The 57,671-nt window shown below is 70.8% G+C and carries 38 protein-coding genes, 1 tRNA gene and 2 pseudogenes (1 of these 41 only partly in view); 22 read left to right on the forward strand and 19 right to left on the reverse strand.

Annotated elements, in window-relative coordinates:
• Nucleotides 1-116: 116 nt before the first annotated feature.
• From ACWF7A_RS22185 to ACWF7A_RS22200, 4 genes are read right to left on the reverse strand one after another with little or no spacing between them, the layout of a single operon-like run.
• On the reverse strand, nt 117-1,022 hold the full coding sequence (locus ACWF7A_RS22185) for a carbohydrate ABC transporter permease (protein WP_452252368.1): 906 nt from the start codon (nt 1,020-1,022) through the stop codon (nt 117-119).
• Nucleotides 1,019-2,314 (reverse strand): ABC transporter permease subunit, encoded by a 1,296-nt coding sequence (locus tag ACWF7A_RS22190; protein ID WP_452252369.1) that lies wholly within the window; start codon nt 2,312-2,314, stop codon nt 1,019-1,021. The genes ACWF7A_RS22185 and ACWF7A_RS22190 overlap by 4 nt, the downstream gene beginning before the upstream one ends.
• The gene (locus ACWF7A_RS22195) at nt 2,311-3,597 is read right to left on the reverse strand and encodes an ABC transporter substrate-binding protein (protein WP_452252370.1); all 1,287 of its coding nucleotides are present in this window, start codon (nt 3,595-3,597) and stop codon (nt 2,311-2,313) included. The genes ACWF7A_RS22190 and ACWF7A_RS22195 overlap by 4 nt, the downstream gene beginning before the upstream one ends.
• Nucleotides 3,598-3,607: 10 nt before the next feature.
• On the reverse strand, nt 3,608-4,801 hold the full coding sequence (locus ACWF7A_RS22200) for an ABC transporter ATP-binding protein (RefSeq protein WP_452252371.1): 1,194 nt from the start codon (nt 4,799-4,801) through the stop codon (nt 3,608-3,610).
• A 133-nt stretch (nt 4,802-4,934) separates the two neighbouring features.
• Between ACWF7A_RS22200 and ACWF7A_RS22205 the strand changes: the two genes are divergently transcribed.
• Complete coding sequence (locus tag ACWF7A_RS22205; RefSeq protein ID WP_452252372.1) at nt 4,935-5,618, forward strand: response regulator transcription factor; 684 nt, start codon at nt 4,935-4,937, stop codon at nt 5,616-5,618.
• Nucleotides 5,619-5,623: 5 nt separating this feature from the next.
• Complete coding sequence (locus ACWF7A_RS22210) at nt 5,624-6,829, forward strand: ATP-binding protein (RefSeq protein ID WP_452252373.1); 1,206 nt, start codon at nt 5,624-5,626, stop codon at nt 6,827-6,829.
• A gap of 1 nt (nt 6,830) precedes the next feature.
• On the opposite strand, the gene ACWF7A_RS22215 is transcribed toward ACWF7A_RS22210, so the two are convergent.
• Together ACWF7A_RS22215 and ACWF7A_RS22220 are read right to left on the reverse strand one after the other, a co-directional pair.
• On the reverse strand, nt 6,831-7,127 hold the full coding sequence (locus tag ACWF7A_RS22215; protein WP_452252374.1) for a YiaA/YiaB family inner membrane protein: 297 nt from the start codon (nt 7,125-7,127) through the stop codon (nt 6,831-6,833).
• Nucleotides 7,128-7,185: 58 nt separating this feature from the next.
• A pseudogene (locus ACWF7A_RS22220) lies at nt 7,186-8,832 on the reverse strand (glycoside hydrolase family 15 protein); the annotation flags it as partial.
• Between the two features lie 206 nt (nt 8,833-9,038).
• Between ACWF7A_RS22220 and ACWF7A_RS22225 the strand changes: the two are divergent.
• Nucleotides 9,039-10,535, forward strand: coding sequence for a sigma-70 family RNA polymerase sigma factor (locus tag ACWF7A_RS22225; RefSeq protein ID WP_452252375.1), 1,497 nt, complete (start codon nt 9,039-9,041; stop codon nt 10,533-10,535).
• Between the two features lie 47 nt (nt 10,536-10,582).
• The gene (locus ACWF7A_RS22230) at nt 10,583-11,056 is read left to right on the forward strand and encodes a hypothetical protein (RefSeq protein ID WP_452252376.1); all 474 of its coding nucleotides are present in this window, start codon (nt 10,583-10,585) and stop codon (nt 11,054-11,056) included.
• On the opposite strand, the gene ACWF7A_RS22235 is transcribed toward ACWF7A_RS22230, so the two are convergent.
• On the reverse strand, nt 11,042-13,885 hold the full coding sequence (locus ACWF7A_RS22235) for a BTAD domain-containing putative transcriptional regulator (protein ID WP_452252377.1): 2,844 nt from the start codon (nt 13,883-13,885) through the stop codon (nt 11,042-11,044). The two genes, ACWF7A_RS22230 and ACWF7A_RS22235, sit on opposite strands and share 15 nt — an antisense overlap.
• A gap of 29 nt (nt 13,886-13,914) precedes the next feature.
• Here ACWF7A_RS22235 and ACWF7A_RS22240 point away from each other — a divergent pair, with 29 nt between their 5' ends.
• Nucleotides 13,915-14,931: a LacI family DNA-binding transcriptional regulator gene (locus tag ACWF7A_RS22240; protein ID WP_452252378.1), complete on the forward strand. Its 1,017-nt coding sequence runs from the start codon at nt 13,915-13,917 to the stop codon at nt 14,929-14,931.
• Between the two features lie 147 nt (nt 14,932-15,078).
• Nucleotides 15,079-15,981 carry a hypothetical protein gene (locus ACWF7A_RS22245; protein WP_452252379.1) on the forward strand — a complete coding sequence of 301 codons (903 nt, stop codon included), beginning with the start codon at nt 15,079-15,081 and terminating at the stop codon, nt 15,979-15,981.
• Here the strand turns inward: ACWF7A_RS22245 and ACWF7A_RS22250 are convergent.
• A complete protein-coding gene (locus ACWF7A_RS22250) occupies nt 15,978-16,718 on the reverse strand; it encodes a DUF1684 domain-containing protein (RefSeq protein ID WP_452252380.1) in 741 nt (246 codons plus the stop codon). The two genes, ACWF7A_RS22245 and ACWF7A_RS22250, sit on opposite strands and share 4 nt — an antisense overlap.
• Complete coding sequence (locus tag ACWF7A_RS22255; RefSeq protein WP_452252381.1) at nt 16,715-17,683, reverse strand: DUF5937 family protein; 969 nt, start codon at nt 17,681-17,683, stop codon at nt 16,715-16,717. Before ACWF7A_RS22255 ends, ACWF7A_RS22250 begins: the two co-directional genes overlap by 4 nt.
• 57 nt (nt 17,684-17,740) lie before the next feature.
• On the opposite strand from ACWF7A_RS22255, the gene ACWF7A_RS22260 reads away from it, so the two are divergent.
• Nucleotides 17,741-18,481, forward strand: coding sequence for an inositol monophosphatase family protein (locus ACWF7A_RS22260; protein WP_452252382.1), 741 nt, complete (start codon nt 17,741-17,743; stop codon nt 18,479-18,481).
• 108 nt (nt 18,482-18,589) lie between these two features.
• Here ACWF7A_RS22260 and ACWF7A_RS22265 read toward each other — a convergent pair.
• Nucleotides 18,590-18,662: transfer RNA gene (locus tag ACWF7A_RS22265), tRNA-Gln, on the reverse strand.
• Nucleotides 18,663-18,962: 300 nt separating this feature from the next.
• On the opposite strand from ACWF7A_RS22265, the gene ACWF7A_RS22270 reads away from it, so the two are divergent.
• The 8 genes from ACWF7A_RS22270 to ACWF7A_RS22305 all read left to right on the forward strand — a co-directional run bounded on the left by ACWF7A_RS22270 (nt 18,963) and on the right by ACWF7A_RS22305 (nt 37,806).
• Nucleotides 18,963-20,504 carry a glycoside hydrolase family 13 protein gene (locus ACWF7A_RS22270; RefSeq protein WP_452252383.1) on the forward strand — a complete coding sequence of 514 codons (1,542 nt, stop codon included), beginning with the start codon at nt 18,963-18,965 and terminating at the stop codon, nt 20,502-20,504.
• 91 nt (nt 20,505-20,595) lie between these two features.
• The gene (locus ACWF7A_RS22275) at nt 20,596-24,060 is read left to right on the forward strand and encodes a DUF4132 domain-containing protein (RefSeq protein ID WP_452252384.1); all 3,465 of its coding nucleotides are present in this window, start codon (nt 20,596-20,598) and stop codon (nt 24,058-24,060) included.
• A gap of 89 nt (nt 24,061-24,149) precedes the next feature.
• Nucleotides 24,150-27,896 (forward strand): DUF4132 domain-containing protein, encoded by a 3,747-nt coding sequence (locus ACWF7A_RS22280; protein WP_452252385.1) that lies wholly within the window; start codon nt 24,150-24,152, stop codon nt 27,894-27,896.
• 116 nt (nt 27,897-28,012) lie between these two features.
• The gene (locus tag ACWF7A_RS22285) at nt 28,013-31,636 is read left to right on the forward strand and encodes a WGR and DUF4132 domain-containing protein (RefSeq protein ID WP_452252386.1); all 3,624 of its coding nucleotides are present in this window, start codon (nt 28,013-28,015) and stop codon (nt 31,634-31,636) included.
• Nucleotides 31,633-32,703, forward strand: a complete 1,071-nt coding sequence (locus ACWF7A_RS22290) for an ATP-binding protein (RefSeq protein ID WP_452252387.1) — start codon at nt 31,633-31,635, stop codon at nt 32,701-32,703. Before ACWF7A_RS22285 ends, ACWF7A_RS22290 begins: the two co-directional genes overlap by 4 nt.
• Nucleotides 32,661-34,904 (forward strand): DUF5682 family protein, encoded by a 2,244-nt coding sequence (locus ACWF7A_RS22295; protein ID WP_452252388.1) that lies wholly within the window; start codon nt 32,661-32,663, stop codon nt 34,902-34,904. Before ACWF7A_RS22290 ends, ACWF7A_RS22295 begins: the two co-directional genes overlap by 43 nt.
• Nucleotides 34,901-36,004 carry a VWA domain-containing protein gene (locus ACWF7A_RS22300; RefSeq protein WP_452252389.1) on the forward strand — a complete coding sequence of 368 codons (1,104 nt, stop codon included), beginning with the start codon at nt 34,901-34,903 and terminating at the stop codon, nt 36,002-36,004. Before ACWF7A_RS22295 ends, ACWF7A_RS22300 begins: the two co-directional genes overlap by 4 nt.
• Complete coding sequence (locus ACWF7A_RS22305; protein ID WP_452252390.1) at nt 36,001-37,806, forward strand: SWIM zinc finger family protein; 1,806 nt, start codon at nt 36,001-36,003, stop codon at nt 37,804-37,806. Before ACWF7A_RS22300 ends, ACWF7A_RS22305 begins: the two co-directional genes overlap by 4 nt.
• Before the next feature lie 102 nt (nt 37,807-37,908).
• Here ACWF7A_RS22305 and ACWF7A_RS22310 read toward each other — a convergent pair whose 3' ends face one another.
• The 3 genes from ACWF7A_RS22310 to ACWF7A_RS22320 form a co-directional block, all read right to left on the reverse strand.
• Nucleotides 37,909-39,222: a BTAD domain-containing putative transcriptional regulator gene (locus ACWF7A_RS22310; RefSeq protein WP_452252391.1), complete on the reverse strand. Its 1,314-nt coding sequence runs from the start codon at nt 39,220-39,222 to the stop codon at nt 37,909-37,911.
• A gap of 11 nt (nt 39,223-39,233) precedes the next feature.
• On the reverse strand, nt 39,234-40,154 hold the full coding sequence (locus ACWF7A_RS22315; protein WP_452252392.1) for an ArsR/SmtB family transcription factor: 921 nt from the start codon (nt 40,152-40,154) through the stop codon (nt 39,234-39,236).
• A gap of 95 nt (nt 40,155-40,249) precedes the next feature.
• Nucleotides 40,250-40,804: a TetR/AcrR family transcriptional regulator gene (locus ACWF7A_RS22320; RefSeq protein ID WP_452252393.1), complete on the reverse strand. Its 555-nt coding sequence runs from the start codon at nt 40,802-40,804 to the stop codon at nt 40,250-40,252.
• 83 nt (nt 40,805-40,887) lie between these two features.
• Between ACWF7A_RS22320 and ACWF7A_RS22325 the strand changes: the two genes are divergently transcribed.
• Nucleotides 40,888-42,261 carry an MFS transporter gene (locus ACWF7A_RS22325; protein ID WP_452252394.1) on the forward strand — a complete coding sequence of 458 codons (1,374 nt, stop codon included), beginning with the start codon at nt 40,888-40,890 and terminating at the stop codon, nt 42,259-42,261.
• Here ACWF7A_RS22325 and ACWF7A_RS22330 read toward each other — a convergent pair.
• On the reverse strand, nt 42,206-42,370 hold the full coding sequence (locus tag ACWF7A_RS22330) for a hypothetical protein (RefSeq protein ID WP_452252395.1): 165 nt from the start codon (nt 42,368-42,370) through the stop codon (nt 42,206-42,208). The two genes, ACWF7A_RS22325 and ACWF7A_RS22330, sit on opposite strands and share 56 nt — an antisense overlap.
• A gap of 19 nt (nt 42,371-42,389) precedes the next feature.
• Between ACWF7A_RS22330 and ACWF7A_RS22335 the strand changes: the two genes are divergently transcribed.
• From ACWF7A_RS22335 to ACWF7A_RS22345, 3 genes are all read left to right on the forward strand, one after another.
• Nucleotides 42,390-43,004, forward strand: coding sequence for a hypothetical protein (locus ACWF7A_RS22335; protein ID WP_452252396.1), 615 nt, complete (start codon nt 42,390-42,392; stop codon nt 43,002-43,004).
• 99 nt (nt 43,005-43,103) lie between these two features.
• On the forward strand, nt 43,104-45,653 hold the full coding sequence (locus ACWF7A_RS22340) for a glycoside hydrolase family 97 catalytic domain-containing protein (RefSeq protein ID WP_452252397.1): 2,550 nt from the start codon (nt 43,104-43,106) through the stop codon (nt 45,651-45,653).
• Entirely contained in the window at nt 45,647-48,517 is a 2,871-nt protein-coding gene (locus ACWF7A_RS22345; RefSeq protein ID WP_452252398.1) for a discoidin domain-containing protein, read from the forward strand. Before ACWF7A_RS22340 ends, ACWF7A_RS22345 begins: the two co-directional genes overlap by 7 nt.
• Nucleotides 48,518-48,618: 101 nt before the next feature.
• Here ACWF7A_RS22345 and ACWF7A_RS22350 read toward each other — a convergent pair whose 3' ends face one another.
• On the reverse strand, nt 48,619-49,110 hold the full coding sequence (locus ACWF7A_RS22350) for a metallophosphoesterase family protein (protein WP_452252399.1): 492 nt from the start codon (nt 49,108-49,110) through the stop codon (nt 48,619-48,621).
• An 83-nt stretch (nt 49,111-49,193) separates the two neighbouring features.
• Between ACWF7A_RS22350 and ku the strand changes: the two are divergent.
• Nucleotides 49,194-49,979: pseudogene (ku, locus tag ACWF7A_RS22355) on the forward strand (non-homologous end joining protein Ku); the annotation flags it as partial.
• A gap of 10 nt (nt 49,980-49,989) precedes the next feature.
• On the opposite strand, the gene ACWF7A_RS22360 reads toward ku, so the two are convergent.
• Together ACWF7A_RS22360 and ACWF7A_RS22365 are read right to left on the reverse strand one after the other, a co-directional pair.
• A complete protein-coding gene (locus ACWF7A_RS22360) occupies nt 49,990-50,634 on the reverse strand; it encodes a PP2C family protein-serine/threonine phosphatase (protein ID WP_452252400.1) in 645 nt (214 codons plus the stop codon).
• Between the two features lie 70 nt (nt 50,635-50,704).
• On the reverse strand, nt 50,705-51,643 hold the full coding sequence (locus tag ACWF7A_RS22365) for a helix-turn-helix transcriptional regulator (RefSeq protein WP_452252401.1): 939 nt from the start codon (nt 51,641-51,643) through the stop codon (nt 50,705-50,707).
• A gap of 43 nt (nt 51,644-51,686) precedes the next feature.
• On the opposite strand from ACWF7A_RS22365, the gene ACWF7A_RS22370 reads away from it, so the two are divergent.
• Nucleotides 51,687-52,763 (forward strand): epoxide hydrolase family protein, encoded by a 1,077-nt coding sequence (locus tag ACWF7A_RS22370; protein WP_452252402.1) that lies wholly within the window; start codon nt 51,687-51,689, stop codon nt 52,761-52,763.
• 54 nt (nt 52,764-52,817) lie between these two features.
• On the forward strand, nt 52,818-55,397 hold the full coding sequence (locus ACWF7A_RS22375; RefSeq protein ID WP_452252403.1) for a BTAD domain-containing putative transcriptional regulator: 2,580 nt from the start codon (nt 52,818-52,820) through the stop codon (nt 55,395-55,397).
• On the opposite strand, the gene ACWF7A_RS22380 is transcribed toward ACWF7A_RS22375, so the two are convergent.
• Together ACWF7A_RS22380 and ACWF7A_RS22385 are read right to left on the reverse strand one after the other, a co-directional pair.
• Complete coding sequence (locus ACWF7A_RS22380; RefSeq protein ID WP_452252404.1) at nt 55,377-56,924, reverse strand: outer membrane protein assembly factor BamB family protein; 1,548 nt, start codon at nt 56,922-56,924, stop codon at nt 55,377-55,379. The two genes, ACWF7A_RS22375 and ACWF7A_RS22380, sit on opposite strands and share 21 nt — an antisense overlap.
• A gap of 74 nt (nt 56,925-56,998) precedes the next feature.
• Nucleotides 56,999-57,671, reverse strand: the 3' portion of a protein-coding gene (locus ACWF7A_RS22385; RefSeq protein WP_452252405.1) for a hypothetical protein. It continues 377 nt past the right edge of the window; 673 of the gene's 1,050 nt are visible here — the last part of the coding sequence; its start codon lies beyond the right edge, outside the window — the gene reads right to left on this strand; the stop codon is at nt 56,999-57,001.

A 57,671-nucleotide genomic window follows, 5' to 3' on the forward strand; every position in this document is an offset into this window, starting at 1 on the left:
CAACCTGTTCTGTCGGCCCCTTATAATTTTTTTTTTTCACCGCCCTTAGCGGGGGGGGGGCCTTCCCCCCCCCCCCGGGGTTGTGGGGGGGGGGGGGGCCCCCCCCCCCCGCCCCGCTACTTCGTCGACCCCGCCAGCACGCCCTGCACGAAGTACTTCTGGAACACCAGGAACACCCCGAGCGGCACGATCATCGACAGGAACGCGCCCGTGGAGAGCATGTCGATGTTGGTGCCGAACTGCCGCAGCTGGGCCCGCAGCGCCACCGTGATCGGCGCCGAGTCCTGGTCCGCGAACACCAGCGCCACCAGCAGGTCGTTCCACACCCACAGGAACTGGAAGATCGTCAGCGACGCGATCGCCGGCTTCGCCACCGGCAGGATCACCCGCTTGAAGATCACCCACTCCGTCGCGCCGTCCATCCGCGCCGCCTCGATCAGGTCGCGCGGGATGCCGGTGAAGAAGTTGCGCAGCAGGAAGATGGCGAACGGCAGGCCGAACGCGACGTGGAACAGCACCACGCCGGTGATCGTGCCGAACAGCCCCAGCGCCCCGAACAGCTTCGCCACCGGGATCAGCGCGACCTGGATCGGCATCACCAGCAGGCCCACCACGACGACGGTCAGCGTCTCGCGGCCCGGGAACTCGATCCACGCCAGCGCGTACGAGGCCAGGGACGCCATGACGACGACCAGGACCGTCGCGGGCACGGCGATGTAGAAGGTGTTCAGGAACGACTGCCACACCGCCTTGTTCGCGACGAGCTCGGCGTAGTTGGCCAGCGTCAGCTCGGCGGGCTTGGTGAAGATCGTCCACCAGCCGCTCGCGGTGTTGGCCGACTCGTCGCGCAACGACGCGATCAGCAGGCCGAACACCGGCACCAGCCAGAACACCGCCACGAGGGCGAGCACCACCTGCACGAAACCGTTGCCGAGCCGGCCGACGAACCGCGTCAGCACACTCCGCTTGGGCGCGCCGGAGACGGGCACGTCGATGCGGACCTCTTCGGCCACCAGGGTCATGACCGCTCCCGTCGGAATCGGCGGATGTTGAACAGCATCGCCGGGGCCACCAGCAGGAACAGGATCACCGCGAGCGCACTGCCCGCCCCCTGGTCACCGCCCGTGCCGAAGGACACCTGCCACATCTGCAGGGCCAGCACGTTGGCCTCGGACTGCACCGAGCCCGGCGCGATGACGAACACCAGCTCGAAGATCTTCAGCACGTTGATCACGAGTGTCACGAACACCACCAGCAGCACCGGGGAGAGCAGCGGGATGGTGACGCGCTTGAACACCTGCCACTCGGTCGCGCCGTCGACGCGCGCGGCCTCCAGGGCGTCGCGCGGGATCGCCGAGAGACCCGCCGCGATGAACGTGATCGCGAACCCGGTCATGATCCAGATCCAGGACGAGATGATCACCGGGGTGATCAGCGACGCACCGAGCCAGGTCAGGCCTCGGAACGGCAGCGTGAAGTTGTCCGCGGGCAACCGCACGGTCACGTCCGCGGCGCCCAGGTCGGGGAACGTGAACCTGCCGTCGTCACCGGTCGTGGTGCGGGCGACGACCTGCCCGTCGCGCACCGCCTCCACCGCGATGCCGGGCATGCCGCGCTCGGTCGGGTCGACCGTGCCCGCCTTGCCCCCGACCGACACGTCGAGCCAGATCACCCCGCGCAGTTCCCCGGTGCCCGCGGCCGGCGAGGAGGCCGGCAGCGCCTGCGGCGGCAGGTCCTGCGGCGAGTACCCGATGAGCGGCAACGTGATCGTGTCGCCCGCCTTCGCCGGCCTGATCCCGGCGTACCCCGCGTCCGTTGCCGCATAACCGTCACGCGGCCGTGCGTTCGGGTACTTCGAGGCCGGGCTGAACATGTCGTGCACGCCGACCATGACCGCGTTCACGACGCCCTGGTTCGGCGCCTCCTCGTACACGAGCCGGAAGATGATGCCCGAGGCGAACAGCGAGATCGCCATCGGCATGAACAGCACCAGCCGGAACGCCGTCGCCCACCTGATCCGCTCGGTCAGCACCGCGAGGATCAGCCCGATGCCGGTGACGGCCGCCGGGGCGACCACCACCCAGATCACGTTGTTGCGGAACGCGGTCAGCGTCCGCGGGTCGGTGAACGTGTCGACGTAGTTGCGCAGGCCGACGAACTCGTTCCCCGACGCGTCGAAGAAGCTGCGGATCAGCGAGAACACCAGCGGGTACAGCACCAGCGCGGCGAGCACCACCAGTGCGGGGAGCAGGAACGGGATCGCCTGCCGGGGCGAGCGCCCCGGCGCGGCGTCCACGCTCGGGCGAAGCCTCATTTTCCGTAGGCCTTGGCCGCGTTGGCTTCCAGGCGCGCCATGATGCCGTCCACGTTCTTCGGGTCGGCCAGGAAGTCCTGCAGGTCCTTCCACTCCCCAGCGCCCTTCGTGCCACCGAACGCGGCCGGCGCGAGGTCGGACATGTCGAACCGGACGTTGTCCCCGGCGTCGACGATCCGCCGCGCGAGGTCCTGCGTCACGGCGTCCGGGTAGGAGGCCTCCGGGATGTCCTTGTTGGGCGAGAGGAACCCGCCGAGCTCGGCCCACTCCTTGCCGGACTCCGGCGAGGCCAGGAACTTCATCAGCTCGGTGGTCGCCTTGTCGTCCTTGAACTGCACGGCCATGTCACCACCGGCGACCACGGCGTCCTTGCTGCCCGCGACCGACGGGAACGGGAAGAACTTGGCGTCCTGCCCGACCTTCGCCTTGGTGTTCGTGGTGATGATGCTCGCGACGAAGTCCGCCTCGAAGACCATCGCGGCCGTGGAGGGCTCGCCGAACACGTTGATCACGGACTTCGGGAACTCGGTCTGCAGCGCGCCGCCCGCGATCAGCGTCGGGTCACCCCAGAGCTTCGCCAGCTCCTCCAGCGCCTTCTTCACGCTCGGGTCGGTCCACGGGATCTCGTGCTTCGCGAGCTTGTCGTAGTTGTCCGGGCCCGCGGTGCGCAGGTAGACGTTCTCGAACCAGTCGGTGAGCGTCCAGCCGTCCGCGCCACCGACCGACACCGCGGCGAGACCGGTCTCGGAGATCGTCCTGCTGACCTTGATCAGGTCGTCCCACGTCGCCGGCGGCGTGGCACCGACCTGCTGGAAGGCCTTCTCGCTGTACCAGAACGCGGACTTGTTGGCGGTCTTGAAGGTGAAGCCGTACAGCTTGCCGTCGACGGTGCCGAGCTTCTTCCACACGGCCGCGTTGTGGTCGGTGACGGCCTTCTCGACGTCGGCGTTCACCGGCTTGAGCGCCCCCGCCTTCGCGAACTGCTCGACGAGGCCGGGCTGGGCGATCAACGCGACGTTCGGTGGTGTGCCACCCGAGATTCTCGTCTGCACCACTGTCGGCAGTTCGTCACCGGCGGGCGTGTACTTCACCACGGCGCCCGTCTTGTCCGTGAACACCTTGAGGACCTGCTCGAAGCTCTTCTGCTCGTCGCCGGTCCACGGGCCGACGACCTCGACGGTCTGGCCGTTCAGGTCCTCAGAAGTCCCGGTTCCCGCGGCACCTCCGGAGCATGCGGTGGCCAGGGTGGTCAACGCGAGCAACGCGATCCATTGCTTCCTCATCGAAGCGCTCCTACTTCCAGATCGAGGACCCGGTGGCCGGGTCGAAGAAGTGCAGCCGGGACGTGTCCACCCAGGCGGCGACGGGTTGTCCTTCGTAGATGCGGGTGCGCGGGCTGAACCGTCCGACGAGGACGGTCCCCTTGCCCTTCACGCCGGGCAGGTCGTCGGTGCCGGCGTCCTTCGCGAGCTCACGGGTGTCGTCGGTGACGACGGGCGGCACGTCGACCGGGAAGTGCACGAGGACGTCCGAGCCCATGGCCTCGACCAGGTCGGCCACGGAGTGCAGGATCTCGCCCTCGCGGGCATCGGCGAGCGCCGTGTCCTCCATGTCCTCCGGGCGGATGCCGACCACGACGTCGCGGCCCACGTACTGCTTGAGCGCGGGCCGTTGCTGCAGCACGGACTCCGGCAGCAGCAGCGCGTCGGAGTTGAGCGAGACCCAGAACCGGCCGTCGTTCTCGTCGAGCTTCGCGGACACGAGGTTCATGCCCGGCGAGCCGATGAACCCGGCGACGAACAGGTTGACCGGCCGGTCGTAGAGCTCCTGGGGCGGCCCGACCTGCTGCAGCACTCCGCGGCGCATGACGGCCACGCGGTCCCCGAGCGTCATGGCCTCGGTCTGGTCGTGCGTGACGTACACGGTCGTCACGCCGATCTCGCGCTGGATCCGCGCGATCTGGGCCCGCATCTGCACGCGCAGCTTGGCGTCCAGATTGGACAGCGGCTCGTCCATCAGGAACGCCTGCGGGGCCCGCACGATCGCCCGGCCCATCGCGACGCGCTGGCGCTGTCCGCCGGAGAGGTTGCGGGGCTTGCGGTCGAGGTGCTCGGTCAGTTCGAGGACGCCGGCCACCTCGCGGACGCGGTGGTCGATCTCCTTCTTCGCGAGCTTGCGCAGCGTGAGGCCGAACGCGATGTTGTCGTACACGTTGAGGTGCGGGTAGAGCGCGTACGACTGGAACACCATCGCAACGTCGCGGTCACGCGACGGCACCTCGTTGACGACCTTCTCGCCGATGTGGATCGTGCCCTCGGTGATCTGCTCGAGGCCCGCGATCATCCGCAGCGCCGTCGTCTTGCCGCAGCCCGACGGGCCCACGAGCACCAGGAACTCACCGTCGCGGATCTCCAGGTTGAGGTCGGTGACCGCACGGGTGCCGTCACCGTAGGCCTTCCCCAACCCCGTAAGAACGACTTCTGCCACGCCAACTCCCTGGTCCGGTGTGACTGCAGACCGTAGGGCCCTCAGTCCTAAGGGAGATTTAAGGACGAAACACGATCTCGATAAGCTCGCGACACCTCTCCCAATCGACGGGTTCGCTGCTTACCCTGCGTGTATGTCGAAGGTGCTGGTGGTCGAGGACGACCCGGTGGTCCAGGCGGCGCTCGTGCACGCGCTGACCGACCTCGGGCACGTCGTGCAGGCCGTCGGCACCGCTGTCGCCGCCCTGCGCGAGGCGGGGACCTCGGAGCTGGACCTGGTGATACTCGACCTGGGGCTGCCGGATCTGGACGGCGTCGCGGCGCTGCGGATGCTGCGCGGGGTGAGCAACGTGCCGGTCATCGTGGCGACCGCGCGGGGTGCCGAGGCGTCGGTCGTGAGCACGCTCAACGCGGGGGCGGACGACTACATCGTGAAACCGTTCTCGTCCGAGCACCTGGCCGCGCGGATCAACGCGCTGCTGCGCCGCACGGGTGGTTCCGCCATTCCATCCGAGGTGGTGGAACTGGGCGGGTTGCGCATCGACCTGGCCCAGCGCACGGCGACGCTCGGCGACTCCGCTCTCTCGTTGAGCCGGCGTGAGTTCGACCTGCTCGCGTATCTCGCGCAACGGCCGGGGCGCGTGATCTCGCGGCGTGAGCTCATCCAGGCCGTGTGGGGCAATCCGTACGTGGGTGACGACAAGACGATCGACGTGCACGCGTCGTGGCTGCGGCGCAAGCTCGGCGAGACCGCGGCGCATCCCCGGTACCTGCACACGGTCCGGGGTGTCGGGTTCAAGCTGGCGGCGCCCGAATGAGAGCGGTGATCACCCGTTCCCTGCTGCTCGCCGCCGGGTTGGTCGCCTTCGTTTTCGTGGCCACGACGGGGTTCCTGCTCTACTCGCACGCCGCCGCCACGGCCGCGGAGGCCGATCGGCGGGACGCGGCCGTCGTCGCGGCGGTGCTGGCGGTGACCCCGGACGCCGATGCCGTGCGGGGGACGATCGCGCGGACGGCCGCGGGTGCCGAGGGCCGGTTGTCGGTCGTGCTGCGCACCGGTGCGCGGCTCGGCGCGGGAGGTGGCGCTCCGGTGGTGTCCGTCGACGGGGCCGTGGTGTCGGTGGTGCCCGGCGCGGTGCGGTTCCCGTTCCCGGCGGTGTTCCTGGTCGCCGGGATCGCGCTGGTGACGCTGGTGGCGTCGGTGTGGTTGGGGCACAGGCCTTTCACGCCGGTGCTGGCGGCGTTGCGGGACCTGACGTCGTCGGTCGGGCGGCGGGTGCGGCTGCGCGGGCCCCGTGAGCTGGAGGCGCTGGCCGAGTCGATCGACGAGGCCTCGTCGCGGACGTCGCAGCTGCTCGCGAAGGAACGGGAGATGATCGCGGACGTGTCGCACCGGCTGCGGACACCGCTGGCGGCTCTGCGGCTCGACGCCGACGCCGTCGGGCCGGGGCCGGTCGCCGACCGGATCCGCAGCGCCGTCAGCACCCTGGGCCACGACGTCGACCGGATCATCCAGTCCCTGCACCCCACCGAGGGCGAACCGGCCGGCACGTGCGACGTGGCGTCGGTCGTGGAGACGCGGATGGTGTTCTGGGCGGCGCACGCCGCCGACCAGGGCCGGGAGTGCGAGATCGACGTCGGCGAGCCGTGCTGGGTGCCGTTGTCACCCGACGCGCTGGGCGCTGTGGTGGACACGTTGCTGGAGAACGTCTTCCGGCACACGCCACCCGCCGCACCGGTCGGGGTGTCGGTGGTGCGGCACGCGGGCTGGGTGACGCTCGTGGTCGAGGACGGCGGCACCGGGCTCGCCGACCCGTCGTCGGCGTTGCACCGCGGCAGCAGCGGGGGCGGGTCGACCGGGCTGGGGCTCGACATCGCCCGTGCCGCCGCGGAGGCGACCGGCGGGACCATCCACCTCGAGCGCGGACGGCTGGGCGGCGCGCGGGTGCGGTTGCGGTTCGGGGAGGCCGCCGTCCTCCACGAGCCGGCGAGCCCTCGCGCGTGGCGGCTGTGGCACGGTCATCCCTGAGTCAGGTCGCGTCGATCTTGAACGGATCGTGCTCGGTCAGCAGCTTGTCGAGCCGCGCCCGGTCCACCCGGCTCGTGATGTAGGTGTCCTCCTGGCGGTCCCTGAGCACCTTGGCCAGCGTGAACGCCGAGGTGACGGTGTAGAGCATCGCGATGCCCAGGAACGCGCGGACCCACCCGTCGACGGGCAGGAACACGACTCCGATGCCGACCGCGGTCAGCGAGAGCCCGAACGAGAGGACCGCCTGCACGTAGAACGCCGCGGTCGTCGGGGTGTGCGAGGGCGCGGAAGTGGTCATCCTCCGAGATTCCTGGGTCGCCCCCGCACTGTCATGAGTACGGCTACTCATGTCCGGGTCACGGTTCGTCCAGCAGCCGGGCGCAACGGATCAGGCCCAGGTGCGAGTAGGCCTGCGGGTGGTTGCCGAGCGACCGTTCCGCGACCGGGTCGTACTCCTCCGGCATCAGCCCGGTCGGGCCCGCGAGCCGCACGAAGCTCTCGAACAGCTCCTCGGCGTCCGCGCGCCTGCCGACCGCGAGATACGCCTCGACCAGCCACGTCGTGCACAGGTGGAACCCGCCCTCGTCGCCCGGCAGGCCGTCGTCGCGCAGGTAGCGGTAGACGGTCGGGCCGCTGCGCAGCACCTCCTCCACCGCGAGGACGGTGAGCTGGAACCGCTCGTCGGCGGGGTCGAGCAGTCCGGACAGCCCGACGTGCAGCACGGCTGCGTCGAGGTCGGTGCCGTCGTAGGCGGCGGTGAACGCGCGCACGTCGGGGTTCCAGCCGTGCGTGAGGACGTCGTCGGCGATCGTGGCGCGCAGCGAGGGCCAGGCGGGGTCGACGGGACGGCCGAAGCGTTCGGCCAGCGCGATGGCGCGATCCACGGTCTGCCAGCACATGACGCGCGAGTGCACGCGGTGGCGCGGGACGTGCCGTTCCTCCCAGATGCCGTGGTCGGGTTCGGTCCACCGCCGCGTCACGGCGCGGACCATGGCCGTGACGACGTCCCAGTCGCGGTCGGCGAGGGTGCCGGTGGTCAGGGCGAGGGTGTGGACGAGGTCGGTGATCGGGCCGAAGACGTCGAGCTGCACCTGCTGGTCGGCGAGGTTGCCGACGCGGACGGGGCCCGAGCCCGCGTAACCGGGGAGGTCGATGATCCGTTCGGGGCCGAGGGTGGTGCCGTGCACGGTGTAGAGCGGGTCGAGCTCCTCCGGGCTCGTGACGGTGGCGAGAACCCGGTGCAGCCAGTCCAGGAAAGCGCATGCCTCCTGCGTCGATCCCAGTGACACCAGCGCCTGCACGGTGAGGGCCGCGTCGCGCAGCCAGCAGTAGCGGTAGTCCCAGTTGCGGATGCCGCCGATCTGTTCGGGCAACGAGGTCGTGGCGGCGGCCAGCACGGCGCCGGTGTCCTGGTGGCAGAGGGCGCGCAGCGTGAGGGCGGATCTTCGCACCAGGTCGCGGTGCACGGCCGGCAGGAGCAGTCCCGCCGACCAGTCATGCCAGTCCTCTGTGGACGGTGGGGCTCCCCAGCGCAGCTCGAGGACCACCGGCGGGGTGACGACCGCCGTGGCCGTGCCGCCGGAGATCCGCCAGTCCACGCCGGGGGAACGCAGCTCGATCGGCGTTCCCGTCACGCGAAGGCCGTCGGCGACAGGTTCCAACTGGACAACTTTCTGGCCGAAGTCGGGACGGGGCGCGAACTCCACCACCGCGGGCACCCGGCCTTCGACCGAACGCACCAGTCCACCGGACAACTCGTCGGTAACCTGGAGCCCTGTCCAGCGCGTTCGCACCGCCAGCGTGCCGGGTACGTACCGTTGGCCCAGCGGGAGCTGGTTCCTTTGGGGCTGCACCGAAAAATGTCCGTCGCCACCTATTAGTTCGGCGAACAAAGCGGGTGAGTCGGGCGCGGGCTGGCACAGCCACGTCACGTCCGCATCGGGCGTGACCAGGGCGAAGGCGCGGCGATCCGAGAGCAGGCTGTGCCGTTCGATCGGCACGGCCGCGCGCACCGGAACCAGCTGGGTCAGGAAGTCCACGCAGGTCAAGGTATGCAAGCGCTAGGGCCATCAGGCCTGTGTTGGTCAAGACTTACGCGAGCCCTAAACCTCTTTTATTACATCAGGTTCGGATGCGTGGATTGTTCGCGTTGAGTCATGTCGATAGGGTCCGCGTATCAGCACAGCGCATCAGGTTAAGAGGGCTTTCTTTGATCGGGCAGCGTGGACGACCGCCGTCGGATGCCGACCTGATCGACGCCGTCAGAGATGGCAAGGTCGAGGAGTACGGCAAGCTCTACGAACGGCACGTCCGCTCGGCGAACATCCTGGCGATGCAGCTGTCCTCGTCGTCCTCGGACGCCGACGACCTGGTGGCGGAGGCGTTCGCCAAGGTCCTCGCCGCGCTGCGCGGAGGTGGCGGTCCCGGTGCATCGTTCCGGCCGTACCTGCTGACGGCCGTGCGGCACGCGGCGTACGACCGCACCCGCAAGGAGAAGCGGGTCGAGCTGGCCGGTGACGTCGAGGAGATTCCGGGCGCCACCAAGGCGACCAGCGTGCCGTTTCGTGACAAGGCGATCGAGGACCTGGACCAGGGACTGGCCGCGACGGCGTTCGCGACGCTGCCCGAACGGTGGCAGACGGTCCTGTGGCACACCGCGATCGAAGGCCAGTCCCCCGGCGAGATCGCGCCGTTGCTGGGTTTGACCGCGAACGGCGTCTCCGCGATGGCGTTCCGTGCGCGCGAGGGTCTGCGCAAGGCGTTCCTGCAGGCGCACGTCAACCAGGAGCCGGCGGAGAAGTGCCGTCCCACGGTGACGAAGCTCGGTGCCTGGACGCGCGGCGGTCTCAAGGGACGCGACGCCGTTCACATCGACGAACACATGGACACCTGCGCCGAGTGCCGCAAGCTCGCGAGCGAGCTGTCCGACGTCAACGGCGCGTTGCGCGGGCTCGTCGCCCCCATCGTGCTCGGCACGGGCACCGCCGGGTACCTGGCCGCGGCCGCGACCGCGACCAAGGGCGCCGCGGTGAGCATCAGCCTCACCTCGTGGCTCGGCGTCGCCGCCTCGGCCGCGGCGGTCGTCGTGGTCGCCGCGTCCGGTGTCGTCAGCACGGACGGCGGCTCGTCCGCCACGACGATCCCGGGCGCCGCTCCGGGAACCAGCGCGAGCGCGTCGGACGGGGTCGCGCAGAGCGGTCAGCCGAGCCAGTCCGGCTCCGCCCAGAGCAACGGCACGGCGCCCGCGGGCACGTCCGCCGGGTCGGCCGCGCCGGGTGTCGGGACGAGCGGGACCAACGGGCCCGTGGTGACGACGACCGTCAACACGATCGCGCCCGCGGCGGCGAGGCTCTCGGGGTCCGGCCCCGGCAGCATCTCCATGACCACCGACGGCCCGGCGAACGAGATGAACATCAGCATCACCAACAACGGCACCGCGCCGACCACGGTGCCGTCGCTGACGCTGACGATGCCGGACAAGATCAAGACCGTCGGGCCGGGCAAGACCTCGGTCGGGATGGTCGGCTGCCCGGCCGGTAAGGGTTCCGTCACGTGCGAGGGCGGGCAGACGCTCGCTCCCGGCCAGACCATCACGTTCCGCGCGCGGCTGCAGGCGGGACCGAAGGCGGGCGACGGGGTCATCACCGGTGTGGCGGGGCCCGTGACGGTGAACATCCCCATCACCATCGCCCAGTCGTCGGGCTGAGTCCACTTCGGACAGCGGGATCGCCGTGAGCACCGCACCATGAGCGGGTGGAGGAGCTCACGGCGGCGTTGACGGAGCTGGAGGCGCCCTTCCGCACGCTCGTCGACGACTCGGAGTGGGCGCACGCGAGCGTCGAGGGGCTGGTGCTCGACCTCGGCACGTGGTGGTCCGCCGACGCCGGGACCCGCCTGCAGCCGCAGGTGACGTTCAGCGACGCCTTCAGCGAGGCGGGCCGGCACGACGGCGCGGTGTACGTCGAGGGCTACCTGTGGGCGGACGGCCGGGCCGTCGCGGCCGGGTGGTGCGGGCTCGGCGGCGCGGTCGTCTACGGGCCGCGCGCGGAGGCCTACCTGGGGGTGGCGCTGGCGCCGCACTTCTGCCGCCGGACCCAGCAGCGCAACGGCACAGCCGCGGTGCTCATGAGCAAGCATCCGCGGCTGTTGCCGTTGCTGCGGGACGGGCTGCCGCGGGGCGCGGTGCTGCCCGGCGGGAGGCCGGGTCCTCGCTCAGTCGGCGCCTAACGCGGCGAACCGCTCGTCCGCCTCCTTCTGGTGCCGGGCGGCCTCGGCGGGATCCACGACCGCGCGGGCGAGGTGCTTGTGCGCGTTCGCGGCCTCACGCCGGTCGTCGATCCGTTCGGCCAGGTCGAGCGCCTCGTGCAACGGGGTCACGGCCTCGTCGGGACGTCCCGCGGCGATGAGCACGTCACCGAGGTAGTTGAGCACCACGGTCTCCGTCGTCACGTCACCGATCGCGCGCACGGCGGTGAGAGCCGATTCCAGTGCCTCCAACGCTTCGGAGTGCCGGCCCATCGCGTACAGGATCATGCCCAGCGCGCTCTGGGTGTCCGCCTCGTCGCGGCGGCTGCCCATCTCGCGCATCAACGCGAGCGCCGACGTGCACGCCTGCAGCGCCTCGTCGTAGCGGCCGAGCGCGCTGTAGATGTTGCTGACGTTGCTCATCGCCTGCGACTCGAGGTGCCGGTCGCCGAGCTGACGCGCCACGGTGATGGCCTGTTCGAGCAGGTCCGCGGCCTCGGCGTGGCGGCCGAGGGTCCGGTAGACCAGCGAGAGGTTGTTCAGCGTGCCCGCCACGCCCTGCAGGTCGCCCAGTTCGCGGAGCATCTCGATCGCGCGCTCGTTGTAGTGGATGGCCCTCGGGTACTGCGCGGTCTGCCAGAACACCATCGCGTAGTTCTTCGTGGTGATGGCGAGCGCGACCGGCTCGTCCTTCGCGGCTTCCAGCGCCAGTTCGTTGATCGTGGCCCAGTCACGCGTGTGGCCGCGCACCATGCAGAAGAACGTCAACGCGCGTGCGAGCTGCCACGTGTGTGTGCGCCAGTCACCGTCGAGTGACAACGCCACGGCGGCCACGAGCGTCTGGCGTTCGGTCTCCAGCCACTCGACGGCGTGGTCGTAGTCGCGCAGCACCAGCCGCGACGCCGGCCGGTAGGTGATGTCGACCTCGTACTTGCGCGCGGCGGGCGACATCAGCCGTGTCGCCTGGTTCGCCGTGTCCAGGAAGTGGTCGAGCAGCCTCGTCAGGGGCGCACGGGTCGCGTCCACCTTGGACTGCGCGTACTGCCGCAACAGGTCGTGCATGCGGTACCGGCCGAGTGTCGTCGACTCGAGCAGATGCACGTCGACGAGGTCTTCGAGCATCCCGTCGCTCTCGAACAGGTCCAGCTCGCCCAGTGCGGCGGCCTGGTCGACGTCGAAGTCCGTGCCGTGGTGCAGTCCGAGCAGGCCGAAGAGCCGCTGGTGGGTGCTGGGGAGCTGACTGAACGACAGTGCGAAGACCGCGTCCAGCTCGGATAATCGTCCCTCGCGCAGCCGCGTCGCGAGGTGGGCGGTGGTCCACGTGGGACGGCTGCGGAGCCGTCCGGCGGCCAGGCGCACGGCCAGCGGCAGCCGTCCGCACAGCTCGACGACCTCGCGGGCCGCGTCGTCCGTGCCGCGTTCGTCCCCGACGATCGTGGCGAACAGCTGCAGTGCCTCCGCCTCGGACAGCACGTCCAGCGTGAGCGTCGACGTGCCTTCCAGCTCGACCAGCCGCGCGCGGGACGTGACCAGCACCAACGAGCCGGGCACGCCCGGCAGCAGCGGCCGCACCTGGTCGGCGCTCACCGCGTTGTCGAGCACGACGAGCAACCGGCGGCGGGACAGCTCGGCGCGCCACATCGCGGCTCGTTCGTCCAGGCCGACCGGGATCTCCTCCAGGCCGAGCGCGCGCAACAGCACGTCGAGCGCGTCTGTCGGTTCCACGGGCGCACGGCCCGCAGTGTGCGCGTGCAGGTCGATGAACAACTGACCGTCCGGATACTCCAGACGGTGCGCCAAGTGCACGGCCAGCGTCGTCTTCCCGACGCCCGGCATGCCGTCGATCGCGGAGATCACGACGGCCGCCTTCCCGGTGACGGCCCTGGTCAGCCTCTCGATCTCGACGGCGCGGCCGGTGAAGTCCGCGACGTCACGAGGCAGCGTGTTCAGGGCGGGCCGCGGCTGGTCCCCGCGCAACAGCCGGGCGTGCAGCTCGCGCAGTTCGCCGCCCGGATCGGTGCCCAGTTCGTCGGCGAGCAGCACCCGCACGTCCTCGAACGCCTGCAGCGCCTCGGCGGGCCGGTTGGCCCGCTGCAGCGCGTGCATCAGCTGCAGCCACAGCTGTTCCCGCAACGGGAACTGCTTCGTCAGCCGCCGCAGCTCGGCGATCAGCCGCTCGCCCTGGCCCAGCTCGATCGACAGCCGCGCGTGCTGTTCGGCGACGGTGAGCCGCCGTTCCTGCAGCCGCGTGAGCTCGGCCTCGAGCCGCGGCCCCACGGTGAGGCCGTCCAGCGCGGGGCCGCGCCACAACGCCAGCGCCTCCGCGTACTTCGCGACCGCCGCCCGGTGGTCACCCTGCTTCAACGCCTCGTCGCCGGCCGCGCACAGCTGCTCGAAGAGGCCGACGTCGGCCTCTCCCTCCGGCACCTTCAGCCGGTAGCCGCCGGGAACCGTCACGAGGTCGTCCAGCACGAGCTTGCGCAGGGCGGCGACGTAGGTCCTGATGTTCGATTCGGGAGCCGCGGGTGGAGATTCCCACACCGCCTCACTCAGATGTTCAAAGCTGACCGTCTGATTGGCATGCAGTGCCAACGCTGCGAGCAGTGCCCTTTGCCGGGGCCCGCCCAGCCGCAGTTCCACGCCCCCACGCCAAATCTGCAGCGGCCCAAGAAGCCGATACCGCACTAGCCCTCCTCGGGGGGCATGGTGCCAGAACTCGGCGGTGCTGTGCGGAATTTGTGCGGACGATCTTGGAAACTGGTCGCACGCCGCTGTGAAGAGGGGGAACGAAGATGGACCTGAGCAGATCATGGTCCGGCCAGGCAGCCTAGGATGACCGCATGACCGAGACGGCGAAGCGACGTCCCGGCCCCCGGATCGAAGAGGTCGCGCGGGTCGCCGGAGTGTCCAAGTCGACCGTCTCGCGCGTCATCAACGACGAGCAGTACGTCAGTGCGAAGGCCCGGGAGGCCGTGCACGCCGCCATCGCGGAGCTGGGCTACTCCCCCAACCAGGCCGCGCGCTCTCTCGCCGGCAACCGGGCCAACGCCATCGCCCTCGTCGTCTCGGAACCGACCGGCCGCGTGCTGTCCGACCCGTTCTTCGCGGGTGTCCTGCGCGGGGTGCACGCCGAGCTCACGGGCCGCCACATGCAGCTGCTGCTGATGATGAGCCAGCCGAACGACCCCGGTGACCTGGTCACGTACCTGAGCAGCGGGCACGTCGACGGCGCGTTGCTGGTGAGCCTGCACGGCGAGGACCCGCTGGTGCCGATGCTCGCCGAGATCGGCCTGCCCGTGGTGTCCGGCGGCCGGCCGCTGGGGGCCACCGTCCCGTTCGTGGACGCGGACAACTTCACCGGCGCCCTGGAGGCCGCGCGCCACCTGGCCTCGCTGGGCCGCAAGCGGATCGCCACCGTCGCGGGCCCTAAGGACATGGCCGTGGGCGCGGACAGGCTCAGCGGGTTCAAGCGCGGCCTCAGCGAAGCCAGGATCAACGCGGATCTGGTGGCACACGGTGACTTCACGCCCGAGAGCGGCGCACGGGCGATGGAACAGCTCCTGCGCAAGGCCCCCGACATCGACGCGGTGTTCGTGGCCGCGGACATCATGGCGCTCGGCGCGTTGCAGGTGCTGCACGCCCAAGGCAAGCGCATTCCCGAGGACGTCGCCGTGGTCGGGTTCGACGACTCGGTGTTCGCCGCCACCGCCACGCCGCCGCTGACGACGATCCGGCAGGACGTCGAGGAGCTCGGGCGGACGATGACGTGGCGGCTGCTCGCGGAGCTCGCGGGTGAGGTCGGGCTGCCGCCGTCGTTGCTGCTGCCGACCTCGCTCGTGGTGCGGGCCAGCGCCTGACCGACTTACATCGCTGAGCGTCGACCGTCCGTGACCGATCGGACGGACTTTCACTCGTTCGGCACAACTTCGAGGCACGGTCGGTAACACCTGGAGTGGCTTCTCGATGGTGAGGCGTACAAGCCCACCCCCGAGGGAGTTGCGACAGTGATCGAGAACTCGGCCGCCGGTCTGGTGATGGTGCCCGGCGAGGTGACGGTGACCGTCACCGGCGAACAGCACCACCAGGACGTGCTCTCCCGGTACGCGGTGCCGGACGGGGTGACGCGGCACGTCGCCGTGAACCTGACGTGGTGCATGATCGCCGCCGGCAAGTACCGGGGTCGGCGCGGGATCGAGGTGCGGCTCGACGGGTACCGCGTCGGCGAGCTGACTTTCCTGATGTCGCAACGGTATGCACCCGTGCTGATGCACGTGGAGTCCAGCGGTGGGTCGACCGGCTGCGCCGCGTTCGTCCAGCGCGGCGCGAACGGGGTTCTGCAGATCTCGCTGCGGATGCCGCGGGAGATCCCCACCGGCGCGGTCGTGCCGGTCGCGGGGGCGCGCAGGTCGTGGGTGGCACCGGTGGCCATCGGTGCGGCCAGTCTGCTCGCGTTCTTCTTCGTGATCGGCATCATCGGGGCGATCGCGACCGGTCCGACCGAGGTGAACAAGGCCGCGGCGGGACTCTCCACCTCCACCACCGCACCCGTCACGACGACCACGACCACCGCGCCGACCAGCACCACCACGTCGACCACGACCACGACGACAACCACAACGACTACGACCACCACCACTCCCCCGGCGGCCCCGCAGCCGAAGCCGCAACCCCAGCCCCAGCCGCAACCTCAGCCGAAGCCCAACCCGCAGCCGAACCCCCAGCCGCAGCCGGCGCCCCAGCCGGCCTGTCACGCGAGCTACAGCCCGTGCGTCCCGATCGCGTCCGACGTCGACTGCGCCGGAGGAAGCGGGAACGGGCCCGAGTACGTCCGCGGCCCGATCCGCGTGATCGGGCCCGACGTCTACAAGCTGGACAGCAACGGTGACGGCGTCGGATGTGAGAGCTAGCCGCGCTCGTACGGCGTCTTCTCCCCCGCCTCGACGCCGAACGCCAGGTGGTTGCCCGCAGGCGGCAGCGGGCAGGTGGCGAAGTCGGTGAACGCGCACGGCAGGTTCGTCGCCCGGTTGAAGTCGAGGACGACCTTGCCGTCGCGCGGGGTGGCGGCGAGCTGCCGGTTGGCCGCGTAGGTGGTGACGCCGCTGGTCTCGTCGGTGAACAGGATGCTCAGTCCGCCGTTGCGGCCGTTGAACGCCGTCAGCGTGTGTTCGGTGCCGTTGAACGTGAACCGCACACGGCCCGGTGCCTCGTACACGTGGCTAAGGCCCTCCACGACAGCACCGACGGTCGTGGGGACGGGCGTGTCGAACGGTTCGTACTCGCCTTGCAGAACCCACTGCTCCTGCGGGTCGTACGCCGGCACGCCCTTGAAGTCGTGCAGCACCTGGGCCTTCGGGTCGTGCACGCGGATCAGGTAGCCGCCGCGCCGGGCGATCTCGATCTCGACGTCACCTGCCGTGACGCGCGTGCCGGCGCCGCTCTGGACGAGTTCGAAGCGCTGCGTCTCGCCCTCGTTGCGCCAGTACGCTGCGTCGTCGTCTTGCCACCACTCGCCCGGTAGGCCGTCATAGGTGCGTGGCGTGGTCTCCAGCCAGTCGAGAGAGACCAGCGCCAACCACCCGTACGGGTCGGCCAGCGTGTTCTCCCGCTCCGTCTTCCAGGTCTGCCAGTCCTCAGCGAAGCTCATGTCCTTGCGAACGACGAACTCGCGGCGTCGCTTCCCTGTTCCACTGAGTGGGACACGAGGGCGTCACCGAGTTCCGTGCGCGCGTAGACGACGCTGCGGCCGTGCCGTTGGGAGGCCAGCAGACCCGCGTCGCGCAACGCCCGCAGGTGCTGGTTCACCGCCGAGGTCGTGACGCCCGTGCGGCGCGCGATGTCGGTGGAGGAACGCGGTTGCGCCAGTTCGGCCAGCAGATCCGCGCGCACCTGGCCGAGGACGCCCGCGAGAGCTTCCGGCCCACGGCTGCGACCGGTCTCCCACACCGTGCCCGCGCCACGGGCGGAGTAGATGAGCAACGGCGGTGCGCCGGGGTCGACCGGTACGGCCGTGCGGCGCGCGAACACGCTGGGCACCAGCGTCAGGCCCTGCCCGGCTGCCTCCCCCCGTCGAGGCGGCACTCCGGTGATCCGCACCTGGACCACGGGAGCGGCGAAGGAGATCCGTTCGGAGATCCCCGAGAGCATCACCCCGAGCCCGTGCTGGGCCATGACGCGGCCCCGGTGGGCGATGTCGGCTTCGAGCACCGCGCGCATCCGGTCCCACCGGGGCGCCAATGCCACGTGCCAGTAGTTCTCCAGCGCGCCGAGCACCCGTCGCCGGTCGCGGAGCACCGCGGGCACCTCCCCGAACACCGCCCGGTAGTCGCGGCGCAGGGTGCGGATCTCGTGCAGCGCGGCGAACTCGTCCTCGACGCGGGCGAACGGCGTCGTCGGGCGAGGGCTCAGGAAGTCGGGTGTCCAGCCGCGGTCGGTGGACAGGGCGAGCAGGACCTCCGTGTCGACGTCCCGGATCCCGCGCACCCACGGCAGGTGCAGCGGGTACTTGGCCGGGTCCTTCAGCACCCGCAGGCTGAGCGTCAGCTCGTTGAGCGGGGACACGGCGAACCGCACGTCCACCAGGTCGGACTCGCCGAGCACGAACTCGATCATGTAGCACAACGCTACATCAGTTACGCCGACCCGCCGCTGTCGTCAGGCTTCGCGATCATGTGGACCGACATGCGGCTGGCGTTGGACATCTGTTGCCGGGCAGCGAAGGTGGCGAGACGGGCGTTCGACGCGGGCGACCCCGAGAGGTGGCTCAAGGAGGACGGCAGCGAGGTCACCGCGACCGATCTGGAGGTCGAGGACCTGGTGCGCCGGTTGCTCGCGGACGCGGTGCCCGAGGACGGCGTGCTGGGCGAGGAACGTCCGGAGCGCGAGGGAACCTCGGGCCGGCGGTGGCTGGTCGACCCGATCAGCGGCACCGCGGACTTCGTGGCCGGACGGCCGACGTACTCGGTGGACCTGGCACTGGAGAACGCGCTGGCGGTGTCCGCGATGCCGTCGCTGGACATCACGATGGCAGCGGGGCGGGGCATCGGCTGCCGGGTTTTCCGCGATGAGCGCGAAGAAGTAGCTCGCGTGTCCTCGCATGGCACCGTCAGCTGTGCACGGGTGTGTTTGCACGGCAAGAGGAAACCGGCGTTGGAGCCCTGCGTCGTCGTGGACGGCGCCACGTCGGTGCTGGACCTTGTCACGGGCCGGGTGGACGCGGTGATCGCGGCGGGAGCGGGCCTCGACGAGTTCGACCTGGCGTGCCTGCCGGTGCTCGTGGAGGAGGCGGGCGGCCGCGTGACGGTGGTCGAGGAGGACGTCGTGCTGGCCACCAACGGTGTGCTGCACGACGCCTTCCTCGCCCTCCTGGTCGCGCGTCCTGGTGTCGAACCAGGCATCCCGGGCTCATGAGGCCTGGGTGATCGCCGGATCCCGCGCGCTGGAGTGACCGACCGGACTCGCACCGGCTTCGACCAGGACCACAACCTGGTGCCTCGACTGCTTCGGCTTCGGTCACGGCTGCCCGTCGAGGACTCGAACCTCGATCTCCGCGTTCAGAGCGCGGTGTCCGTGCCAATTGGACCAACGGGCATCAAAAAAGCCGCCTCGTCGCTCGGTGCGACGGGACGGCTCCCCGGAGACATGAGTCAGTTCATGCCGAGGAGCACCAGACGTGCTGATGGCGCATGTGTTGCATCACAGCTGGCTCCTTTCTCCGGTGCGTCGCGGTCCACTCTGACGGATGACCGCAGGGTGCCGCAACGCATTTCCCGGGCTTGCAAAAGTTTGCAGAAGGACGCGGTTCCATCCAGTAATCCTCAAGCCGACTTGCGGAAAACTTTTGCAACGTCTTTCCTGTACCGCTGACACACCCCATCGGAAGGCAAGGGACATGTCTTACGACTGGTGGCGCCACGCCGTCATCTACCAGGTCTACGTGCGCAGCTTCGCCGACTCGGACGGCGACGGCGTCGGTGACCTGCCGGGCATCCGCTCACGCCTGCCGTACCTGCGCGACCTCGGTGTCGACGCGGTCTGGATCACGCCGTTCTACGCCTCGCCGATGGCGGACGGCGGCTACGACGTCGCGGACTACCGCGCGGTAGACCCGCAGTTCGGCGGACTCGACGACGTGCGCGCGTTGGTGGACGACGCGCACGGGCTCGGCATTCGAGTGATCGTCGACATCGTGCCGAACCACACCTCGGACCAGCACGCGTGGTTCCAGGAGGCGCTGGCCGGAAACGGCCGTGAGCGCTACATGTTCCGCGAGGGTGTCGGGGACCAGCCGCCCAACGACTGGGAGTCGGTCTTCGGCGGCCCGGCGTGGACGCGGGTGGCCGACGGGTCCTGGTACCTGCACCTGTTCGCGCCGGAGCAGCCGGACCTGAACTGGGAGCTGCCCGAGGTGCGCGAGGAGTTCCTCGACGTGCTGCGGTTCTGGCTGGACCTGGGCGTCGACGGGTTCCGGGTGGACGTGGCGCACGGCATGGTGAAGGCGCCGGGGCTGCCCGACATCGGCCACGCCGACCAGCTCAAGCTGCTGGGCACGGAGCCGTTGCCGTTCTTCGACCAGGACGGTGTGCACGAGATCCACCGCGAGTGGCGCGCCGTCGTGGACACCTACCCCGGCGAACGGGTGCTCGTCGCGGAGGCCTGGACGCCGTCGGCCGAGCGGACGGCGATGTACCTGCGTCCCGACGAGATGCACCAGGCGTTCAACTTCCACTACCTGTCCGCGGACTGGACCTTCGACGCGGTGCGGTCGGTCATCGACTCGTCGCTCGCCGCGGTCGAACCCGTTGGGGCGCCTACCACCTGGGTGCTGTCGAACCATGACGTGCAACGGCACGTGACGCGGTACGGCGGCGGGGAGACCGGTGTCCGCCGTGCGCGCGCCGCACTCGCGTTGATGCTCGCGTTGCCGGGATCGGTGTACCTGTACCAGGGCGAGGAGCTCGGGCTGCCCGAGGTGCTGGACCTGCCGGACGAGGTGTTGCAGGACCCGATGTGGGAGCGGTCCGGGCACACCGAGCGCGGTCGTGACGGATGCCGTGTTCCGTTGCCGTGGGCGGCTTCCGGGCCGTCGTTCGGGTTCGGCACCGGTGGGTCGTGGCTGCCGCAGCCCGCGGACTGGGCGAAGCTCAGCGTGGAGACCCAGGCGGGCGACCAGGACTCGATGCTGTCCTTCTACCGCAACGCTTTGCGCGTGCGGCGCGAGTTCCCCGCGCGGGGTGCGGGCCTGACGTGGACCGACGCCCCGGACGGCGTCCTGCGGTTCGAACGCGACGGGCTCGCGTGCGCGGTGAACCTGTCCGAGGCGGTCGTCGAGCTGCCGGATCCGGGTTCGGTGCTGCTCGCTTCGTCGTACTACGGAGTGCGCGACGGACTGCTGCTCCTGCCGCCCGACACAGCGCTGTGGTGGAAGCTCTGACCAGCGATTTCACTTGATCGACTAAAACTGTCAGACCCCCTGGGTACGGTCCGAGGACATCAGTTCCGGGTCGTGTTCGGGGGGTCTCGTGGTGGGCAGGTGGGAGCTCGTCTCCGGTGGTTCGGCGAAGTTCTGGGAGGTCGAGCGGGCGGGTGCCGTGGTCACCGTCCGGTTCGGACGGCTCGGCGCGGCCGGGCAGACCCAGGGCAAGGAGCTGCCGTCGGAGGCCGCCGCCGAGGCGCACGTCGCGAAGCTGGTGGCGGACAAGGAGAAGAAGGGCTACCTGAGCGTCTCCGCCGCCGCTGCTCCCGCTGTGTCCACGCCTGCGCCGTCCGAGGAGACGTGGGTGATGCCCGCGCTCCGGATGCGGGACGTGGTGCGTCGTCGTGGCCTCGACCCGTTGCCGCGCTTCGCGGTGGACTCCGCTCGCGTGCGGGAGTTCCGCGAGTGGGTTCCCGCGGGCGGCGCCGCGATCGCCGAGGTGCTGGCCGACGAGAGATCGGACGCCGGCGTCGTGCACGCGTTGCGGGAGCAGCTCGCCGGGCGGCCCAGCCACCTGGGCGCGGCGGCGCTCGCGAAGGTCGCCCAGCTGCACAAGGCCACGGTGCACTGGTTGGTCGCGGAGTACGGTCTGCCGTTCGCGGCCGCGGCCGTGCTGGACGTCTGCACGCTCTTCCTCGGCGGCTACCGCAACTCGCGCACCGACCGGACCTTCAACGCCTACCTGAGCCCGTTCCCCGATCACCAGGTCGACCCGTCCTCCCGGGACGGGAAGTCCCTGCTCCTGCTGCGCTCGGCTCTCGCCGTCGCGGACGCGGCCACCCACGAGGCCACCGTCGCCGAGCTGGAGGAGGTCGGCGCCACACGGTTCGGCCGCGTGGCGCGGGCGTTCCTCGTTCCCTCCCGGCACGACTGGTTCGAGGAGGCGAACGCCGACTCGCCCGGTTCTCCGTCCAACTGGATGACGTTGTGCTCGGTGAGCACGCTGCAGCAGCTCACCGATCTGAAGCACCGCTGGGTCACCTGGTCTCCTCTCACAACGCACACCGCGTTGCACGTGCTGGGGCCCGCGATCGCGCCGTTCCTCGCCGAGGAGATCGACGTACCCGCTCTCGACGTGGACCGCCGCAAGGTCGCGCTGAAGCTGCTCGCCACCCTGCCGACGGACGAGGCGTTCACGCTCCTGCTCGACCGCCGCCAGGAGAAGTTCGTGCTGCCCTCACTGCTGGCCGCGATGGCGGAGTTCCCGCTGCGAGCGGCCCGGTTGCTGGGATCGCGCGCGGCCGAACCCGACGTCCTGGGTTTGCTGCGCGCCCACCTGTCGACGCATCCGGCTCTGGAGGTGCCCGAGGCCGCCTCCGCACTGCTCGCCGAGGTCGAGGCGCAGCGCGTCCCGGAAGCCCCGGCGTCCGCGCTGCCCGGGCTGCTGGCCACCCCGCCGTGGGCGCACCGGCGTCCGCAGCCGAAACCCGTGGTGCTGAAGGACGTCCCGACGCCGGGCCCGAGCCTGTCGTGGCTGCCGGGCGAACGCGACGAGTGGCTGGCGATCCGGGGCTACGACGGCACTGTCAACTCCCGTCAGGGCTGGGAGACCCTGGCCTCCTGGATCGGTTCCGGCGGGAACCGGGACTACGACAACAGGCTCTTCGAGGCCGGCCCGGAGGACCTGGCTCGCCCGTTGCTCGCCCAGTGGACCCCCAGCGACACCTGGAACAGCGAGAACTGGGGCAGGCGCATCGTCGCCCGGTACGAGCTGGAGGCCCTGCCCCCGTTGCTGCGGCTCGCGGCGCGCCACCCGCACGGCGCGGGCGTGGCGCTGCTCCCGTACGCCACCGCCGAGGTGGCCGCGCAGATGGCCGACTGGTTGACGCGCCTCAAATCCGCCCGCGCGCACGCCACCGCCTGGCTGGACCGGCACCGCGAGACGGCCGCGCTCCTCCTGCTGGCGCCCGCCCTGGGCCCGGCGGGCCCGGCACGCCGCAACGCGGAGGCAGCCCTTCGCCACCTCGGCCACGAGACCGGTGTCGACGTCACCGCCGTCGCCACGTCCGTCAGCGAGAAGGCGGGCGCGGCGATCCGCACGCTGATCGAGATCGACCCGCTGGACGCCCTTCCCGCGAAGCTCCCGGAGATAGGCGAGTGGGCCGACCCGCGCCTGCTCCCCCAGGTGCTGCTGCACGACCGCACCGCCGCGTTGCCCGCGCAGGCCGTCTCCCACCTCCTGATGACCGCGGCACTGTCCAAACCGGATGCCCTCTACCCCGGCCTTCCGCTCGCCGTCGAGGCGTGCGACCGCGAGTCGCTGGCGGAGTTCGGCTGGGCGCTCTTCGGTCGCTGGCAGGCCATGGGCGCGCCGCCCGCGGACGGCTGGGTGCTGCCCGCGCTCGGCTGGTTCGGCGACGACGAGACGGTGCGCCGCCTCGCACCGCTCATCCGCGCCTGGCCCGGCGAGAACGCGCACGCCAAGGCCGTGACGGGTCTGGACGTGCTCGCCCAGATCGGCACCGAGGTGGCGCTCACCCACCTGAACGGCATCGCGGACAGGGTGAAGTTCAAGGCCCTCAAGGCCCACGCCCAAGAGAAGGTCGCCACCATCGCCGCGACCCTCGGCCTGTCCCGCGACCAGCTGTCCGACCGCCTGATCCCCCGCCTGGGCCTCGACGACCCCACGACCCTGGTGATCGACTACGGCCCGCGCCAGTTCACCGTGGGCTTCGACGAACAGCTCAAACCCCACGTCCTCGACCAGGACGGCAAGCGCCGCACCGACCTCCCCAAACCAGGAGCGAAGGACGACCAGGACCTAGCTCCGGCCGAACACAAGCGCTTCACAGAGCTGAAGAAGGCCGTCCGCACGGTCGCGTCCGACCAGATCCACCGCCTCGAAGGCGCGATGACGGCCGGCCGCACCTGGACGGCCACCGAGTTCCACACCGTCCTGGCCGACCACCCCCTCCTCTGGCACGTGGTCCGCCGCCTGGTCTGGATCACCGACGAGGGCAGCACCTTCCGCCTGGCAGAAGACCGCACCCTGGCCACTCCCGAGGACGAGGAGTTCAGCCTCCCCGAGAAAGCCGCAGTCCGAGTGGCGCACCCGGTAGACCTCACCGGCACCCTGCCGGCTTGGGGCGAGATCTTCGCCGACTACGAGATCCTCCAACCCTTCCCCCAGCTGGGCCGCCCGGTCCACGCCTTCCTCCCGGACGAGGACACGGTCCCCCAACTCCAGAAGTACGTGGGCCGGCCGGCACCGGTGGGCAAGGTCCTGGGCCTGGCCAAACGGGGCTGGGTGCGCGGCGCCCCCCAGGACGCGGGAGTCGAGGAGTGGATCACCCGCCCCCTGCCGTCCGGCGGCGCCGTGGTGGCCTGCCTGGACCCCGGCATCGCGATAGGCGCGATCGACGTCTACCCCGAGGTGAAGTTCAGCGCCCTGTACTACTCCGAGGACGGCACCGGCCACTGGTCGCCCCCGCGAGACGGCGGCCCGAGCACCTTCGCGGTGGACCGGGTCACCGCCTCGGAGCTCATCTCGGAACTCGAATCACTGCACGCGTGACAGCGGGAACGGTTGATCGACGTCCGACGTCAGATCGGCTCGGCGCGGTCACCGCCAACACACTCGGATCGAACAGCAGGGAGCAGTCAGTGCGCAGGTGGGAGCTCGTCTCGGGCAGCGCGGCGAAGTTCTGGGAGGTCAGCCAAAGCGAGGCCGCGGTCACCGTCCGCTTCGGACGGATCGGCACACAGGGCCAGACCCAGACCAAGGACCTGGCCTCCGCAGAGGCCGCGAAGGCGCACGTGGCGAAGCTAGTGGCGGAGAAGGAGAAGAAGGGCTACCGAGCAGTCGCCTCCACCCAACCCAAGACAGTCGCGCCCACCGCAACCCGGCCCGAGGCAGCCGCCCCCACAACAACCCGGCCCAAGGCAGCCGCCCTCACCACCCAGCCCGGGGCAGCCGCGTCAGCCGCCACCCAAGCCGAGGCGACGGCGTCGGCATCCAGCCAGTCCGGGGTCGCTCCCTCGGCCGCCACCCAGGTCGCCGCCCCGCCCACCACCACGCCTCTCGGCGGCGGCCGACCCGCCGCTTCTCCCGCCGGCATGGCCCATCCCGCCAGCACGGCCCGGCCCGCCAACACTCCCGCCGCTGCTCCCTCGACCGTCACCCCGGGAACCGCCACCCAGCCCTCTGCGATCGACGAAGACGCCTGGGCCATGCCCAAGTCCTGGCTCCGCGACGTGATCCGCCAACGCGGCTTCCACCCGGCCCCGGAGTTCACCGTCAACACCGCGCTGGCCGAAGAAGCCAGGCGCAAAGCCGCCGAACAGAAGAACACGACGATCGAACTCGTCCTGTCCGAACAGACCTCCGACCCGGACCTGGTGCGAGCGACCCGCGACCACCTTGCCGGTCCCCCGAACCCCGTCGGCGCGGCGGCCGTCGCAGCGATCACCACCACCGGCGAGCAGTCGGTGCACGCCTGGACAGCCGACCACGGCCTGCTGTTCGCGACGGAAGCCACGATCGAGTTCACCAGGCTGGTCAGCGCCCGCTCGTGGCATTCGCGGCACCAGGAGTACGGCGCCGAACGCCTCACCGCCTACGGCAGCTACCTCCACATCAACCTCGACAACATCGAGGGCAGGATGCTGAAGACGATCCGCTACGCGCTGGCCGTCGCGGACGACGCCACGCGAGACGCGGTCGAAGCCTTCCTGACCAGGCTCGGCGAACGCGACGAGTCCAACGCGAGGCTGGTGCGGGCGTACCTGATGCCGGGCCGGCCCGACTGGTTCGACGAGGCGTGCCAGAGCCCGAACTCGAACCACCGCTGGTGGGTGCTCCCCTGCAGCGCCACCACCTTCGAGGAGTTCGAGCAGACGCGGACGTCGCTGTCCAACAGCAGCGTCGTCCTGCACACGGCGGTCTACGTGCTGGGCCCGGCGGTCGCGCCGTTGCTCGCGACCGCGCTCGACCACCAGTACCAGCGCTCGGACCGCCGCAAGCAGGTGCTGAAGGTCCTCTCGGCGCTGCCCACCGACGAGGCGTTCACCATCCTGCTCGACCGGATCGACACCAAGTACGTGCGCCCAGCGGTGCTGTCGATGATGAACGCGTTCCCGACGCGGGCGGCCCGGTTGCTGGCAGAACGCTCTGCCAACGCCGAACTGCGGCAGCTGCTCAGCGTGCACCTCAGGACCTACCCGCACCTGGAGACGCCTGCCGGGTTCGTCGAGGTCGAGACCGTCGTGGTGCCGGAGGCGCCGGCCGAGGCGTTGCCGCCGGTGCTGGCCTCGCCGCCGTGGCTCAACCGGAAGCCGCCGGTGAAGCCGGTGGTCGTGCCCGACCTGCCGGTGCCCGACTCGTCCATCACGTGGCTGCCGGGTGAGCGGGAGGAGTGGCTGAGGGACGGCCACTGGGACACCCACCCCTACAAGACCTGGCAGCACTGGCTGGCCGAGTTCAACGCGGGCCGGATCGGTTACCGCATGGCCGACCTGCTCATCGGGGCGCCCGAGGAGGAGGTGCGGCACCTGCTCGCGGACTGGCAGCCGAACCTCGGCTGGAGCGCGGAGACGGCGGGCAAGCGGCTGGCGGCGAAGTTCGGATTCGACGCGCTGCCGCCGCTGCTGCGCATCGCCGAGCGGAACGCGGGCACCGCCGTGATCCTGCTGCCGTTCGCCACGCCCGAGGTGGCGGCGTTGATGGTGGACTGGCTGGTGCGGCTCAAGCAGGTGCGCAAGATCGCGCTGAGCTGGCTCGGCCGGCACCGCGAGCAGGCCGCGCGCCTCCTCGTTCCCGCCGCCCTGGGCAAGGCCGGGGCCGAGCGCCGCAACGCCGAGACCGCGATCCGTCACCTGCACTCGCTCGGCGTGGACGTCGTGGCGCTCGCCCCGAACCCGGCCGCGGCCGCCGCCCTCGAGTCGTTCCTGGCCGTCGACCCGGTCGACGTGCTGCCCGCCAAGCTGCCGGTGATCGGCGAGTGGGCCGACACCCGCCTCCTGCCGCAGGTGCTGCTGGCGGACCGCAAGCATGCCCTGGACGCCGAAGCGGCGAAGCACCTGCTGATGACGGCCGCCCTGTCCAAGCCGGGCGACGTCTACGCCGGGCTGCCGATCGCCCGCGAGGCGCTCGACCCCGGTTCGCTGGCGGAGTTCGCGTGGGCCGTCTTCCAGCGCTGGCAGGAGATCGGCGCGCCGTCGAAGGAGGGCTGGGCGCTGACCGCGCTCGGCTGGTTCGGTGACGACTCGACGGTCCGCGCGCTGTCCCCGCTGATCCGCGTCTGGCCCGGCGAGAGCCAGCACGCCCGCGCCGTGACGGGCCTCGACGTCCTCGCCGACATCGGCACCGAGGTCGCGCTGTCCCACCTCAACAGCATCGCCGAGAAGGTGAAGTTCAAGGGCCTCAAGACGAAGGCCCAGGAGAAGGTCACCCAGATCGCCGACGAGCTGGGCCTGTCCCGCGACCAGCTGGCCGACCGCCTGGTGCCCCGCCTCGGCCTCGACGACGCCGCCAGCCTCGTGATCGACTACGGCCCGCGCCAGTTCACCGTCGGCTTCGACGAGCAGCTCAAGCCCTACGTCCTCGACCCGGACGGCAAGCGCCGCAAGGACCTCCCGAAGCCCGCCGCGAAGGACGACCAGGACCAGGCCCCGCTGGAGCACAAGCGGTTCACGGCCCTGAAGAAGGACGTCCGCACCATCGCGTCCGACCAGATCCAGCGTCTCGAACGCGCCATGGTCGACCAGCGCACCTGGACCACCGAGGAGTTCAACACTGTCCTGGCAGGCCACCCGCTGCTGTGGCACATCGGCCGCCGCCTGGTGTGGATCACAGCCGACGGCGAGTCCTTCCGCCTGGCCGAGGACCGCACGCTCGCCGACTCCGGCGACGACGAGTTCACGCTCCCCGAGGCCACGACCGTCCGGGTGGCACACCCAGTCGACCTCCAGGGCGCGATGGAGGCCTGGGGCGAGGTCTTCGCCGACTACGAGATCCTCCAGCCCTTCCCCCAGTTGGGCCGCCCGCTGCACCTGGTGGGGCAGGGCGAGGACCTGCTGCCGCACCTGAAGAAGTACTGCGACGCGGACCTCCCGGTCGGCAAGATCCTCAGCCTCACCAAGAAGGGCTGGGTCCGGGGCGAGCCCCAGGACGGCGGCGTGGAGTGCTGGATCACCCGCCCGCTGCCCACCGGCGGCGCCCTGGTCGCCTCGCTCGACCCCGGCATCGCGGTGGGCGCGATCGACGTCTTCCCCGAGGTCAAGTTCACCGAGCTGTGGTTCTCCGAAGACGGGTACGGCTACTGGTCCTCCCAGCGCAGCGCGACGGAGAAGCTCAGCACCGACCCCATCACGGCCTCGGAAGTGCTGTCCGAACTGGAGTCACTGCGGTAGCAAGCCGCGAGACAGGGGGTCTGAACAGCTCTTCGAGCTCACCGTGAAGAATTGTCAGACCCCCTGGGTAACGTCCGTGCACAACAACTCCCTTGTGTGGCCCAGGAGGTAACGCAGTGCGCAGGTGGGAACTCGTCGCGGACGGCTCCGCGAAGTTCTGGGAGATCGAGCAGGACGGCGCCGCGGTGACCGTCCGGTTCGGACGGCTCGGCACCACGGGCCAGACCCAGACCAAGGAGCTGGCCTCCGCCGAGGCAGCCACCGCGCACGTCGCGAAACTGGTGGCGGAGAAGGAGAAGAAGGGCTACAGCCCGGAAGGCACGCCGGCCGAGCCCGCGGTCGCGGCACCCGCGGTCGCGGCACCCGCTGCTGACTTAACCGCTGCTGCCTCACCCGCTGCTGCCTCACCCGCTGCTGCCTCACCGGCGGTCGCATCACCCGCCGATCGACCCGCCGCCGCTGCGGCCACCGACGATCCGTCCGGCATCGCCTCCGCCACCGACCCCACCCCCGCGCCCGCCATCGACGAACACACCTGGGTCCTTCCCAAGGCCTGGGCTCGCGACGCGGTCCGCCAACGCGGCTTCGACCCGGCCCCGGAGTTCACCCTCGACCCCGCCAAGGCCGACCAGGCCCGCCGGCTGATCCTCGACCAGGCCGAGGCCGTCGAACGCGGTCTCACCGCCAAGGGCTCGAACGCTGAGCTGGTGAGCGCGGCCCGCGAACACCTCGCCGGCACCCCGAACCCCGTCGGCGCCGCGGCCGTCGCGGCCATCACGAAGCCGGGCGCCAACGCGGTGCACGCCTGGATCGCCGACCACGGCCTGGCCTTCGCCACCGCGGCGGTGGTCGAGCTCGCGAACCTCGCGTTCGCCGACCAGTGGGACCAGAAGCGCGGCAAGTGGACCGGCGTCTGCCTGCAGCACGACACCAACTTCCAGACCTCGATCGGCGAACCGGAAGGCCTGATGCTCACGGCCGTCCGCTACGCGATCGCGGTCGCGCCGGACGAGGAGCGCGCCGCCGCCGAGCAGACGCTGGAGAAGCTCGGCGAGTCGAAGACCCACCACGAGCTCCGGTCCTTCCTGATGCCGGAGCGGGCGGACTGGTTCACCCAGGTCCGCAAGCAGAACTACACGTCGAGCCGGTGGTGGATGCTGCCGAGCAGCGCTCGCAGCCTCGAGGACTTCAAGAAGGCCGACGAGTCGATCACGAGGTCGGCGTTCCTGCTGTACACGGCGGTGTACGTGCTGGGGCCGTCCGTTGCGCCGTTGCTCGCCGAGGAGCTCGACTCCGACAGCTACTACCAGCGGACGGGAGGCCGGAAGCAGGCGTTGAACGTCCTCGCGTCGTTGCCGACCGACGAGGCGTTCACGATCCTGCTCGACCGGCTGGACGGGAAGTACGTGCGGTCCGCCGTGGTGTCCGCGATGTCCGCGTTCCCCGAGAGGGCGGCGCGGCTGCTGTCCGAGCGCGTGTCGGCGAGCGCCGGCGCACGCAAGCTCCTGCACGCTCACCTGCTCTCGAACCCCCAGCTCACGGTGCCCGACGAGGTCGCCGCGGTGCTCGCCGAGTCCGGCCTGGTGATCATGCCTGACGCGAGCCAGGAGCAGCTGCCGCCGTTGCTGGCCTCACCGCCGTGGCTGCACCGCAAGAAGGCGGTGAAGCCCGTGGTGATCCCCGGCCTCACGGCGCCGGCGCCCGAGGTCAGCTGGCTTCCCGGTGAGCACGACGAGTGGCTCGCGTCCGGCACGGAGTGGATCCAGGACCACCACGACTGGCGCAAGCTGCTCAAGGAGTACAAGGCCGGCACGATCGGCTCCTACGACAACGACCTGTTCCTCCTCGCCCCCGACGACGCGGTGCGGCACCTGCTCGCGGACTGGCAACCGAACTACAGCTACGGCGTCGAGGAGTGGGGCAAGAACCTGGCCGCGCGGTTCGGCGTCGACGCCGCGCCCGCGCTGGTCCGGCACGTCCAGTCCTCCCCTGCGGGGACGGGTGTGGTGCTGCTGCCGTTCGCCACCGTCGAGGTGGCCACGCAGATGGCCGACTGGTTCGCCCGCACCAAGCAGCCGCGCCGGTGGGGTCTCGAGTGGCTGGCCCGGCACCGCGAGCAGGCGGCCCGTCTCCTGATCCCGGCGGCCGCGGACAAGGCGGGCGCTCCCCGCCGCAACGCCGAGGCGGCGTTGCGGCACCTGAACAACACGCTCGGCGTCGACGTGGCCGCCGTCGCCCGGGAGTGCGGTGCCGAGGCGGCGATCGACCTCGTGCTGTCGGTCGACCCGGTCGACGTGCTGCCCGCGAAGCTGTCGGCGATCGGCGTGTGGGCCGACACCCGTCTGCTGCCGCAGGTCCTGCTGGCCGACCGCAAGCACGCCCTGTCCCGGCAGGCCGCGGCGCACCTGCTGATGACGGCGGCGCTGTCGAAGCCGGGCGAGCTCTACGCCGGGCTGCCGCTCGTCCGCGAGGCGCTCGACCGGGACTCGCTGGCGGCGTTCGCCTGGGAGGTGTTCCAGGCCTGGGACGAGGCGGGGGCGCCGTCGAAGGAGAGCTGGGCGCTGAACGCGCTGGGCTGGTTCGGCGACGATTCGACGGTGCGCGCGCTGTCACCGTTGATCCGCAGCTGGCCGGGCGAGAGCCAGCACGCACGTGCGGTGTCGGGTCTCGACGTGCTCGCCGACATCGGCACTGAGGTCGCCCTCTCGCACCTGAACAGCATCGCCGAGAAGGTGTCCTTCAAGGGGCTCAAGGCGAAGGCCCAGGAGAAGGTCGCCCAGATCGCGGCGGAGCTCGGCCTGTCCCGCGACCAGCTGTCGGACCGGCTGGTCCCGCGCCTGGGCCTGGACGACGCCGCGACGCTGGTGATCGACTACGGCCCGCGGCAGTTCACCGTGGGCTTCGACGAGCAGCTCAAGCCGTTCGTGCTGGACCCGGACGGCAAGCGCCGCAAGGACCTGCCGAAGCCCGGCGCGAAGGACGACCAGGACCAGGCACCGTTGGAGCACAAGCGGTTCACGGCGCTGAAGAAGGACGTCCGCACCATCGCGTCGGACCAGATCCAGCGGCTGGAACGCGCCATGGTCGACCAGCGGACGTGGTCCGCCGAGGAGTTCCTGACGGTGCTCGCGGCCCATCCGCTGCTGTGGCACCTGGTCCGCCGCCTGGTGTGGATCACCGACGAGGGCGAGTCCTTCCGTCTGGCCGAGGACCGCACGTTCGCCGACGCGGAAGACGACGAGTTCACGCTGCCCGACACCGCGACGGTCCGCGTGGCGCACGCGGTCGACCTGCGGGCCACGTCGGCGGCGTGGGGCGAGGTCTTCGCCGACTACGAGATCCTCCAGCCGTTCCCGCAGCTGGGCCGCCCGGTCCACCTCCTCTCGGCCCCCGAGGACCTGCTGCCCCGCCTCAAGAAGTACTGCGACACCCCGTACCCGATCGGCAAGATCCTCGGCCTGACCAAGAAGGGCTGGGTCCGCGGCACACCGCAGGACGCGGGCGTCGAGTGCTGGATCACCCGGCCGTTCCCGGACGGCGGCGCGCTCGTGGCATCGCTCGAACCGGGCATCGCGGTGGGCGCCATGGACGTCTTCCCCGAGGTCGGTTTCAGCGACGTCTGGTTCTCGCCCAGCGGGCACGGCACGTGGTCCGCCCCGAAGGGCGCGCCCACCACCTACGAGATCGACCCGATCACGCTCTCCGAGCTCTTCTCCGAACTGGAGTCCCTGCAGTCATGACCAGCACCCAGACGATGCAGCGTCCTCCCGCCGAGGTCCGCTACGCCGACGAGCTCGCACGCCTGCGGGACACCGACACCGCGCCCAAGCCTCCGGGCTGGGCGCTGAGCCTCGACGCCGCGCGCAAGTTCGTGGTGGGCGACGAGAACCGGGGCATCACCAAGAAGTTCGTGGGCGACCCGTCCCTCGTGGACCGGGCGCTGGTCACGCTCGCGACGAGCCGCGGCCTGATGCTCGTCGGCGAGCCGGGCACGGCGAAGTCGCTGCTGTCCGAGCTGATCGCGGCGGCGGTGTGCGGCGAGTCGACGCTGACGATCCAGGGCGGCGCGGCCACGACCGAGGACCAGATCAAGTACTCGTGGAACTACGCGCTGCTGGTCGCCGAGGGCCCGTCGCCGCGCTCGCTCGTGCCCGCGCCGATGTTGCGGGGCATGGCCGAGGGCAAGATCGTGCGGTTCGAGGAGATCACCCGCTGCCCGCTCGAGGTGCAGGACTGCATGCTGTCGATGCTGTCCGACCGCGTGATGGCGATCGGCGAGCTGAACGGCCCGGACGGCATGGTGTTCGCGCAGGACGGGTTCAACGTGATCGCCACGGCGAACACGCGGGACAGGGGTGTCAACGAGATGAGCGCCGCGCTCAAGCGGCGGTTCAACTTCGAGACGGTGTTCCCGATCGCGGACTTCGACACCGAGCTCGCGCTGGTCGAGCAGGAGTCGGCGAAGCTGCTGGAACGCTCCGGCGTGGAGCTCGCGCCGAGGCGCGACGTGCTGGAGGTCCTGGTCCGCACGTTCCGCGACCTGCGCGAGGGCGGCGACAGGCTCACGACGGTGATGAGCACGGCCGAGGCGGTCTCGGTGGCGCACGCGGTCGGGCTGCGAGGCTGGTTCCTGCGCGGTGAGGTCGGCTCGGCGGCCGATGTCGTCGAGTGCCTCGCGGGCACGGCGGCGAAGGACAACGCGGAGGACCTGGCGCGGCTGCGGCGTTACCTGGAACAGCACGCGTCGCGGCGCAAGGGCAAGCAGTGGCAGGAGCTGCACCGCGCCCGGCACCTGCTGCCCGGCTGATGGGGGCCGTCTTCGTCGGCGTCCGCCACCACAGTCCCGCCTGTGCCCGGCTGGTCGCCGCCACGATCGCAGAACAGCAGCCCGCGTACGTGCTCATCGAGGGTCCCGCCGACTTCAACGAGCGCATCGACGAGCTGCTGCTCGGGCACGAGCTGCCTGTCGCGTTGTTCAGCTACTCCGACCAGCACGCGTCGTGGTCGCCGTTCTGCGACTACTCGCCGGAGTGGGTGGCGATCACCGAGGCGCGCCGGTGCGGCGCGGAGGTCAGGTTCATCGACCTGCCCGCGTGGCACGAGGCGTTCCGCGACGTGAGCAACAGGTACGCGGACGCGGAGCTGCGCTACACCGAGGTCGTCGACCGGCTGTGCAAGGAGTTCTCGGTCGACAACGTCGACGTGCTGTGGGACCACCTCTTCGAGTGCGAGACCGAGCCGAAGGGCATGGCCGAGTACTTCGACCTGCTGCGCGGCACGGCCACCGCGGACGAGGGCGACTCGGCGCGGGAGGAGTACATGGCGCGCTGGGTGCGGGCGGCGGTGCACGACGCGGGCGACCGGCCCGTGGTCGTGATCACCGGCGGCTTCCACACGGCCGCGCTCAAGGCCCAGCTCGACGGCGGTACCGAGTGGCCCGAGGTGCCGGAACGCGAACGGGGCGCGAGCTATCTCGTGCCGTACTCGCACGCACGGCTGGACGCCTTCACGGGCTACCAGTCGGGCATGCCGTCGCCCGGCTACTACCAGCAGGTCTGGGAGTCCGGGGCGCAACGGGCGGCGGACTGGCTGGTCGAGTCGGTGGCGACGCGGCTGCGCAAGCGGCAGCAGCCGGTGTCGACGGCCGACCTGATCGCGGCGCACACCCAGGCCGGTGCGCTGGCGCGGTTGCGCGGGCACGAGAACCTGGCGCGCACGGACGTGCTCGACGGGCTGACGAGCGCGTTGATCTCCGAGGACCTGTCGCAGCCGCCGCCGTGGACGCGGCGCGGCACGCTGCAGCCCGGCGCGCACCCGGCGCTGGTCGAGATGCTCGGGGCGTTGCGGGGCGGCAAGGTCGGCCGGCTGCACCCGAGCACGCCCGCGCCGCCGCTGGTGAACGCGGTGCAGGAACTGCTGCGGATGCACGGGCTCGACCAGGAGGGCAAGGTCGCGCTCGACCTGACGGACCCGGAGGCGTTGGAGCGCAGCCGGATCCTGCACCGCCTGCGGGTGCTGCGGATTCCCGGCTTCGAGCGCACGAGCGGTCCGTCCGAGGGGGCGCAGCCGAAGCTCGACGAGCAGTGGACGCTCCGGCCGGCCGCGGAACGGCTGGCAGCGTTGATCGAGGCCGCCGAGAACGGTGCCACGCTGGAGGAAGCGGCCGGGGTTGCTCTGGAACGCCGGTCCCGGCACGCGCAGCTCGAGGAACTGGCCGCGATTCTGTTCGACGCGGTGCTCTGCGGGATCTCGGCGTTGTCCGGCAGGGTGAAGCAGTCGCTCAACGAGGGCGTGCGGGACACGGGTGACCTGGCGGCGCTCGGCCACGTGCTGAGCGGTGTGCTCGGGTTGTGGCGGCACGACAGGTTGTTCGGCACCAGGAAGGACCCGCTGCTGGGCTCGGTGATCGACGTGGGCACGGCGCGGGTGCTGTGGCTGGTCGAGGGCCTGCACGGCGGCCCGGCCCCGGCCGACCCGCACCGGCTGAAGGCGATGGCGGCGACCAGGGACGCGGTGCTGCACGCCCGGTCCGCGCTCTCCCTGGACGTCGCGGACGTCGCGGGCGTGGCGACGCGGGTGAGCAACGACGTGCAGGCGCCGCCGGACCTGCGCGGAGCGGCGCTCGGCCTCGCGTGGACGCTCGGCACCCAGCCGGACGTCCGCAAGATCCGCGCCGTCGAGGCGCTCGGCGACTGGCTCACCGGGTTGTTCGCGGTGGCGCGGGAAGAGGTGCTGGCGAGTCCGGACCTCGTCGGGGTGCTCGACGAGCTGGTCAGCGCGATGGACTCCGACGAGTTCCTGGTGGCACTGCCCTCGTTGCGGCTCGCCTTCAGCTACTTCCCGCCCCGGGAGAGGGAGACCATCGCGGCCACCGTCCTCGCGCACCGCGGTGTCGAGGGCAGTGCGAAGGGCGTCACCCGCCTGACCGCCGACCCGCTGAACGTGGCGGAGGCGATGGCGATCGAGAAGCGCGTGGACGCGTTGCTGGTGAAGGGCGGGCTGGCATGACGGACCTGGAACGCTGGCGGCTGATCCTCGGCGAGCCGGCGTCGGGCTGCACCGGAGGTCTCCAGGGCGCCGCGGCCCGGCAGGACGCGGCACTGGAGTGGCTCTACGGGCGTGATCCGGGCCTGGCCGAACGCGGCGTGCGCAAGGGCGGCAGCGAGGACTCGGTGCTGAACACCGTCGACTGGCTGGACGAGGTGCACACCCTCTTCCCGAAGGAGACGATCGAGCGGCTGGAGCGCGACGCGGTCGAGCGGTACGAGATCACCGACGTCGTCACGGATCCCGAGGTGCTGCAACGGATCGAGCCGAACCCGGCGTTGCTGCGCGCGGTGCTGCGGACCAAGCACCTGATGAACCCGGCCGTGCTCGCGATGGCGCGCAAGATCGTCGAGGCGGTCGTGAAGCAGTTGATGGAGAAGCTGAAGACGGAGGTGCGCACGGCGTTCAGCGGCACGAGGTCGCGGCGGCCGAGCATCCACAAGAACTCGCGCAACTTCGACTTCCGCTCGACGATCAAGGCGAACCTCCAGCGCTACCAGCCGGAGGAGCGCAAGCTCGCGATCGAGCACCCGAAGTTCGTCTCACGCACGAAGCGGAACCTGGAGCAGTGGCAGGTGATCCTGCTGGTGGACCAGTCCGGGTCGATGACCAGCTCGGTGATCCACTCGGCCGTGACGGCGGCGTGCCTGTGGGGGCTGCCGGGCCTGCGCACGCACCTCGTCGCGTTCGACACCAACGTGGTCGATCTGACCTCGGACGTGACGGACCCGGTGGAGCTGCTGATGAAGGTGCAGCTGGGCGGCGGCACGGACATCGCGAAAGCGGTGGCGTACGGCGCCGAGCTCGTGGACAGTCCGCGCCGGTCGATCGTGGCGATCATCAGCGACTTCTACGAGGGCGGCAGTGAGGAGCGTCTGGTCCGCACGGTCAAGGGCCTGTGCGAGCAGGGCACCCACGTGCTGGGCCTGGCGGCGCTGGACGACGAGGCGAACCCGGACTACGACAGGGCTCTGGGCCAGCGCCTCGCGAACGTCGGCGCCCACGTCGGCGCGATGACCCCCGGCCAGCTAGCGGAATTCGTTGCGGAGAAACTCAGGTGACCAGACCAGACCTGATGGCACTGACCCCGGACGCGCTGGCGGCGCTGGCGAACCGCGGTCTGGTGAAACGCGCCGTCAAGGAGATGGACGCGGGCACCGTCCCGGCGCTCGACGTCGACCCGTCCGGTGCCGTCCAGGGCAAGTTCCCGGACGGCACCACGACCACGTTGGCGCCGGGCACGACCCTCGACGCGACACAGTGCACCTGTGGCGCGGCAGGCGTCTGCCGGCACCGCATCGCGGTGGTCCTGACCTACCAGCAGACCCAGGAAGCCGGCGCTCCCGCCGAACTGTGGTCGCCGGGAGCCGTGACGGACGCGGACCTGGTGGCGCTCATGGGCGACCGCACACTCCGCCGCGCCCGCAGGGCACACCAGGCCGGCTACCGGGCCAAGCTCCGCCGCCCGACCCAGCAAGACCAGACGGCACAGGCGGAGCTCCCCACCTGCACGGTCACGTTCCTGGTGCCGGGCGACCTCTCCTACGTCCACACCGACGCGGTGAACAAGGACGAGGCGACAGCGTTGGCGGTGTGGGCGTTCCGCGAGGCGGACGAGCAAGGCGCCGACACGATCGACGTGGGCGGATCCCCCACCACGGCAACAGATCTGACCGCGGTGACCGACCTGCTCGACCAACTGCTCCTGGACGGTGTCACGAACGCGAGCGAGGTGCTCGACGTCGCCTGGCAACGCCTGCACCGCGACCTGACAGCACAACGCCTGCACTGGCCGGCGGCGGTGATCACCGACCTGCTGGCGCACCTGACCGCGTACCGCAAACGCAGCGCCGACTACGAGGCAGAACAGTTCGCGGCCCTGCTGACCGAACTGCACGCCCGCACCACCGCCACCGGCCCGCGCGCCGAGATCCTGGGTCCGGACGAGCCGGCGGAAACGCCGCTCAAACGCGTCCGCCTGACCGCACTGGGAGCCCGCCTCCGCGCGGAGAACGCGGTCGACGTCTACTTCGCCTCGGGCGACGTGGTGCTGGTGCAACGCGACACTCCCCTGCGCACCGGCCAACGCCTGGCAGCGTCGAACGTGGTCTCCGAGTCGGCGACGCGCAGCGCGAGCCGCGCGGTGACCCTCAAGACCAGCCGGGTGGCCAAGACCTCGCTCACGCCGGTGGGCACGGCCTGGGACCACCTGCCCCAGGCCCTGGTGATCGAAGACTACGAAGCAGCCGCCGCCCACCTGGCCGACCTGCCGCCCCGCCAGGTGAGGGCGAGGGTGGAGGCAGAGCTGGTCCGCGCACTGCGGGTGGCCGAGGTGTCCGACCTCGCCTACGACCCGGCCGCACAACGCCTGACCGCGACCCTGCACAGTCCCACCGGCACAACGTGCCTGTTGCAGACGACTCACCGAGCAGTGGCCCCGAACTCCTTGGACGCACTGGTCACAGCACTACGGGCGGCCCCGACGACGATCACAGGCACAGTCCGCCGCCACCGAGGCACGCTGGTGCTGGACCCGCTGGCGGTCCAGACGCCGACAGGCGTGGTCGTGCCCGACCTGGCAACGGACACGACGCCCCAACCCCTCCCGCCGGGCACCGCCACCTCTGATCCGCTCAGCTCGACGGCGGACAGCGCCCTGACAGTGCTGGCCGAGGCCGGCCACCGCGGCCTGGACCACCTGACCGCGGGCCTGCTCACCCGAGCCCGCGAGGTGGCCGTCACCCTGCACAACGCGGGCCTGCGCACGGCGGCGACCCACCTGACGGCGTTCGCCGACGCCCCGTCCGCGGCCACCTGGCTGACGGCACACCTGCGATTACTGGTGACGGCCGACGCCCGCTGACACCCTGTGGACAACCGGGGAACCAAATCCGGGGTTCGCGCGTTGCGTCAGGTGGAATCGCGCGGAGGAGCGGTGGGCACCGCGGTTCGTGCTGGAAAGGCATCAGCCCACAGCACGTACGGCGCCGAGCACGGTCCGCCCCACCGGCCCCATCCGCTCTGGCCCCGCCCCCACCGATGACCCAGCCACCGACGACCCAGCCACCGACGACCCAGCCACCGACGACCCAGCCACCACCGACGAGGTCGGATCGATGCGCTGTGACAGCACGTAGTCCTCGGCCGCCTCCGCCACCCGCCCGAGCCGTTCCAGCACGAACCCCCGCAGGTAGGCGGCACGAGCCGCACCCCACCCGCCCAGCGCGATGCCCCGGCCGTAGGCGTCCAGCGCCTCCTCCAGCCGGCCGCTCGCGGCCAGCGCGTCGCCCTGCAGAGCCCACGTCCTGTCGTCACCGGGGCTGAGCTCGACCAGCTCGGCCGCGTACCCGGCGGCGCGCTGCCCGAGGCCGACGGTGAGGTGGGTCCGCACGAGGAACGCGTGCAGGGCGTAGGCCTCGTCGGCCCAGGCGAGGCGGTCCAGGTCGGTGGCCGGGGTGATCGCGGTCAGCGATTCGAGTGCCCGGCCCAGGAGGCGGTGCGTTTCGGCGATGTCGCGGCACACGAACGGGACCGCGGCGATGGCGCGGTGCAGGCGTGCCCGGTTCAGCAGACCCGCGAAGCCGTTCTGCGGCAGCTCGGACGAGGCCTTGGTCGCCAGTGCGGCCGCGGCCTGCAGGGAGGTGGAGTCCGCGCCTCGGGCCGCGTTGCGGAAGACCACGAACAACGCCAGGTCGCGTCGGGTCTCGGGTGGGAGGCCGGATCTGGCTCCCCGCAACGCCATCGCCTCCACGGCGGAGGACGGGAGATGACAGCGCAGCACGGCGAGCTGTTCGGGGGCCAGGTCCGGGGAGAGCACGTGTTTGCGCGGGTCGATGACGGTCAGGCCGATCACCGAGGCCGCGCGCTGCGGGTAGCCGAGGCGCAGCAACAGGTCGCAGGCCAGGCGGCGTTCGGCTGGGCGCAGGGAGCCGAGGGCTCGTTCGTGGACTCGCCACCACAGTTCGGAGGCGAGGTCGACCGGGAAGGTCGTCATGTCCTGGCCCGCGCCGTCGAGGCGGCCCCAGCTGGCGGCGGTCAGCAGGCGCAGCTGGGCCGAGGGCGGGGGTTCGAAGCGCGGGACGGCTGCCGACGTCCCGGTCACGAACGCGCCGGCCATGGCGTGGGTGATGCGCGCGTGCAGTGCGGAGGCCGGTGCGGGCGCGGCCAGGCCGGCGTAGACGTGGCAGGCCACGGGGACGCCCGCGGTGCGCAGAGCACGCAGGCGGACGGCCAGTGCTCGGGGACTCGGGTCGGTGCGGTACCGCGGCATCGCGGACATGCGGGCCTCCCTCAGTTCAGCAGTTCCCAGCCTCGGCGGGTCAGGCGGTGACGGACCGACCGGCCGTTGCGGTGGGTGGAGACGAAGCCCGCGGTGCGCAGGGCCGTCGCGTGTTGTGAGGCCGTGGGCAGGCTGATGCCCACGTGCTTGGCTAGCTCGGTGGTGGTGCGTTCGGACGTCAAAGCGCGCAGCACCAACGTTCTGGTGCGGCCCAGTGCGAGCTCGAGGCTGGCGCCGCTCGGCTGGGGTGCGGTGACCGGGTAGAAGAGCAGCGGCTGGGGTTCGGCGAACATCGACACCGCCGGGCGGGTCAGGCCGTTGAGCACCGGCACGATCAGCATTCCGGTGCCCCGCAACGAGACCTCGGTGTCCCAGCCCAGCTCGACGTGCAGGGCGGGTGAGGTCCACGAGATCGACGGGTGCAGGTGGCCGAGCAGGTCTCCCAGCCCGCGCGTCACCGCCTGCGACGACCTCAGCCGCACCTCGGCCTCGAACGCCTGGCGCGTCTGCGACCAGTTCGGGCCCAGGAGGTCGCGGAAGCCCGACCGGAACGCCGATCGCAGGTCCTGGCGCGAGGTCGGGGTGCCGGCCGCGAACGACCGCAGCCACGGCGAGGTGGTGCCGAGCATGCTCGCGATCTGGTCGCGCACCCTGGTCGACGGCACGTCGAGCACCTGGCACACGGCCTCGTCGAAGTCGGGGCGCGCGGAGTTGAAGAAGTCCGGGATGAACCGGCCCGGTCTGACCAGTTCGGCGAGCGGGCGGATGTGCGGGAGCAGCAGGCGGTCCCAGTTACCGCTGTGCACCGTGAAGACGAGCTCGTACATCGGCAGTGGAGCCGCGGCGAACCGCGTGCGCGCGAGATCTTCCAGCTCGAACAGAATGGTCAGTCCGCGCCCTTTGGGCACGGATTCGGACATGACGATCGGCATGTGCTTCCCCCCGGAGTGCAACCACTTCCGAAGGTACGCAGACTTCGTTGTCCGGTGTCAGCGTTGTTCCACTTGACAACGTTCAGTGGACAAAGTCAGACGAGCGGCCCGGGCTGCTCGGTGAGCTTGAGCAGCAGGTCACGGGTGTGTTCGCGTTCCTCGTCGGACTCCTGGCCGCGCCACAGGAGGTCTGCCAGCGTCACTCCGTCGAGTGCACGGGAAATGAGGTCGGCGCGTTGCGGGTGCAGTCCGTCCGAATCGGTCTGCTGCCTCCACCGGGTCGCGGCGACGTCCATTCGCTGCTGCAGTTCCGGGACGCCGAGGAGCGCCGTTACGACGGACGGGTGAGACCACAGGTCCTGCGGCTCGAAGGTCGCGCGGATGTGCGCGCGGGTCCACCGGCCGGGTGTGTCCTCGGGTTCGAGCAGGCGCGTGACCGTCGCGTCGTAGTGGTCGAACCACTCCTCGATCAGCCCGACGATCAACGCCTGCTTGCTGCGGAAGTGGTGCAGCAGGCCGCCCTTCGAGACGCCCGCCTCCTTGGCCACGGCGTCGAGGCTGACGTTCGGGCCTTGCTCGATCAGGGCGCGCGCGGCGGCGGCGAGCACCTCACGGCGGGTGCGGGGCGCGTTGCGCTGCTCTCCGGGCATGGTGATCAACCTATCGTTTGCCTAGCCGACCGTCTGGACGGTACGTTACTTTACAGACCAGATGGTCGGCTAAGGGAGTTGTCATGAGGAAGTGGGCGGCACTGGGCGTGCTCGCGCTCGCCCTGTTGCTGATCGCCGTGGACGGCACCGTGCTGGCGCTCGCGATTCCCGCGCTGCAGCAGGACCTGGCGCCGTCGGCGGCGGAGGTGCTGTGGATCGGCGACATCTACTCGTTCGTGCTGGGCGGCCTGCTCGTCACGATGGGCACGCTCGGCGACCGGATCGGCCGCAAGAAACTGCTGCTCACGGGCGCGTTCGGCTTCGGCCTCGCGTCGCTGCTGGCCGCGTTCGCGCCGACCGCGGGCTGGTTGGTCGTGGCCCGCGCCCTGCTCGGCGTGGCGGGCGCGACGATCATGCCGTCGACGCTGTCGATCATCCGCAACCTGTTCACCGACCCCGCCGAGCGCACGCGGGCGGTGGCGGTCTGGGCCGCGACGGCGACCGGTGGCGCTGCGCTCGGCCCGCTGATCGGCGGCGCGTTGCTCGAGCACTTCTGGTGGGGCAGCGTTTTCATCATCAACCTGCCGGTGATGGCGGCCCTGCTCGTGTTCGGCGCGTGGTGGCTGCCGGAGTCGCGTGACCCGAACCCCGGCCCGTTCGACCTGGTCTCGGCGTTGCTGTCAGCGGTCGGTGTCGTCCCGCTGGTGTACGCGGTCAAGGAGGTCGCGCTGGGCGGGCCGAGCTGGACGGCGCTGGCGGCAGGTCTCGTCGGCGTGGCCGGACTGTGGCTGTTCGTGCGGCGCCAGCGCGCCTCGCGGCACCCGATGATCGACGTGGCACTGTTCCGCGAGCCGGCGTTCAGCGGTGCCGTGGGCGCGAGCATGATCGCGATCTTCGCGCTGACCGGCCTGGTGTTCTTCCTGTCGCAGTACTTCCAGAACGTGCTGGGCTACTCACCGCTGGAGGCCGGGCTGCGCGAACTGCCGCTGGGGCTCGCCGGCGTGCTCGTCGTGGCCGCGATCGGACCGGTCGTGCGGCTGCTCGGCCGCGGCAGGGCGATCGCGGCAGGGCTGCTGGTCAGCGCGGGCGGCCTGGTGATCGTCGGCGTCTGGGCGCAGTACAGCGCCATCGCGGTGGCGTTGGTGGTCATCGGCGCCGGAGTCGGCCTCGCGCTGACGCTCACGACGGACGCCGTGGTGTCCGCGGTGCCGGCGGACAAGGCCGGCGCGGCCTCGGCCGTGTCGGAGACGGCCTACGAGCTCGGTGCGGCGCTGGGCATCGCGGTGCTCGGGACCGTGCTGTCGGCGTGGGCCGCGAGCGGCACGTTCACCGAGGCGATGCAGGGCACGGCCATGGTCGCGGCGGCGCTGGTGGCGCTCGCGTCCTTTGTGGCCTACCGGCTCATTCCGAACGGGGAGCGGACGCCTGCGCCAGCCGTTCGTGCAGACGTTCCCTGATCTGGTCCGGGGTGTAGGCGGCGCGGCGGCGCTGGTTGCGGGCGACGACCACGCCGCTCGCCGCGACACCCGCGAAAGCGGCCATACCGATCACCTTCCAGAGCTTCATGTGCCTAGGCTACTGGGCCATGGCGACAACACTGGACAAAGCCGTGGAGATGACCCGCACCGGGGACGTGTGGGTGTTCCGCGGGCGCAGTGCGGCGGACCGGGCGATCCAGACGATGACGAACAGCCCCGTCAACCACGTCGGCATGGCGATCGTGCTGGACGACCTGCCGCCCCTGATGTGGCACGCCGAGCTCGGCAAGTCCCTCAAGGACATGTGGAGCGGCACCCACCAGCGCGGCGCGCAGCTGCACGACCTGCGCGACGCCGTCGTGACGTGGCACGACAAGTACGGGCAGCGCGCCTGGCTGCGGCAGCTCGACCACGAGGTGACGCGCGAGATGGAGGACGCGGCGCTGCGGACGGTGGCACGGCTCGACGGCACGCCGTTCCCGTCCACCGCCAAGCTCGCCTCGCGGTGGGTGCGCGGGCGGGTTCCGTTGGGGCCCAAGGCCGAGGCGACGATCGAGAGCGCGTTCTGCGCGGAGATCGTGGCCGTGACGTACGAGGAGATGGGCCTGCTTCCTAAGCGCCGCCCGAACTGGTACGACCCGGGCCGCTTCTGGAGCGGCGACGACCTCGACCTGCTGGACGGCGCGAGGCTCGGCAAGGAGATCGAGATCGTCGTCATGTGAAAACCCTGTCCGCAAGAGGACTGATAACTATCAGCCTCTTGACCGGGGACGGCGCGGCTCCACACGATGGGAGCGGTCTCACCCCGGGAGCTGACAACGATGTCACGACTGCTCGTCCTCGTGCTCGCCCTGCTGTTGCCCGCCGCGCCCGCTGTCGCCGCGCCGTCCGGCTGGACCGTCACCGGTCCGGGCCAGGTCAGCGCAGAAGTGGCCTTGAACAGCGGAAACCTGACACTGTCGGTCCGCAGACAGGGCCGGACGGTGTTGCAGCCCGCTCCGGTCGGGCTGACCACGACGACCGCCGACCTCACGAAGGACCTGGTCTTCACCGGCCGCGCTGACCGCGTTGTCATGGAGCGGTACGCGATGCCGACCGGCAAACGGGTCCAGCGCACCGCGCGGATGACCGAGAGCCGCCTCGGCTTCCGCACCGCGTCCGGCAGCTTCGACCTGGTCGTGCGCGCCTCGGCGGACGGCGTCGCCTACCGCTACGTGCTGCCGCGGGCGGCCACGGTCACCGGGGAGGCGTCCGGCTTCGTGGTGCCGGGTGACTCGAAGGCGTGGCTGCTGCCCTACAACGCCTGGTACGAGGCCAATCGTGTGCGCACCACCGCGGGTGAGGCGTCCGGCGACTTCGGCTACCCGTCGCTCTTCCAGACCGGCCAGGACTTCGCGCTGCTCACCGAGTCCGATGTGGACGGCCGGTACTCCGGCAGCAGGCTGCGCAAGAGCGGCAACGGTTTCCAGGTCGTCCTCGCCGACGCCCAGGTCGCCTCGACCGGCACGACCCCGTGGCGCACCGCGATCGTCGGCGACCTCGCGACCGTCAGCACCTCCACGCTCGTGGACGACCTGGCCTCCCCCTCGAGGTTCGCGGACCAGAGCTGGATCAAGCCGGGCAAGGTCGCGTGGTCGTGGCTGAGCGAGCACGCGAGCCCCAGCGACTTCGCACGGCAGAAGCAGTACGTGGACTTCGCCGCCCGCCACGGCTGGCAGTACGCGCTGGTCGACGAGGGCTGGAGCGCCGCGTGGGTGCCCGAGCTCATCCGCTACGCCCGCGCGCAGGGTGTCGAGATCCTGCTGTGGCTGCGCTGGAGCGACCTCGACACCGAGCAGGAACGTGACACCGTGCTGCCCAGGATCGCGCAGTGGGGCGCGAAGGGCGTGAAGCTCGACTTCATGGAGTCCGACTCGCAGGACCGGTATCGCTGGTACGACGCGGTTCTGCAGAAGACGGCCGACCTGAAGCTGATGGTCAACTTCCACGGCTCGACGATTCCGCACGGACTCGCGCGCACCTGGCCGCACGTGCTCACGATGGAGGCCGTGCGCGGCGCGGAGAACTACCCGCCAGCCGCCAACAACCCCGTGCAGTTCTTCACCCGCAACGTCGCCGGCTCGATGGACTACACGCCGGTCTCGCTCGAAGTGGGCACGAAGGAGGCGTCGATCGCGCACGAGGTCGCGCTGCCGGTCGTCTACGAGTCCGGCTGGACGCACTTCGCGGACAAGCCCGAGGCCTACGAACGGCATCCGGAGGCGGTGCGCTACCTCGACCAGCTCCCGACGGTCTGGGACGAGACCCGGCTGCTCGACGGCGACCCGGACTCGCACGCCGTGGTCGCGCGGCGCAACGGCGACCGGTGGTTCGTCGGCGGCATCGCCACCCAGGACCGCACCCTCCGGGCACCGCTGGGCTTCCTCGGTGGCGGGCAGTGGCTCGTCGAGACCGTGCGCGACCCCGCCATCAGGGCCGACGTCGTCCGCGACACGCAGGTCCTGCGCACCACCGACACCCTGTCCGTGCCCTCCAGGCGCAACGGCGGGTTCGCGGCCGTGATCTGCCGCTACCGGCCCGGTCTGAAGACGTGCGACCAGCCGATCCGCCAGGTCCCGAAGACCACCCTGACCGTCACGCCGGCCGGGACGACCGACACCCCGGCGGGCTCCACGATCGAGGTCACCGGCACGTTCACCAACGGCGACGAGGCGATCCGCGACGTCGCGCTCACGGCGACCGCGCCCGAGGGCTGGTCCGTCGCAGGTCCGGTGATCCAACGGCCCAGGCTCGCTCCGGGTGAGTCGATCACCGGCCGCTGGCGGCTCACGGCCGGACCCCGGACGGGCCCGGTGGACCTGCCGATCGTCGCCACCTTCGGTGACGTGCACGTCGAGCAGGCGGTCAGGGCGTTCGTCCCTCCCCCGGCCCCCGGCAACGGGGCGCAGGTCAGCGCGCTGCCGTTCATGAGCGAGACCAACGGCTGGGGCCCGGTCGAACGCGACAGGTCCAACGGCGAGAACACCGCCGGTGACGGCAACGCGCTGTCCATCGGCGGCGTCACCTACGCCACGGGGCTCGGCACGCACGCGCCGTCCGAGGTCTCGGTCTACCTCGGCCGGAGCTGCGAACGCCTCACCGCGAAGATCGGCCTCGACGACGAGACCGCGGAACCGGGCTCGGTCGCGTTCCAGGTGGTCGGCGACGACAAGCCCCTGTACGACAGCGGAGTCGTCCGGGGCAAGGGCGCGGCGGTGCCGATCGACGTCGACGTGAGCGGCGTCCGGATGCTCAGCCTCCGCGTCACCGACGGCGGCGACGGCCGCAACTTCGACCACGCCGACTGGGCGGAGGCGGCCCTGACATGCTGATCAACCGCAGAACGTTCCTGTACGCCACGGGGGTGCTGGCGGTCGCGCCGAAGATCTCGGTCGCCCAGCTCAGGGACACTTACTACGAGGTGCTGCTCAGGCACACGAGGTGGGCCGAGACGCAGTACGACGCCACCGCGAAACGCTATCGGCGCACGGACTTCGGCTTCGCGGTCGTCCTCGGCAACGCCGTCCTGCTCACCAGGGGCACCTACGACGCGACCCTGGCGGGCGTCGAGAAGGACGTCCTGCGCGACCACACGCTCGCGACGATCCAGCACTTCGCGGCGAGCAACGTGCTGGCGGGCGGCACCGAGTGGGGCAAGACCCTGTTCTGGGACACCACCTTCCAGTCCTACTTCGTGCTGGCCGCCCGGCTGCTCTGGCCCGACCTCGACGCGCGGACCCGTGCAAACGTCGAGGCGATCGCGCGCGGCCAGGCCGACTACACGACGTCCCTGGGCACCGCGAACGATCCGCGCTCCGGCAGCTGGACGCCGAACGGCCTCACCGGCGGTCACCGGGGCGACACCAAGCTGGAGGAGATGGGCGTCTACGCCCAGGCCCTCGCGCCCGGACTGGCCTGGCACGGCGACGGACCGGGCTGGCGCGAGGCGTTCGGCCGCTGGAGCCGCAACGAGGCGGGGCTGCCCGCCGCCGACCTCGCCAACCCGTCCACAGTGGACGGCACGCCGATCTCGGCCAACACCGCGACGAACCTGCACGACACGTTCATCGTCGAGAACCACGGCTCGTTCGGCCCGCACTACCAGGAGGAGCTCTGGCGCACCTCGGGCCGCAACGCCGTGCACTTCCTGCTCGCCGGACGGCCGCTGCCCGAGGTGCTGACGAGGCAGCCCAACGGGGAGCTGTTGTGGCGCACCATCCTCGCCACGATGAGCGACGCCGGTGAGCCGTTGATGCCGATGGTCAACGACCGCGAGCACCTCTACGGCCGTGACGTCATCCCGCTCGCCTTCCGCTCCACCGTCCTGCGCGACCCGATGGCCGCCCGCGCCGAGGCCGCGCTCGCGTCGCGGTTGCTCGCCTACCAGGCCCATCCCCCGGTCCACCGGCTGGCGAAGTTCTCCGGTGAGGCCAAGTACGAGCCGGAGGCACGCGCCGAGCTCGCGATCAGCTACCTGCTGCACGAGCTGCGCCCACCGGCGACACCCGTGTCGGAGCAGGAGTTCTTCACGCGTGCGGCGATCACGATCGACCACGGCACCGATCCGGGCCTGCTGACGCACCAGTCGGCGGCCGCGTGGGCGGGCACGGTGACGAAGCCGGGGTTCACGAAGCTCGCCTGGCAACCCTCGCACGACGACTGGCTGTTCAAGATCAGCGGCTCGACGCCGATGCTGCTGCCACCAGCGGCTGTCACTGGGCGCAACACCGTGGCCTACCAGAAGATCCGCGACGGCTTCGACGCGACGGCGAGCCTGCTGCGGTTCGCGGACGGGTTCGCCGGCACCGCGACCCTGCCGACCGGCACGATCGTCTGCGCGCTCCCCCGCCCCGGCCGGGCCGACGTGCACAACCTCGCGATGGCCGGGATGCCCGGCCTGACCGGCTCCCGCACGTACACGGGATCGGCGGGCCGCGTCACGGTCCCGGCGCGCGAGGGCTTCCGGGTCGACGAGCTGACGTTCCCCGCCACGACCGCACGGCACGTCCGCATGGTCGGCGTCACGCCCCACCCCACCTACGGCTACTCGCTGTTCGAGTTCGAGGTGGGTCAGGGGACGACGACGGCGTCGTCGTTCGACCCCGGCTACGAACCGGCGAAGGCGACCGACGGCGACCCGGCCACGCGCTGGGCGGTCGCCCGCGCCGAACGCGGCCGCGCGGACAGCTGGATCGCCGTCGACCTGGGTGCCGCCACGACAGTGCAACGTGTGCGCTTGCGTTGGGAGACAGCGGCCGCCGTCGCCTATCGCATCGAGACGTCGACGGACGGCGCCACGTGGACCACCGCGGCCACCTACCCTCGCGCGGACCTCAGCACTCCGGGCTGGCTCGACGTGGACGGCCGGGCGGGGTTCGTCGCGCGGTCCGGCCTGTTCACCGTGCAGGGCGACACGATCACCGTCCCCGCCGGAGTGGTCGAGGGCTACGTCCGCGCGGATCTGCGCAGGATCGCCGCGGAGCCCGCGCCGCAGTGCCCTCCCGGCGTGAGCGCCAGCACCGCGGACGGGTTCCTCAGTCTCTTCAACCTGTCCGGCGCCGACGTCACCGGCAAAATCCGCCTGCACGGCACCCGGCTGTACCGGGGCACGCAAGCCACGACCCGCGACGGCACGGAGTACGCGCTCGACCTGCCCGCCGCCACCGCGCGGGTCGAGGCGCCGTGGTTCACCGCTCGCGGCGTCCCACCGGGCATCACGGCCGTCGTGCACGACGGGCAGCGCGTCACGTTCCGCGGCGGCCCGGCGATGTTCGTGCTCGTGCACCGCGACGGCCGCAGCCTCCCGGTCGTGCTGGGCCGGGGTGAGCGCACGGTGGGCATGCCGCTGGCCACCCCGTTCCCCATCAACAACCTCGCGCTCGGCCGCGTCACGTTCCCGAACTCCGTGCTGCCACCCGGCATGACCGATCCGGGCGCCGCGGTCGACGGCTCCGAACGCACCGCGTGGACACCGGGGCGGGACGGCCGCATGGTCGTCGACCTCGGCGCGGTCCACACGGTCGCCGACGTGGGTCTGCAGTGGACTCCCGGACTGCCGCCGCCGCACACCGTCACCTACAGCCTGGACGGAAGGAGTTACGGGACAGCCCGTTCCGCCCGGTTCGTGGCGGTGTCGACGCAGTGGCGGACGGGTCACGCGAGGCTGCGGAGCATCACCGTGACCCCCTCCGGGTGAGGCGGGTGGCGACCAGGGAGCGCCGGGGCTTGTTCGACGGAGGCAATGGAGGGCGCTGAGGTGCACGGCATGGCACGAGCGCCCGGATCGCGGACCGGGGCTCAGGTCACGGGCACGATCCGCGCGTCGAGCAGCACGCCGTCCTCGATCTCCAGCAGCCCGACCGTGCCCTGCGGCTGACGCCGTTTGTCGGTCGGCGAGCCGGGGTTGAACACCCGCACGCCGTCCTCCTCCTCGTCCCACGGGATGTGCGAGTGCCCGAAGACGATGAGCCGCGCGCCGGGGAACCGGCGTCGCATCCTCGTCATGCGACCGGTCTTCTGGCCGCTGTCGTGGATCATCGCGAACGGCAGGCCGCCGATCTCGGCCTCGACGACCTCCGGAGCACCCCACGCGACGACGTCAGGGCCGTCGTTGTTGCCGCAGACAGCGATCACGGGCGCGTACTGGGCCAGCTCCTCGAGCACGGGAGCCACGCAGACGTCGCCGCCGTGCAGGATCAGGTCGGCTGACCGCAAGTGTCCGGCCACGGCCGGTGGGCAGCTCTTCCAGAACCTGGGCGCGTGGGTGTCGGACAGGACCACGACTCTCACCGTGCGATCGTAGCGACCACGGCCGATCCCCTTCTCACGCCTCCGGGCGAATAACCACCCCGCCAACCGGGTACCTGACCTGCATGCCAAGGGCGATCTGGAGCGGTTCGATCAGTTTCGGGCTGGTGACCATCCCGGTGGAGCTGTACAGCGCCACCACGGACCACACCGTGCACTTCAACCAGTTCCAGCGAGGCACGTCCGACCGCATCCGCTACAAGCGGGTGAATGAGCGAACCGGCCGCGAGGTCCCCTACGACAAGATCGTCAAGGGCCACGAGACGGACAACGGCGAGTACGTGATCATCGAACCCGAGGAACTGGACGAGATCGCGCCGGGCCGCAGCCGCACGCTCGACATCGAGGCGTTCGTCGACATCGACGAGATCGACCCGGTCCACTTCCAGAAGACCTACTGGCTGGGCCCGGCCAAGTCCGAGTTCTCCCGCCCGTACCTCCTTCTCGCGCAGGCGATGAAGAAGACGAACCGGGCGGGCATCGCCCTGTTCGTCATGCGCGGCAAGCAGTACCTGACCGCGCTCACAGAGGACAAAGGTGTTCTCGCCGTGCACACGCTGTTCTTCGCCGACGAGATCCGCAAGCCGAAGGACGTGCTCGACGTGACGCCGCAGGGGCGGGCGCCGCGCGGCAAGGAGCTCGACATGGCGGTGTCGCTGGTCGAGTCCATGGCCGACGACTGGCGGCCGAAGGACTACCGCGACACGTACACCGAGCGGGTCACCAAGCTGATCAAGGCGAAGCAGAAGGGCCGCACGATCAAGGTCGAGGACGAGCCCGCCGAGGCGACCGGGGTCGTGGACCTCATGGAGGCGTTGCAGCGCAGCGTCGAGGCGAGCAAGAAGAAGCGCGGCAAGAAGGTCAGCTGACGACCAGGGCCGTGGCGTTGTCGGTGCCGCGCGCGTAGAGGGCCGCACGCACCAAACGCTCTGCCGAGGCGTGTCCGGACATGATCGCCCCGATCCCGTTGTGTCCCAACGGTCCGTAGATGCCGTCGGACACGAGGGCAAGCCGTGGTGCCCGTGTGCCGGCACGGCCGATGTTCTGCAACGTCGCGTGGCGGACGGTGTTGGTGACGACGTGTTCCATGCGTGGCTGGGCCTTGATGCCTCGCTCGCGGAAGTACTCGGCGACGGTGTGGTCGGTGGTGAGCTGGACGAGGTCCGAGCCGTCGGAGGCGTACGCGCGGGCGTCGCCTGCCCAGGCGATGTCGAAGCCTCCCTCGGGACGGGCGGTGGCGACGACGATCACGGCGTCGCCCGAGTGCACCTGGAGGGTGTCGCGGGCGGCGAGGATCGCCGAGACCGGGTCGACCACCAGTGCGGCGGCACGGGCAGCGGCCCACGCGGCCTCGGCGGCGGACGGTGAGTCGCCCACGCCGTCTGCTACCACGAACGTGCGGCGGCCCACGGCGAACGCGTCGGCGTTGTGCTTGCGCGGTCCACGTTCCGACGCGTGGGTCACGGTGAGCGCGGTGCCCAGTGGCATGGTGCGATCGATCAGCATGGTGGACCTCCCTGACCTCCACTAAGCCCTACGCGGCTAGGAGTCTGCTGTCAGGACCCTGAGAAATTCTCTAGAACTTCGCCGCCCGGCGAAACCGGTCCGCTGCCCGGAGCAGCGCGGCGGACAGTTCCGGCGGGGAGACGACCTCGAACTCGACCGTGATGCTCGCGAGCATGAACACCACGTCGTCCATCGTCTCGCCACCGACGCGCACCTGGCACGACGTTTCGTCCACAGCCGAAACCTCGCCGTAGCTGCGCCACTCCTGGGCCTGTGACGCGGGCACTCCGAGTCGCACGACGCCCTGCACCGGCCACCGGTCGGCGACGCGCGCGGCCACGAACGCACCCGCGTCACCGCCCGGGATCTCACGGGGTGTGAAGCGGGCACCGAACGGGGTCCGCACGCTCATCCGATCGAGTCGAAAAGTCCGCCAGTCCTCCCGCAGCACGTCCCACGCGACCAGGTACCAGCGCCTGCCCCACGTCACGAGCCGGTGCGGTTCGACCGAACGCTCCGACTCCTCTCCCGAATGTCCGACGTAGGAGAACCGCAGCCGCTGCCGGTCACGGCAGGCCGTGCCCACCGACGTCAGCAGCGACGCGTCCACCACCGGCGCCGAACCCGTGTGCGGCACCGTCGAGATGTCCAGCGCCGCGACCCGGTGCCGCACCGCGGAGGGCAGTACCTGCTCGACCTTGAGCAACGCGCGCACGGCCGTCTCTCCGATGTTCTCGATGCCACTCGCGGTGCGCAGCCCTACGGCGACGGCCAGCGCCTCGTCGTCGTCCAGCAGCAACGGCGGTAGCTGCGCGCCCGACCCGAGCCGGTAGCCGCCGCCGGACGTGCCCATCGACGCGTGCACCGGGTAGTCCAGCGAACGAAGCCGGTCGACGTCACGCCGCACGGTGCGTGTGGTGACGTCGAGCCGTTCCGCAAGCTCCGCACCGGACCACTCACGGCGCGACTGCAGCAGACCGAGCAACTTGAGCAAACGGGCCGAGGACACTGTAGGACCATAACTGTCCTACAGCCCTAATAGCGTCCTGACCATGAAGCCGTTCGAGATCACCATCCCCCAGTCCGAGATCGACGACCTGCACCGCCGCCTCGACCAGACCCGCTGGCCCCTCGACCCCGCGGGCTCGAGCTGGGCCCAGGGCACACCCCAGGACCGCCTCAGGGAGCTCGTGCGGCACTGGCGGGACTTCGACTGGCGCGAGACCGAACGGCGCCTCAACAAGATCCCGCAGTTCCTCACCGAGATCGACGGCGCCCCGCTGCACTTCCTCCACGTCAAGAGCCCCAACCCGGACGCGGAACCGCTGGTGCTCACCCACGGCTGGCCGACGACGTGCTTCGCGTTCGAGGAGATGATCGAACCGCTCAGCCGCGACTTCCACCTGGTGGTCCCGTCGGTGCCCGGCTTCGGCTTCCCCGGCCCCACCGCGGAGCTGGGCTGGACCATCCCCCGCGTGGCCGGCATGGTCGCCGAGCTGATGCGGCGCCTGGGCTACGAGCGCTACCTCGCGCACGGCTTCGACTACGGCGCCATGCTCACCCGCCAGCTGGGCCTGCGGGACGAGGTGAGGGCCGTCCACGTCAACCAGATCTTCTCCGCCGGCGTCACGGAGGAGACGGCGGACATGAGCGTCGAGGCTGAGCGGCTGTCCGTGGAAAAGGCTTACCGCTACGAGTTCGAGCAGTTCGGGTACGTGTCGATGCAGAGCACGCGGCCCCAGTCGGTCGCCCACGCGCTCACCGACTCGCCGGTCGCGCAGCTGGAATGGATCGAATGGGCGTTCCACACGTGGAGCGACCCGGAGATCGGGGTACCCCTCGACACGGTGCTGACGAACGTGTCGATCTTCTGGTTCACCCGGACCGCGGGCTCGTCGGCGCGCTACTACCAGGAGGGCGACGAGACGTGGGGGGAGCTGGAGCCGATGTCCGCGACACCGACGTCGGTCGCGGTGTTCCCGCACGACGCGGGCGTGCCGATCCGGCGGATGGCCGAGCGCAACCACAACGTCGTGCGGTGGACGGAGATGCCGCGGGGAGGCCACTTCGCGGCGCTGGAGGTGCCGGAGCTCGTGGTCCAGGAACTGCGAGAGGCGTTTCTCTCGTAGCTGACGTGATCACGTGAGGTCACTCGTGGGCCGGGAAGGACTACGGTGATCACCGTGCGGTTCACGGTCTTCGGCACGACCGAGTTCGGTCCGACCCGGCTCGGTGCTCTGCTCGGCGTGCTGCTCGCCGACGCGGGCCAGGTCGTGACCGCCGAGGAGCTGGTGGAACGGGTGCTGGGCGACGACCCGCCACCGCGGGCCCGCGCGATGATGCAGACCTGGCTGACGCGCCTGCGGCAGACGGTGCCGGGCCTCGTGGAACGCGTCCGCGACGGCTACGCGCTCCGGGTCGATCCACTGGAGATCGATCTGCACCTGTTCCGGCACCTGGTGCGCGCGGGGAGGCTCGCCGACGCGCTGGAGCTGCCCCAGGAGGAGTTGCTGTCCACTGTGGACACGCCGTGGGCGCGGCAGCTGCGCGCGGACTTCGCGGAGGAACTGCTCGCGGCTCGCCTCGACCACGCCGACGAACGGCTGGCTCGGGGCGAGCACGCGAAGCTGGTCCCCGAACTGCAGGCCCTGGCCGCCGCACGCCCGCTCGACGAACGGATCGCGGCCCAGCTGATCGAGGCGTTGCACGGCAGCGGCAAAGCGGCGGAAGCGTTGCGCCACTTCGAGGTCGTGCGCTCGGCGCTCGCCGCCGAGTTGGGCGCCGAACCGTCCCGGCCCCTCACGGCGCTGCACCGGCGGCAGCAGGCCGCCTCCGCGCCACGCCAGCTGCCGGCCGCGCCCAAGCCGTTCACCGGCCGGGCGCTCGAGCTCGCCGAGCTCGACCAGGCACCGAACGGCGTCGTGGTGATCACGGGCACCGGTGGCGTGGGCAAGACCTCGCTGGCCGTGCACTGGGCTCACCAGGCGATGGACTGGTTCCCGGACGGCCAGCTCTACGTGAACCTGCACGGCTTCGGCCCGAGCGGCGCCGCGGTGAGCCCCGGCGACGCGCTGCTGCGGTTCCTCTCGGCGCTCGACGTGCCGCGTGCCCAGGTGCCGCACGACCTCGCGGGCCAGTCGGCGTTGCTGCGCGACGCGCTCGCGGACAAGCGGGTCCTCATGCTGCTGGACAACGCGACGGACGCGGACCAGGTCGAGCCGTTGCTGCCGCGCACGCCGAACGCGCACGTGGTGATCACGAGCCGCACGACGCTGAGACCGGCCCACGCCAAGGCTTTGCCGCTGGGCCTGCTGCCACCCGACGACGCCCGCGAGCTGCTGGCCGCCCGCATCGGCCACGACCGGGCGCGGGCCGAACCGGACGCGGTCGACACCGTGGTCCGCCGCTGCGCCCGCCTGCCGCTCGCCCTCGCGGTGGCCGGGGCGCGGGCGGCGACGCAGCCGGAGTTCCCTCTGGCGGCGCTCGCGGACGAACTGGCCGACCTCGACGCGTTCGGCGACGACGATGACGTGGCGGCGGACCTGCGTTCGGTGTTCTCCCACTCCTGCAAGGCCTTGAGCCCCGCGGCGCTGCGGTTGTTCCGGCTGCTCGGGCTGATGCCGGGCCCGGACATCAGCGTCGCCGGAGCGGCGTCCCTGGCGGGGCTCGCCGTGCGGGAGACCGAGGCGCTGCTCACCGAGCTCGCGACGGCGAACCTGGTCGACGAGCCGGAGCCGGGCCGGTTCACCTGCCACGACCTGCTGCGCGACTACGCGGCCGAGCTGGCGCTCGACGACGAACGCGACGAGGCGCTGCACCGGTTGCTCGACCACCTGGCGCTGACGGGCGTCGAGGCCGGGGTCGTCTACACGACCGGCCGCCACCGCCCGGCCACCCCGCAACCGGCAGCGGGCGTCGTCGTCCAGCGGTTCGGCACGCGGGAGGAAGCGCTGGCGTGGCTCATGACCGAGCACCCGACGCTGATGGCGGCGATGCGCCACGGCACACCGGCGCAGACGTGGCTGATGGGCTGGTCGCTCGCCGACGCGCTGGACCGCCAGGCCCGCTACCGGGACCTGCTGACGTCCCAGCAACTCGCGGTCGCCGCCGTGGAACGGCTCGACGACCCCGACGGCCTGGGCCGGACCCTGATCAACCTGGGCCGCAGCCTGAGCCGCATGCGCCGGCCCGACGAGGCCACCACCGCGCTGCACCGGGCGTTCGAGGTCTACGAGGGCAACCCGGCGGGCCAGGCCGGGGTACTGCTGAACATCGCGATGCTGTGCCCGGACGACCGGATCGGCGAGGCGATGGAGCACACGCGGCGCGGACTCGCGTTGTTCGAGGAGTGCGGGGACGCCTACGGGCAGGCCAACGCGCTGACCGGCCTCGCGTGGGGCCACAGCAAACTCGGCCGGTACGCCGAGGCCGTCGGGTACGCCGAGCGCGCGATGCCGATGTGGAGGGCGATGGACCACCTGATCGGCCAGGCCGAGGCGTGGGACAACCTGGGCACCGCGCACCTCGGGCTGGGCGACCACGCGAAGGCGGCCGAGGCGTTCACCCGCTCGTCGGAGATGTTCCGGCTGGGCGGGGACCTCTCGCTGGAAGCCGGTGCGTACGAACAGCTCGGCGACACCCACGCTGCCGCGGGTGCCGCCGAGCCGGCTCGAGATGCCTGGCGCACAGCGGTGGAGCTGCGCACCCGGGCGGGTCTTCCGGCCGGCCGGGTGCGCCGGAAGCTACAGGCCGAAGGCCAGTAGCACGTGGCCGTGCGGGTTCTCGTACGCCGACGAGTAACCCGACTGCACGTAGACCATCCCGTCCGAGATGACCGCGCCCGTGCCGGGACCGGCGAGCGTGCCGCCGCGCCCGGTCAGCCCGTTGACACCGCGGACGTCCTGGATGGTGTCGTGGGACCAGATGATCTGGCCGGTCCTGGAGTCGTACGCGCGGAACTTGCCGTCCAGCGCTCCCAGCCACACCACACCGGGCGAGCTGGACACCGGCACGCCATGGGCCTGGTAACAACCGGGCTGGCCGGCCGCACCACCCGTGGAGCAGCCGTCGGCGGGTGCCGGGGTCTCCCACAGCACGGCGCCGGTGGCCGGGTCCACGGCGAACAACTTGCCGGGGTCGGCGTAGTAGGTCGCGATGTAGAGCCGCTTGCCGTCGTAGCTCGACCCCCACTGGATGCCCGAGATGCCACCGCTGGGCAGCAGCACGCCGAGCTGACGGCGCCACACGACCTGCCCCGTCGAGGCGTCGAACACGTGGTAGACACCGGACTTCTGGCCCACGCCGACGAGCTGCCTGCCGTTGACGGTGAACAGGTTCGGCGTGGCACCGATGTCGTAGTCGAGGTTCGTGCCGTCCTTCAGCCCCGGGCAGTAGCCCTCGGCGTCGGGCTGGTTGCACGCGTCGCGCCACGTGTCGGCATCGGTGACCTGGTTGGTCCACCTCACCGCGCCGGTGCGGGCGTTCAGCGCCAGCAGCGAGTCGAACTCGCCGCCCTTGCCCGTGTAGTTCTGGCCCGTGCCGACGTAGAGCGTGCCGGTCCTGCGGTCGATCACCGGCGAGCTCCACACGCCGACGCCGGACGGCTCGAACCGCTTGGCGCCGTTGGGCCACGTGCCCACCTGGACCGGTTCCGGCACCGTGTAATGGCGCCAGACCATCGCGCCGGTGTCGATGTCGAACGCGTCGATGTGCCCGCGGAACGTGCAGCAGTCGTGCGTGTTCGGCAGCATGTTCTCGGAACTGGACGTGCCGACGTACACGAGTCCGTTGTGGACGATCGGCGAGCTGGTGGTCATCGACGCGATGCCGGTGTCGAGCTGCACCTGCCACTTCAGGCGGCCGGTGCGCTGGTCGAGCGCGAAGAACCTGCTCGCGCTGTCCCCGAAGAACACCTTGCCGTCGGCCACCGTCGGGCCGTCGGAGTTGAACGCGTACCTGTCGCCCTGCGGGAGCACGTACTCCCACTTGGCACGGCCGGTGCGCGCGTCACGGGCGTAGAACTTCCCGTCGGGGCTCCCGAAGTAGATCGTGTCGCCCACGACGGCGGGCTGGCTGCGCACGATGTTGGCGCCACCCTTGGGGTACGCGAACGCCCACTTCAGCTTGAGCTTGCCGGCGTTGTTCTGGTTGATGCGCCATTCCGCGGCCTGGTGCCGCGTACCGTTGAGATCCTTGGCCCAGCCGGACCAGTCGCCGTTCGCGTGTGCCTGAGCGGGCGAACTGGTCAGCACCACGAGCGCCGCGGTGAGCAGCGCGGTTGTTCTGAGCATGGAATTTTCCCCCTTCCACCACCACCCTGGCAGTGGCGGAAGGGGGACGCGTCAATCCAAAGTCTTCGAAATGCCTAACCGATCGGTTGATGTGTCACGACGTCGACGCCCGCGTAGCCCCGGTCGACGATCGCGTCGCGCCAGCCGTTGAGGTAATGCTGGAAGAACGCCGGGATGTAGGTCTTCGCGACCTTCCGCTGTTCCTGCGGGGTGAGCGTCGGGGTGCCGGGACACGCGTTGTCGTGGTCGTAGGACCATTCGGTGTTGAAGAAGTTGTGGTTCGCCCGGCGCGGTGTGACCTGGTGGATCGGCACGAGGTTGCGTCCTTGCGCGTTGCCGACGTACCCGCGCGACTGTTCGTCGATCGAGTCGCAGTCCCCGGTCAGCACGGCGAACGGGATCTTCGTGATGCGGTAGTCGAGGTTCTCCGGTGCCTCCGGATCCGGCGCGTAGTAGCCGGCGGGCGCGAGCGGGAGCACCGCCTTGATCTCCACACCGCGGGGCAGCTCACCGGCGTGCTTGTCCGACGCCTGGTAGACGGCGCCACGGCCGCCGCGCGAGTGACCGAGCGTGCCGACGTTGGCCAGGTCGACGTGCCCGCGGAACCCCCGCAGCCGTTGTGCCAGCGGGCCCCTGCCTTCGTCGAGGTCACGCCACATCTCCAGGTGCTTGCTCATCACGGCGGCCCTGGCGACGTCCGCGATCTCCCCCATCATTCCCGCGTTGACGCCGTTGACGCTCACCGAC

The organism is Lentzea sp. NPDC055074, assembly GCF_053608005.1.

Excerpts from the sequence above, each read along its gene's own strand:
- ACWF7A_RS22185 (WP_452252368.1), bottom strand. The coding sequence starts at position 1,022 with ATGACCCTGGTGGCCGAAGAGGTCCGCATCGACGTGCCCGTCTCCGGC.
- ACWF7A_RS22190 (WP_452252369.1), bottom strand. The coding sequence starts at position 2,314 with ATGAGGCTTCGCCCGAGCGTGGACGCCGCGCCGGGGCGCTCGCCCCGG.
- ACWF7A_RS22195 (WP_452252370.1), bottom strand. The coding sequence starts at position 3,597 with ATGAGGAAGCAATGGATCGCGTTGCTCGCGTTGACCACCCTGGCCACC.
- ACWF7A_RS22205 (WP_452252372.1), top strand. The coding sequence starts at position 4,935 with ATGTCGAAGGTGCTGGTGGTCGAGGACGACCCGGTGGTCCAGGCGGCG.
- ACWF7A_RS22215 (WP_452252374.1), bottom strand. The coding sequence starts at position 7,127 with ATGACCACTTCCGCGCCCTCGCACACCCCGACGACCGCGGCGTTCTAC.
- ACWF7A_RS22235 (WP_452252377.1), bottom strand. The coding sequence starts at position 13,885 with ATGATCTGCTCAGGTCCATCTTCGTTCCCCCTCTTCACAGCGGCGTGC.
- ACWF7A_RS22240 (WP_452252378.1), top strand. The coding sequence starts at position 13,915 with ATGACCGAGACGGCGAAGCGACGTCCCGGCCCCCGGATCGAAGAGGTC.
- ACWF7A_RS22250 (WP_452252380.1), bottom strand. The coding sequence starts at position 16,718 with ATGAGCTTCGCTGAGGACTGGCAGACCTGGAAGACGGAGCGGGAGAAC.
- ACWF7A_RS22255 (WP_452252381.1), bottom strand. The coding sequence starts at position 17,683 with ATGATCGAGTTCGTGCTCGGCGAGTCCGACCTGGTGGACGTGCGGTTC.
- ACWF7A_RS22260 (WP_452252382.1), top strand. The coding sequence starts at position 17,741 with ATGTGGACCGACATGCGGCTGGCGTTGGACATCTGTTGCCGGGCAGCG.
- ACWF7A_RS22270 (WP_452252383.1), top strand. The coding sequence starts at position 18,963 with ATGTCTTACGACTGGTGGCGCCACGCCGTCATCTACCAGGTCTACGTG.
- ACWF7A_RS22290 (WP_452252387.1), top strand. The coding sequence starts at position 31,633 with ATGACCAGCACCCAGACGATGCAGCGTCCTCCCGCCGAGGTCCGCTAC.
- ACWF7A_RS22300 (WP_452252389.1), top strand. The coding sequence starts at position 34,901 with ATGACGGACCTGGAACGCTGGCGGCTGATCCTCGGCGAGCCGGCGTCG.
- ACWF7A_RS22310 (WP_452252391.1), bottom strand. The coding sequence starts at position 39,222 with ATGTCCGCGATGCCGCGGTACCGCACCGACCCGAGTCCCCGAGCACTG.
- ACWF7A_RS22315 (WP_452252392.1), bottom strand. The coding sequence starts at position 40,154 with ATGCCGATCGTCATGTCCGAATCCGTGCCCAAAGGGCGCGGACTGACC.
- ACWF7A_RS22320 (WP_452252393.1), bottom strand. The coding sequence starts at position 40,804 with ATGCCCGGAGAGCAGCGCAACGCGCCCCGCACCCGCCGTGAGGTGCTC.
- ACWF7A_RS22325 (WP_452252394.1), top strand. The coding sequence starts at position 40,888 with ATGAGGAAGTGGGCGGCACTGGGCGTGCTCGCGCTCGCCCTGTTGCTG.
- ACWF7A_RS22330 (WP_452252395.1), bottom strand. The coding sequence starts at position 42,370 with ATGAAGCTCTGGAAGGTGATCGGTATGGCCGCTTTCGCGGGTGTCGCG.
- ACWF7A_RS22335 (WP_452252396.1), top strand. The coding sequence starts at position 42,390 with ATGGCGACAACACTGGACAAAGCCGTGGAGATGACCCGCACCGGGGAC.
- ACWF7A_RS22340 (WP_452252397.1), top strand. The coding sequence starts at position 43,104 with ATGTCACGACTGCTCGTCCTCGTGCTCGCCCTGCTGTTGCCCGCCGCG.
- ACWF7A_RS22345 (WP_452252398.1), top strand. The coding sequence starts at position 45,647 with ATGCTGATCAACCGCAGAACGTTCCTGTACGCCACGGGGGTGCTGGCG.
- ACWF7A_RS22360 (WP_452252400.1), bottom strand. The coding sequence starts at position 50,634 with ATGCTGATCGATCGCACCATGCCACTGGGCACCGCGCTCACCGTGACC.
- ACWF7A_RS22370 (WP_452252402.1), top strand. The coding sequence starts at position 51,687 with ATGAAGCCGTTCGAGATCACCATCCCCCAGTCCGAGATCGACGACCTG.
- ACWF7A_RS22380 (WP_452252404.1), bottom strand. The coding sequence starts at position 56,924 with ATGCTCAGAACAACCGCGCTGCTCACCGCGGCGCTCGTGGTGCTGACC.